Origin of the sequence: Pseudomonas sp. 86_A (assembly GCF_017491705.1) — a bacterium.
GTDB lineage: Bacteria > Pseudomonadota > Gammaproteobacteria > Pseudomonadales > Pseudomonadaceae > Aquipseudomonas > Aquipseudomonas koreensis.
The window spans coordinates 65245-122915 of the sequence record NZ_JAFGYS010000014.1; the positions used below are offsets into that span (position 1 = coordinate 65245).

46 protein-coding genes and 1 riboswitch (1 of these 47 running past the window's edge) are annotated in these 57671 nt (G+C 61.2%); of the genes, 13 read left to right on the top strand and 33 right to left on the bottom strand.

The annotated features are described in order from the left end of the window. The 4 genes from J5M57_RS21330 to J5M57_RS21345 form a co-directional block, all read right to left on the bottom strand. Positions 1-82, bottom strand: an 82-nt coding sequence (locus J5M57_RS21330) for a YqiA/YcfP family alpha/beta fold hydrolase (RefSeq protein ID WP_279381920.1), incomplete at its 3' end; no start/stop codon positions are given. A gap of 177 nt (positions 83-259) precedes the next feature. Further along, positions 260-1075: a 3',5'-cyclic-AMP phosphodiesterase gene (gene cpdA / locus J5M57_RS21335; protein ID WP_064585681.1), complete on the bottom strand. Its 816-nt coding sequence runs from the start codon at positions 1073-1075 to the stop codon at positions 260-262. 99 nt (positions 1076-1174) lie between these two features. Beyond that, positions 1175-1627, bottom strand: a complete 453-nt coding sequence (locus tag J5M57_RS21340) for a DUF1249 domain-containing protein (protein WP_169842546.1) — start codon at positions 1625-1627, stop codon at positions 1175-1177. After that, positions 1618-2235, bottom strand: a complete 618-nt coding sequence (locus tag J5M57_RS21345; protein WP_064585680.1) for an NUDIX domain-containing protein — start codon at positions 2233-2235, stop codon at positions 1618-1620. The genes J5M57_RS21340 and J5M57_RS21345 overlap by 10 nt, the downstream gene beginning before the upstream one ends. Before the next feature lie 228 nt (positions 2236-2463). Here J5M57_RS21345 and J5M57_RS21350 point away from each other — a divergent pair, with 228 nt between their 5' ends. Further along, entirely contained in the window at positions 2464-3210 is a 747-nt protein-coding gene (locus tag J5M57_RS21350) for an RsiV family protein (RefSeq protein WP_169842547.1), read from the top strand. On the opposite strand, the gene cytX is transcribed toward J5M57_RS21350, so the two are convergent. Both cytX and thiC read right to left on the bottom strand, forming a co-directional pair. Then, on the bottom strand, positions 3179-4471 hold the full coding sequence (gene cytX / locus J5M57_RS21355; RefSeq protein WP_207849133.1) for a putative hydroxymethylpyrimidine transporter CytX: 1293 nt from the start codon (positions 4469-4471) through the stop codon (positions 3179-3181). The two genes, J5M57_RS21350 and cytX, sit on opposite strands and share 32 nt — an antisense overlap. 219 nt (positions 4472-4690) lie before the next feature. Continuing rightward, positions 4691-6580, bottom strand: a complete 1890-nt coding sequence (gene thiC, locus J5M57_RS21360; RefSeq protein ID WP_064585677.1) for a phosphomethylpyrimidine synthase ThiC — start codon at positions 6578-6580, stop codon at positions 4691-4693. Between the two features lie 146 nt (positions 6581-6726). After that, positions 6727-6832, bottom strand: a riboswitch (TPP riboswitch). Positions 6833-7038: 206 nt separating this feature from the next. Here thiC and J5M57_RS21365 point away from each other — a divergent pair. Continuing rightward, positions 7039-8472 carry a TolC family outer membrane protein gene (locus J5M57_RS21365; protein ID WP_064585676.1) on the top strand — a complete coding sequence of 478 codons (1434 nt, stop codon included), beginning with the start codon at positions 7039-7041 and terminating at the stop codon, positions 8470-8472. 147 nt (positions 8473-8619) lie between these two features. Here J5M57_RS21365 and waaA read toward each other — a convergent pair whose 3' ends face one another. Together waaA and J5M57_RS21375 are read right to left on the bottom strand one after the other, a co-directional pair. Further along, positions 8620-9894 carry a lipid IV(A) 3-deoxy-D-manno-octulosonic acid transferase gene (gene waaA / locus J5M57_RS21370; RefSeq protein ID WP_207849134.1) on the bottom strand — a complete coding sequence of 425 codons (1275 nt, stop codon included), beginning with the start codon at positions 9892-9894 and terminating at the stop codon, positions 8620-8622. An 11-nt stretch (positions 9895-9905) separates the two neighbouring features. Beyond that, positions 9906-10808, bottom strand: coding sequence for a LysR family transcriptional regulator (locus tag J5M57_RS21375; RefSeq protein ID WP_064585674.1), 903 nt, complete (start codon positions 10806-10808; stop codon positions 9906-9908). Between the two features lie 104 nt (positions 10809-10912). On the opposite strand from J5M57_RS21375, the gene J5M57_RS21380 reads away from it, so the two are divergent. The 4 genes from J5M57_RS21380 to J5M57_RS21395 all read left to right on the top strand — a co-directional run bounded on the left by J5M57_RS21380 (position 10913) and on the right by J5M57_RS21395 (position 14370). Further along, positions 10913-11245: a multidrug efflux SMR transporter gene (locus tag J5M57_RS21380; protein ID WP_169842550.1), complete on the top strand. Its 333-nt coding sequence runs from the start codon at positions 10913-10915 to the stop codon at positions 11243-11245. 146 nt (positions 11246-11391) lie between these two features. Continuing rightward, positions 11392-12567 carry an FAD-dependent oxidoreductase gene (locus J5M57_RS21385; RefSeq protein ID WP_207849135.1) on the top strand — a complete coding sequence of 392 codons (1176 nt, stop codon included), beginning with the start codon at positions 11392-11394 and terminating at the stop codon, positions 12565-12567. Continuing rightward, positions 12564-13376, top strand: a complete 813-nt coding sequence (locus J5M57_RS21390; RefSeq protein ID WP_207849136.1) for an aldo/keto reductase — start codon at positions 12564-12566, stop codon at positions 13374-13376. The genes J5M57_RS21385 and J5M57_RS21390 overlap by 4 nt, the downstream gene beginning before the upstream one ends. A 31-nt stretch (positions 13377-13407) precedes the next feature. Beyond that, a complete protein-coding gene (locus J5M57_RS21395) occupies positions 13408-14370 on the top strand; it encodes a metal ABC transporter ATPase (protein ID WP_169842553.1) in 963 nt (320 codons plus the stop codon). Positions 14371-14427: 57 nt separating this feature from the next. Here J5M57_RS21395 and hldE read toward each other — a convergent pair whose 3' ends face one another. The 4 genes from hldE to msbA all read right to left on the bottom strand — a co-directional run bounded on the left by hldE (position 14428) and on the right by msbA (position 19297). Continuing rightward, complete coding sequence (gene hldE / locus J5M57_RS21400; protein ID WP_064585669.1) at positions 14428-15849, bottom strand: bifunctional D-glycero-beta-D-manno-heptose-7-phosphate kinase/D-glycero-beta-D-manno-heptose 1-phosphate adenylyltransferase HldE; 1422 nt, start codon at positions 15847-15849, stop codon at positions 14428-14430. Positions 15850-15951: 102 nt separating this feature from the next. Beyond that, positions 15952-16563: an adenylyl-sulfate kinase gene (gene cysC, locus J5M57_RS21405; RefSeq protein ID WP_207849137.1), complete on the bottom strand. Its 612-nt coding sequence runs from the start codon at positions 16561-16563 to the stop codon at positions 15952-15954. Next, entirely contained in the window at positions 16556-17260 is a 705-nt protein-coding gene (locus J5M57_RS21410) for a sulfotransferase family 2 domain-containing protein (RefSeq protein WP_207849138.1), read from the bottom strand. Before J5M57_RS21410 ends, cysC begins: the two co-directional genes overlap by 8 nt. Before the next feature lie 234 nt (positions 17261-17494). Next, positions 17495-19297, bottom strand: a complete 1803-nt coding sequence (gene msbA / locus J5M57_RS21415; protein WP_083367198.1) for a lipid A export permease/ATP-binding protein MsbA — start codon at positions 19295-19297, stop codon at positions 17495-17497. A gap of 154 nt (positions 19298-19451) precedes the next feature. On the opposite strand from msbA, the gene J5M57_RS21420 reads away from it, so the two are divergent. Together J5M57_RS21420 and J5M57_RS21425 are read left to right on the top strand one after the other, a co-directional pair. Then, on the top strand, positions 19452-21314 hold the full coding sequence (locus J5M57_RS21420; RefSeq protein WP_207849139.1) for a bifunctional O-antigen ligase/aminoglycoside phosphotransferase family protein: 1863 nt from the start codon (positions 19452-19454) through the stop codon (positions 21312-21314). Further along, positions 21314-22531, top strand: coding sequence for an acyltransferase (locus J5M57_RS21425; protein ID WP_169842557.1), 1218 nt, complete (start codon positions 21314-21316; stop codon positions 22529-22531). The genes J5M57_RS21420 and J5M57_RS21425 overlap by 1 nt, the downstream gene beginning before the upstream one ends. Before the next feature lie 18 nt (positions 22532-22549). On the opposite strand, the gene J5M57_RS21430 is transcribed toward J5M57_RS21425, so the two are convergent. The 16 genes from J5M57_RS21430 to glnE form a co-directional block, all read right to left on the bottom strand. Next, positions 22550-23434, bottom strand: coding sequence for a glycosyltransferase (locus J5M57_RS21430; RefSeq protein ID WP_207849204.1), 885 nt, complete (start codon positions 23432-23434; stop codon positions 22550-22552). A gap of 14 nt (positions 23435-23448) precedes the next feature. Next, positions 23449-24603 (bottom strand): glycosyltransferase family 4 protein, encoded by a 1155-nt coding sequence (locus tag J5M57_RS21435; protein ID WP_207849140.1) that lies wholly within the window; start codon positions 24601-24603, stop codon positions 23449-23451. Further along, positions 24600-26036, bottom strand: a complete 1437-nt coding sequence (locus J5M57_RS21440; protein ID WP_207849141.1) for a PIG-L family deacetylase — start codon at positions 26034-26036, stop codon at positions 24600-24602. Before J5M57_RS21440 ends, J5M57_RS21435 begins: the two co-directional genes overlap by 4 nt. 8 nt (positions 26037-26044) lie before the next feature. After that, positions 26045-26941 (bottom strand): antimicrobial resistance protein Mig-14, encoded by an 897-nt coding sequence (locus J5M57_RS21445; protein WP_207849142.1) that lies wholly within the window; start codon positions 26939-26941, stop codon positions 26045-26047. Then, positions 26941-28071: a glycosyltransferase gene (locus J5M57_RS21450; RefSeq protein WP_064585661.1), complete on the bottom strand. Its 1131-nt coding sequence runs from the start codon at positions 28069-28071 to the stop codon at positions 26941-26943. The genes J5M57_RS21445 and J5M57_RS21450 overlap by 1 nt, the downstream gene beginning before the upstream one ends. Beyond that, complete coding sequence (locus J5M57_RS21455; protein ID WP_064585660.1) at positions 28055-29812, bottom strand: carbamoyltransferase; 1758 nt, start codon at positions 29810-29812, stop codon at positions 28055-28057. Before J5M57_RS21455 ends, J5M57_RS21450 begins: the two co-directional genes overlap by 17 nt. A 225-nt stretch (positions 29813-30037) precedes the next feature. Continuing rightward, positions 30038-30892, bottom strand: a complete 855-nt coding sequence (locus J5M57_RS21460; RefSeq protein WP_166495991.1) for a DUF3800 domain-containing protein — start codon at positions 30890-30892, stop codon at positions 30038-30040. 6 nt (positions 30893-30898) lie between these two features. Continuing rightward, positions 30899-31234, bottom strand: a complete 336-nt coding sequence (locus J5M57_RS21465) for a YceK/YidQ family lipoprotein (protein WP_207849143.1) — start codon at positions 31232-31234, stop codon at positions 30899-30901. A 212-nt stretch (positions 31235-31446) separates the two neighbouring features. Beyond that, positions 31447-32898, bottom strand: coding sequence for a lipopolysaccharide kinase InaA family protein (locus tag J5M57_RS21470; RefSeq protein WP_207849144.1), 1452 nt, complete (start codon positions 32896-32898; stop codon positions 31447-31449). Next, entirely contained in the window at positions 32898-33650 is a 753-nt protein-coding gene (locus J5M57_RS21475; protein ID WP_207849145.1) for a lipopolysaccharide kinase InaA family protein, read from the bottom strand. The genes J5M57_RS21470 and J5M57_RS21475 overlap by 1 nt, the downstream gene beginning before the upstream one ends. Next, entirely contained in the window at positions 33647-34381 is a 735-nt protein-coding gene (locus J5M57_RS21480; protein ID WP_064585656.1) for a lipopolysaccharide kinase InaA family protein, read from the bottom strand. The genes J5M57_RS21475 and J5M57_RS21480 overlap by 4 nt, the downstream gene beginning before the upstream one ends. Next, positions 34381-35187, bottom strand: coding sequence for a lipopolysaccharide core heptose(I) kinase RfaP (gene rfaP, locus J5M57_RS21485; protein ID WP_207849146.1), 807 nt, complete (start codon positions 35185-35187; stop codon positions 34381-34383). Before rfaP ends, J5M57_RS21480 begins: the two co-directional genes overlap by 1 nt. After that, the gene (locus J5M57_RS21490) at positions 35188-36309 is read right to left on the bottom strand and encodes a glycosyltransferase family 4 protein (RefSeq protein ID WP_207849147.1); all 1122 of its coding nucleotides are present in this window, start codon (positions 36307-36309) and stop codon (positions 35188-35190) included. Beyond that, positions 36309-37370, bottom strand: a complete 1062-nt coding sequence (gene waaC, locus J5M57_RS21495) for a lipopolysaccharide heptosyltransferase I (RefSeq protein WP_207849148.1) — start codon at positions 37368-37370, stop codon at positions 36309-36311. Before waaC ends, J5M57_RS21490 begins: the two co-directional genes overlap by 1 nt. A 1-nt stretch (position 37371) precedes the next feature. After that, positions 37372-38406 (bottom strand): lipopolysaccharide heptosyltransferase II, encoded by a 1035-nt coding sequence (waaF, locus tag J5M57_RS21500; RefSeq protein WP_047290935.1) that lies wholly within the window; start codon positions 38404-38406, stop codon positions 37372-37374. A gap of 309 nt (positions 38407-38715) precedes the next feature. Beyond that, a complete protein-coding gene (gene glnE / locus J5M57_RS21505; RefSeq protein WP_207849149.1) occupies positions 38716-41655 on the bottom strand; it encodes a bifunctional [glutamate--ammonia ligase]-adenylyl-L-tyrosine phosphorylase/[glutamate--ammonia-ligase] adenylyltransferase in 2940 nt (979 codons plus the stop codon). 384 nt (positions 41656-42039) lie between these two features. Here glnE and aceE point away from each other — a divergent pair, with 384 nt between their 5' ends. The 5 genes from aceE (at position 42040) to msrA (ending at position 52153) form a co-directional block, all read left to right on the top strand. Continuing rightward, the gene (gene aceE, locus J5M57_RS21510; RefSeq protein WP_003220999.1) at positions 42040-44685 is read left to right on the top strand and encodes a pyruvate dehydrogenase (acetyl-transferring), homodimeric type; all 2646 of its coding nucleotides are present in this window, start codon (positions 42040-42042) and stop codon (positions 44683-44685) included. A gap of 11 nt (positions 44686-44696) precedes the next feature. Continuing rightward, entirely contained in the window at positions 44697-46655 is a 1959-nt protein-coding gene (gene aceF, locus J5M57_RS21515; protein WP_207849150.1) for a dihydrolipoyllysine-residue acetyltransferase, read from the top strand. A 273-nt stretch (positions 46656-46928) separates the two neighbouring features. Beyond that, positions 46929-48326: an alkaline phosphatase D family protein gene (locus tag J5M57_RS21520; RefSeq protein WP_207849151.1), complete on the top strand. Its 1398-nt coding sequence runs from the start codon at positions 46929-46931 to the stop codon at positions 48324-48326. A gap of 253 nt (positions 48327-48579) precedes the next feature. Continuing rightward, positions 48580-51276 carry a GGDEF and EAL domain-containing protein gene (locus J5M57_RS21525; RefSeq protein ID WP_083367213.1) on the top strand — a complete coding sequence of 899 codons (2697 nt, stop codon included), beginning with the start codon at positions 48580-48582 and terminating at the stop codon, positions 51274-51276. A 211-nt stretch (positions 51277-51487) separates the two neighbouring features. After that, positions 51488-52153 carry a peptide-methionine (S)-S-oxide reductase MsrA gene (gene msrA, locus J5M57_RS21530; protein ID WP_047600766.1) on the top strand — a complete coding sequence of 222 codons (666 nt, stop codon included), beginning with the start codon at positions 51488-51490 and terminating at the stop codon, positions 52151-52153. A gap of 130 nt (positions 52154-52283) precedes the next feature. Here msrA and rlmJ read toward each other — a convergent pair whose 3' ends face one another. From rlmJ to putP, 5 genes are all read right to left on the bottom strand, one after another. Then, a complete protein-coding gene (gene rlmJ, locus J5M57_RS21535; RefSeq protein WP_083367214.1) occupies positions 52284-53123 on the bottom strand; it encodes a 23S rRNA (adenine(2030)-N(6))-methyltransferase RlmJ in 840 nt (279 codons plus the stop codon). A 163-nt stretch (positions 53124-53286) separates the two neighbouring features. Further along, positions 53287-53607 (bottom strand): hypothetical protein, encoded by a 321-nt coding sequence (locus J5M57_RS21540; protein ID WP_169842567.1) that lies wholly within the window; start codon positions 53605-53607, stop codon positions 53287-53289. A gap of 332 nt (positions 53608-53939) precedes the next feature. After that, the gene (locus tag J5M57_RS21545) at positions 53940-54644 is read right to left on the bottom strand and encodes a DUF4123 domain-containing protein (RefSeq protein ID WP_207849152.1); all 705 of its coding nucleotides are present in this window, start codon (positions 54642-54644) and stop codon (positions 53940-53942) included. Continuing rightward, on the bottom strand, positions 54634-56649 hold the full coding sequence (locus J5M57_RS21550; RefSeq protein WP_207849153.1) for a type VI secretion system tip protein VgrG: 2016 nt from the start codon (positions 56647-56649) through the stop codon (positions 54634-54636). The genes J5M57_RS21545 and J5M57_RS21550 overlap by 11 nt, the downstream gene beginning before the upstream one ends. A 350-nt stretch (positions 56650-56999) precedes the next feature. Continuing rightward, positions 57000-57671, bottom strand: the 3' end of a protein-coding gene (gene putP, locus J5M57_RS21555; protein WP_064585641.1) for a sodium/proline symporter PutP. The gene runs 813 nt beyond the window's last position; only the last 672 of its 1485 coding nucleotides appear in the window; the start codon falls outside the window, past its right edge — the gene reads right to left on this strand; the stop codon is at positions 57000-57002.

Genomic DNA, 57671 nt, shown 5'->3' on the forward strand with positions numbered 1-57671 from the left:
CCATCACCGCGACCAGCTGACAGGCTTTTTTCGAGGCCGGGGCGCTGTTGAAACCGTGGATATAGAGGATCGAACCGGACATTTGAGCTCCCTGAGTGTCGGCGAAAGATAGCGGAGTTTACAGGGAGTCGAGCAGCGATGGGCCATGCAAATGATGCCCATGCTGCCCCCCTGTAGGAGCTGCCGCAGGCTGCGATCTTTTGATCCTTTAAAGCAAAGTCAAAAGATCACAGCCAGCGGCAGCTCCTACAGGGATATATCAGTAGCCGTTGGAGCCGTAATCGACCGTGAACTCGAAGTCGGTGACACGCTCGACGCCGGTTTCCAGCCGTCCATCGGGCAACAGCCGCAACCAGCGATACCCCGGCGGCTGTTCGCCAACCTTGAAGTCTTCACTGTTTGGCTCGAACTGAATGCAGGTCGACGGTGAAGCCATCAGCCGCACGCCGTTGCGCTCGCGGTCGATTTCCTGATGCACATGCCCCCATAACACCGCACGGGCCTGTGGGAAACGGTCCAGCACTTCGAAGAACGCTTCGGGATTGCGCAAACCGATCGGCTCCGCCCAGGCACACCCCACCGGCACCGGATGATGGTGGAAACACACCAGATGATGGCGTTCCGGCGCTTCGCTCAGCGAGCGCGCCAGCAGTTGCAGTTGATCATCCTGCAGGTAACCGGGCACAGAACCCGGCACCGCCGAGTCGAGCAAGGTCACGCGCCAGTTGCCGACATCGACCACTGACTCCAGCAACGCACTTTGCACCGCGGCCTGCGCCATGATCTGCGGCTCATCGTGATTGCCGGGAATCCAGCGCGCCGGCGCATCGATCTGCGCGGTCATCTGGCGAAACTGTTGATACGACTCCAGCGTGCCGTCCTGGGAAATATCCCCGGTGGCCAGAATCAGGTCGATCCGCGGTTGCTGCCTGAGCACCTGTTCGATGACCTTCTGCAGGCTCTCGCGGGTGTTCATGCCCAGCAGCGTGCCATCCGCCTCGGCGAACAGATGACTGTCGGATAACTGCACCAGCAACGCCGGATCGGCGGTGGTCAATGCGGATACGCTCGGCAAGGCGTTCTCCCAGGGCAAAAGCACGGAATCGGTTGAGTGCCGCAATTATGCTGGGGGATGGCGCAAAGAGGAAACCGACGAACCGGACGCAGTTCACAACTAGCGAACGACTTCGTACTCGTGCCCCAGGGCCAGACAATGGCTCAGCCATTCCCCCAGGAACAGATTGAGCTGGGCCTTTTCATCCGGCTGATGCATCGCGGCGTTCGGGTAAGGATAGATGCCGCGAAAGCGTCGTGCATGTTCGGCGCTGATCACCTCAGCCATGCGCGCGTCGTGATAGACCTGCACCTCCAGTTGCGGCACCGGCAGCCAGGGCAGGCTGTGTTCCTGGCGCACCTGCAACGTCGTGGTGTACGGACAGGTCTGCAGCACTTCGAGGGCCAGCACGCCGAGCATCTGCTCGCCCTGGGTCACGGCGATGCGCCGCGCCTGCGGGTCGTTGCGCATGTCCGGCACCAGTCGCATCAGGCGCGCGTAGTTGGCCTCGCAGGCAGCTTGCAGCCCCGCCAGGTCAACTCGATAACGATCGCGCAGCTTGTTTACGACCATAACCCCCTCACTTCGGCGCGGTTGAGCGCCAGCCATTGCAAGGCGATGATGCTCGCCGCGTTGGCAATGCGTCCGTCACGGACGGCCTGCAAGGCATCTTCAAAGGCCCAGACCGTGACGCGGATATCTTCTGCCTCTTCCTCCAGCCCATGCAGGCCGCCTACGCCTTCTGTACTGCAACGCCCCAGAAACAAATGCACGTATTCGTTGCTGCCACCCGGCGACGGGAAATATTGGGTCATCGGCCACAGGGCCTTGATGTCCAGCCCAGCTTCCTCCTGCGCCTCGCGGTGAGCAACCTCTTCCGGCACTTCTTCCTTGTCGATCAGACCAGCGACCAGTTCCACCAGCCACGGGTTGTCGGTCTTGCCCATGGCGCCGACGCGAAACTGCTCGATCAGCACCACTTCGTCGCGCTGCGGATCGTAAGGCAACAAGCACACCGCGTCGTGACGCACGAAGACTTCACGGTTGATCTCGCGGCTCATGCCGCCAGCGAACAGTTCATGGCGCAGGTGCAAACGGTCGAGTTTGTAGAAGCCCTCGTAGCAGCGCTCGCGCTTTACGACATCGACGGTGGCCGGAGTGGCGTTGGCAAAATCAGTCATGAACATCCTCTTTACGGTAAATCCGATACGAGGCTGCTGGTGGTGACTGGCAACCTCGACTTCGCGCCATCCTAACGCGCCCGAGATGATTGATGCAGCCCCTTTACCGTCAGCGGGATGGACGGTGGAGGCGAAACCCACTCTAATTAGCTTAGTGGCGAACTGACTGCTTCGGCGAGAGTCGAAGCGGATAACTTTTCGCCTTCCCCTGTTTCAGAAAGGACGCCCATGTCGCTTTTCAAAATTGCCTCCGTGGCCGCCATCGCCCTGACCCTGGGCGCCTGCGCCAACCTGTTCCAGCCTAACTACCGCGCGCCGCTGGAAACCACCCGCGACGCATCGGAAACCCTGAAACCCGGCTGTTCCAACCCGGACTGCCCGCTGGTAAACATCGACACTCTGCACTTTCCGGCCGAGCCTGCACTGGACGGCATTATCGAAAAACGCCTGCTGCAAATGACCCGCACCGAGGCGAACGCGCCGGTAGCGCCAACCCTGGCAGCCTATCGTGATCAGTTTCTGCGCAACGCCGGCCCGCGCAACAGCAGCTATTTGCAGGCCAAAGTACGCGAGCAGCATGACGGCTTGGTGATTGTCGAGCTGTCGAGCTACCTCGACACCGGCGGTGCGCATGGCACCCCGGGTCGCGGTTTCATCAACTACTCGCGCCAGCAGCATAAAGTGCTGAGCCTGTCGGACATGTTGCTGCCAGGTCAGGAAGAGGCGTTCTGGAAAGCGGCGCAAGTCGCGCACAACAGCTGGCTGATCAGCACCAAGCTGGATCAGGAAGCCGAGTTCGTGAAGAACTGGCCGTTCGTGAAAACCCCGAATGTGGCGCTGACCTACGGTGGCGTGATCCTCAAGTACGACGTGAGCACCATCGCGCCTTACGCGCTGGGCCACGTCGAACTGAAGATCCCTTACCCGCGCCTGAACGGCGTGGTCAAACCCGAGCTGTTTCCGGGCCGTAACTGAAGGCTCGACCGAGCACCAGCTGCAACAGCCCTGCCAGCACCAGTGCCGGCAGGGTCGCACCGACATCCGGATACAGATTCGCCAGCAAGTGGTAAGTGCTGATCCCGCCCAGCCACGCCAACAGCGCCGGCCAGCGCAATGCGGCTGACGCGACCTGAGCGCTGCGCTTGCGCAGGATGAAGTGATCCACCAGCACCACGCCGAACAGCGGCGCGAATACCGAGCCGATCAACAACAGGAAATTCTGGTACTGCGCCAATGGCGCCAGCAGCGCAATCAGCGTGCAGATCACGCCGATGGCCAGCGCCAGATGCTCGACTTTCATGCGCAACAGAATCCCGCTGGATACCGCCGCCGAGTGAATGTCGGCGAAGGCGTTTTCCGATTCATCGAGAAGAATCAGCAACAGCGGAATCCCCAGGCCGGCACCGGCCAACGCCAACAGCAATGCATTGACCTCACCGCTCGGCGCAAACGCCAGGGTGTAGGCCACGCCGAGGCTCATCAACCAGAAATTGCCGATGAAAAAACCGATCGCCGTGCCACCGAACACGTTCTTCGCGCGCTTGCCGAATCGCGAATAATCGGCGATCAGCGGCAGCCACGACAGCGGCATCGCGATGGCAATGTCGAAGCCCACGGCGAACGGCATCGAACCATCACCGGCACGCGCCCAGAGCGCCGCCAGATCGGCCTTGGCGAACAGGTTCCAGGTCAGCCAGATGCACGCGGCCAATATCAGCCAGATGCCCCATTTGCGCAGGATCTTGCGCACGAACGTCAGCGGACCGCTGACCGCGAGCAGGGTTGCCAGCGCACCGAAGCACAAGGTCCAAAGCATCGGGCTGGCCCACAGCGAACCTTCGCTGAACGCGCGGGTGCCGAGCAGACTGGCGGCGTCGCGCATGACGATGATTTCAAACGAGCCCCAACCGATCAGTTGCAGCAGGTTGAGCAGCGCCGGCAGGCTCGCGCCTTTGCTGCCGAGGCTGAGTTTGAGCGCGGCCATCGACGACAGGCCGGTGTCGCTGCCGATCACACCAACCGCCGCCAGCAACAGCACGCCGACCAGGGTGCCGAGGAAAATCGCCAGCAACGAACCCGACAGGCCCAGGCCCGGTGCCAGCAGCGCACCGGTCTGCAATACCATCAGGCCGATGCCGAGGGAGAACCACAGGGAAAACAGATCGCGACCGCCGAACACCCGCTTGTCGGCGGGTACGGCGAGCTCGGGGGAATAGGTGCTGGGTTGAATGCTCAAGGGTGTTATCTCAGAGGGACATTTGTTTTGTGTGTGATCGCACACCATTCCTGTGGCGAGGGAGCTTGCTCCCGCTGGTCTGCGCAGCAGACCCAAAACCGATCAACCCGTTCTTTCAATCAGAACGCGCTGGCCGGATTTACGACTGCTTCGCAGCCGGGCGGGAGCAAGCTCCCTCGCCACAGAGGCTCCGGTCATCCCGGAGCCTTTCAGGTCAGATCAAACCTTCTTGTACAGCTGACTGCCTTCCTTCTTGAACCGCTCGGCCTGTTCCGCCAGGCCTTGGGCGACGTCCACGTCGACCGCGTCGATCCGCTGGTTGGCCGCGTATTCGCGGACTTCCTGGGTGATCTTCATCGAGCAGAATTTCGGCCCGCACATCGAGCAGAAGTGCGCGACCTTGGCCGAATCCTTCGGCAGGGTTTCATCGTGATACGAACGGGCGGTGTCCGGGTCCAGACCGAGGTTGAACTGGTCTTCCCAACGGAATTCGAACCGCGCCTTGCTCAAGGCGTTGTCACGAATCTGCGCGCCCGGATGGCCCTTCGCAAGGTCTGCTGCGTGGGCAGCAATCTTGTAAGTGATGATCCCGGTCTTCACGTCATCCTTGTTCGGCAGGCCCAGGTGTTCCTTCGGCGTCACGTAGCAGAGCATCGCGCAACCGAACCAGCCGATCATCGCCGCACCGATACCCGAGGTGATGTGGTCGTAACCCGGCGCGATGTCCGTGGTCAGCGGGCCGAGGGTGTAGAACGGCGCCTCGTCGCAGCACTCCAGCTGCTTGTCCATGTTCTCTTTGATCAACTGCATCGGCACGTGGCCCGGGCCTTCGATCATGCACTGCACGTCGTGTTTCCAGGCGATCTTGGTCAGCTCGCCGAGGGTTTCCAGTTCGCCGAATTGCGCTTCGTCGTTGGCGTCGGCAATCGAGCCCGGACGCAGGCCGTCGCCCAGCGAGAAGCTGACGTCGTAGGCCTTCATGATTTCGCAGATTTCGTCGAAGTGGGTGTAGAGGAAGTTCTCTTTGTGGTGCGCCAGGCACCACTTGGCCATGATCGAACCGCCACGGGAGACGATGCCGGTCACGCGCTTGGCGGTCAGCGGCACGTAGCGCAACAGCACACCGGCGTGGATGGTGAAGTAGTCGACGCCCTGCTCGGCCTGCTCGATCAGCGTGTCGCGGAACAGCTCCCAGGTCAGGTCTTCAGCGACGCCATTGACCTTTTCCAGCGCCTGGTAGATCGGCACGGTACCGATCGGCACTGGCGAGTTGCGGATGATCCACTCGCGGGTTTCGTGGATGTGTTTGCCGGTGGACAAGTCCATCACGGTGTCCGAACCCCAGCGAATGCCCCACGTCAGTTTCGCCACTTCTTCTTCGATGGACGAACCCAGTGCGCTGTTGCCGATGTTGCCGTTGATCTTCACCAGGAAGTTGCGGCCGATGATCATCGGTTCCAGTTCGACGTGGTTGATGTTGGCCGGGATGATCGCGCGACCACGGGCGATTTCTTCGCGGACGAATTCCGGGGTGATTTCTTTCGGGATGCTCGCGCCGAAGCTGTGGCCGGCGTGTTGCTGGTTCAACAGGCCAGCGGCTCGGGCCTCTTGCAGCTTCATGTTTTCGCGGATGGCGACGTATTCCATCTCGGCGGTGATGATGCCTTTGCGCGCGTAATGCATCTGGCTGACGTTGGCCCCGGCCTTGGCGCGGCGCGGGTTGTTGACGTGGGCAAAACGCAGTTTGGTCAGTTCTGGGTCGGCGAGGCGTTCCTGGCCGAAGTTGGAACTCAGGCCTGGCAGACGCTCGGTGTCGCCACGGTCGTCGATCCACGCCGAACGCACATCGCCCAGGCCTTTGCGCACGTCGATCACCACGTTCGGATCGGTGTACGGGCCCGAGGTGTCGTAGACAGTCACCGGCGCGTTGATTTCGCCGCCGAAGTCGGTCGGCGTCACATCGAGGGTGATTTCGCGCATCGGCACGCGGATGTCCGGGCGCGAGCCCTGAACGTAGACTTTTTGCGAACGGGTGAACGGCTGAACCGACTGCTCATCGACCTTGGCCGAGTCACTCAGGTTGATCGCGTTTTTTGCTTTTGTAGTCATCACGGGCTCTCCAGACAGCATCCAGGCAGTGGATTGTCGGAGCAGAACCTGAAAGGCACGGACGCACCAGGACTGGTGCTGTGCATCGTCGTCGAGCGTTCGATTGTCGAACAATTTCCCGGACGAAGCACAAGAGGACTCGCCGGGTGACGAGAAATCTTGTTCCCTACGCAGGCGCTAACCTGATCAGGTTCAACGGGATCCGAAATTATTCGATCTCAGCCTCATAGCAAGGCACCCCGACAAGAACCCGGCCAGTCTAGACACAACCGGCAAAGAACGCCAACACCGCGGCAAACACCATGGTGAATGGCGCAATTAGCGGGACTTGCAGGATTGTTGCCGCACGATTGCGCAACTACACTCGCTGTGCCCTGCGCGCCTTGACGCTACCGGGGCCGCGCCGTAGCCTTGGCGCGCACATTATTTTCGTAATATTTCTTGCTAGGGATCGCCTCATGCTGCGCAAACTTTCACTGGCTCTTGCCGTGTCTTGTGCGTCCAACGCAATGGCCTGGGCAGCAGAAGCGCCCTTGTCGACCAAAACCGATCTGGTCAGCGTCTATCAGGAAGCGGTCGACAACAACGCCGATCTGGCCGCTGCCCGCGCCCAGTACGGCGCACAGAAAGAAGTCGTGCCTCAGGCCCGCGCAGGGTTGCTGCCCAACCTCTCCGGCGGCGCTGAAGTCGCGGATGTGCGCACCTCCATCGACCAGCCTTCAGCCATTGCCAATCGCAGCGCGCATTCCTATCAGGCGACCCTGGCCCAGCCATTGTTCCGCGCTGACCGCTGGTTCCAGTACCAGGCGGCCAAGGACGTCAACGAGCAGGCGGCGCTGCAACTGTCGGCCACCGAACAGAACCTGATCCTGCAATCGGCCGAAAGCTATTTCAACGTACTGCGCAGTCAGGACAACCTGGCCTCGACCAAGGCTGAAGAAGCCGCGTTCAAACGTCAGCTCGACCAGTCCAACGAACGCTTCGATGTCGGCCTGTCGGACAAGACCGACGTGCTGCAATCGCAAGCCAGCTACGACACCGCGCGCGCCAACCGCATCGTTGCGCAGCGTCAGGTCGATGATGCGTTCGAAGCGCTGATCACCCTGACCAACCGCCAGTACAACTCGATTCAGGGCATCGTCCACACGCTGCCGATCCTGCCGCCGGTGCCAAACGATGCCAAGGCCTGGGTCGACACCGCGGGCAAACAGAACCTCAATCTGCTGGCGAGCAACTATGCGGTCAGCTCCGCCGAACAGACCCTCAAGCAGCGCAAGGCCGGCCACTTGCCGACCCTCGATGCCGTGGCCAAATACGAAAAGGGTGACAACGATGCCCTCGGCTTCGCCAACCCGAATGCCTTCGGTACTCCGTACGGTGGCAACGTCGAACAAAGCACGCTGGCCCTGCAACTGAACATTCCGATCTACAGCGGCGGGCTGACCAGTTCGCAAGTGCGTCAGTCGTATGCGCAACTGGATCAGAGCGAGCAACAGCGCGAATCCCTGCGCCGACAAGTGGTGGAAAACACCCGCAACCTGCACCGCGCGGTCAACACCGATGTCGAGCAGGTGCAGGCGCGCCGCCAGTCGATCATCTCCAACCAGAGCGCAGTGGAAGCCACGGAAATCGGCTATCAGGTCGGTACGCGCAACATCGTCGATGTGCTCGACGCCCAGCGTCAGCTGTACACCTCGGTGCGCAACTACAACAATACCCGTTACGACTACATCCTCGACAACCTGCGTTTGAAGCAGGCGGCGGGCACGTTGAACCCGGGTGACTTGCAGGACCTGACGCGTTATCTGAAAGCCGACTACAACCCGGACAAGGACTTCCTGCCGCCGGATCTGGCCAAGGCTGCGGAAGCACAGCTCAAGGCGCGTCCGTAAACAGCAAACAAGATACCTGTGGCGAGGGAGCTTGCTCCCGCTCGGCTGCGCAGCAGTCGTAAATCTGGCAACTCGATGTATCAGGGCTTGGGGCAGCTGCGCTGCCCAACGGGAGCAAGCTCCCTCGCCACAGGGGTTGAGTGCAAATCAGCGAATCAACTTGCCCAGCCCATCCAGCAAACGCTGCAACGCCCCCTGATTGCGGCGCATCACCGCCAGCCCGGCCTCGGCCATGCGCTGGGCATCACGCGGCAATTCGAACAGCCGCTGCACTTCCACCGCCAAGCCTTCGGCATCATCCACTTCAGCCAGCGCACCGGCTTCGCGCAACTGCGCGGCGATGTCGAGGAAGTTGAACAGGTGTGGGCCGCTCAGCACCGGTTTTGCCAGGGCCGCAGGCTCGAGCAGATTGTGCCCGCCGTTCGGCACCAGGCTACCGCCGACAAAGGCGCTGTCCGCCAAGGCATAGAGAAACAGCAACTCACCCATGGTGTCGCCGAGCAGCACCGAGGTATTGGCCTCAACGTTGGCACCGGTTGAACGGCGCACAGTGGCAAAGCCTTCACGCTGGCACAGTTCGAACACCGCGTTGAAACGCTCGGGATGACGCGGCACCAGAATCAACAGCGCATTCGGGTAGTTCGCCAGCAGGCGACGATGGGCGTCGAGCACCACTTCGTCCTCACCCTCGTGGGTGCTGGCGGCGATCCACACCGGGCGCTCCAGGGCCTGCCACTGACCGCGCAGCTCATTGGCACGTTGCAACAGTTGCGGGTCGATGGTCAGGTCAAACTTGATCGAGCCAGTGACCTCGACCGTCTCCGCACGTGCGCCCAGATCGCGAAAGCGCCGGGCTTCGGCCTCGGTCTGCACCGCGAACAAACTCATTTCGGCGAGCATCGGCGTGGTCAGTTTGCGCAAGCGTCCATAACCCCGGGCCGAACGTTCGGACAGTCGGCCGTTGGCCAGCGCCACCGGAATCCCGCGTTTGGCGCACTGGTGAATGTGGTTGGGCCACAGTTCGGTTTCCATGATCACCGCAAGCTTGGGCTGCGCCCGATCAAGGAAACGCGCCGCCGCACACGGCAAGTCGTAGGGCAGATAACAATGCTGGATGCGCGGCTCCCCGGCGAACAACGCCTGAATCCGCTCCGAACCGGTCGGGGTCATGCAGGTCACGGTGATCGGCAGCTGTGGATAACGTTGCAGCAAGGCGCGGATCATCGGCGCGGCGGCGATGCTTTCGCCCACCGACACCGCGTGCACCCAGATGCCGCCGGGTTGCAATGACGGCATCGCGTAGGAGAAGCGCTCGCCAATCCGCTTGGCATACGCCGGGGCCTTGCGCGAGCGCAGCCACAGCCGAATCGCCACCAATGGCAGCCCCAGGTAAAACAGCGCGGTGTAGAGAGTTCTATTCATGGCGGCGGAGTTTATCGACTTTTGTCGCCAATCGCCCGCAAGTGCACGGCAAAACGTTCGGCCAGCCAGCGCGCGGCAGGCCCCAACGGCTCATCCCGGCGCCAGACCAGCTCCACCACCAGCGCTGGCGGCGTCCATTCGCTGTCCAGTTCAACCATCAGGCCCTGATAGGCCGAGTACTGCACCACATGCCGGGGCAGCCACGCCCAGCCTAAATCTCGCACCAGCCATTCGGCCATCACGTAGAAACTGTCGGCGCGCCACACCTGCGGGCTGGCCGGTTCGTTGCCTGGATAAACGCTGGTCTGCGTCGACATCAACAGTTGCCGATGTTGCGCCAGTTGCTGGCAGGTGACGTAGGACTGCTTCGCCAGCGGATGATTGATCCCGCAGACCGTGACCATTTCCACCCGGCCCAAGACCCGGCGTTCCAGCGCTTCGGGGATTTCATCGTGATAGAACAGCAGGCCCAGATCGGCGCGGCGTTCGACCAGTTTGCGCGCCACTTCGCCCTGGGCGGCGCTGGTCAGTTGCACTTCGAGGCTGGGAAATTGCTCGGCCAGGGCGTCGAAGCTTTCCACCAGCGCCTGATACGGCATCGCTTCATCCTGGGCCACGCGCAACTGCGCTTCCTCGCCGCGCATCATCGCCATCGCCCGACCGTTCAGGCGCTCACATTGACGCAGCACTTCCCGGGCTTCTTCGAGCAGTGCCTCTCCCGCTTCGGTAAGCCTGGGTGAGCGACCGCTGCTACGCTCGAACAGACTGACGCCCAGATCATCCTCCAGCAGGGCAATCGCGCTGCTGATCGCCGACTGCGCCTTGCGCTGCTGGCGGGCCACGGCGGAAAACGAGCGTTGTTCGGCGACGCCGACGAAAGCGCGCAGTTGTTCCAGGTTCCACTGGGTATTCATGGTCTAACCCATCTTTAAAACAGATAGGTAATGACTTTACCCCATCTGACGAATCACTAGAATGCCGCCTCAGCAAGCAACGTTTTACATTGAGGATTTGAACCATGAACGCCTACGCCTACCTGGCCATTGCCATCTGCGCCGAAGTGATCGCCACCGTGTCGATGAAAGCCGTCAAAGGCTTGAGCACGCCACTGCCATTGGTGTTGGTCATCGTCGGCTACGCGATTGCGTTCTGGATGTTGACCCTGGTGGTGCGCACCGTACCGGTGGGTGTGGCCTACGCCGTTTGGGCGGGCATGGGCATCGTGATGGTCAGCGTCGCGGCGCTGTTCATTTATGGACAGAAACTGGATGTGCCGGCGATGCTCGGCATGGCGCTGATCGTGCTCGGCGTGGTCGTCATCCAGCTGTTCTCGAAAACCGCCGGCCACTGAAGAAAAAGATCGCAGCCTGCGGCAGCTCCTACATTGGAATGCAACCCCCTGTAGGAGCTGCCCCAGGCTGCGATCTTTTTTCGCATCTGAGCTCCGATCCCCGAGTCTGTATACTGCGCCCTCGTCTTGAACACTGAGGTCGCTGCATGCCATCCGTTATTTCCACCGACGTTCTGATTGTCGGCGCTGGTGTCGCCGGCCTCTGGCTGAACGCGCGTCTGCGCCGTCAGGGTTTTTCGACCGTGCTGGTGGAAAGCGCCAGCCTCGGCGGCGGGCAGAGTGTGAAGTCCCAGGGCATCATCCACGGTGGCGCCAAATACGCACTGCATGGCGCGCTGACCGGCGCCTCGGAAGCCATCGCCGACATGCCGCGCCGCTGGCGCGAAGCGCTGGCCGGCAACGGTGAGCTGGACCTGTCCGGCGTACGCCTGTTGTCCGAAGCCCATTACCTGTGGTCACCGGGCACCCTGGCCGGCAATCTCACCAGTTTCTTCGCCAGCAAAGCCGTGCGCGGCCGGGTCGATCAGGTCAAGGGCGATCAACTGCCGCCCGCGCTGCAAGACAAGCGCTTCAAAGGCAAGGTCTATCGCCTGGCGGAACTGGTGGTCGACGTGCCGAGCCTGATCCAGCGCCTGGCCGACCTGGCCGGTGACGGTCTGCTCGCCGGGCAAACCATCGAGCCACTGCTGGAAGCGGGTGTGCTGGTCGGCCTGAAAGTCGACGGCCGCGAGATTCGTGCGCAACGCATCGTGCTCAGCGCTGGCGCCGGTACCGCGCAGTTGCTGGAGGATCTGGGGCTGAGCCAACCGGCGATGCAACGTCGGCCGCTGCACATGATCATCGCCAAAGGCCCGGGCCTGAAGCCGCTGTACGCACACTGCCTGGGCGGCGGTACCAAACCGCGCATCACCGTGACCACGCACCCGGCCGCCGATGGCCAGTGGGTCTGGTACCTGGGTGGCGACATTGCCGAAAGCGAAGGCGTGAACCGCGAGCCCGCCGAACAGATTGCCACGGCACAAAAAGAAATCGCGCAACTGTTGCCGTGGATTGATCTCAGCACCACGCAGTGGGCGACCTTGCGGGTGGATCGCGCCGAACCCCTGCAAACCGGGCTGACCCGTCCGGATAACGCCTTCCTCGCCGAGCAGGGTCGCCTGCTGGTGGGCTGGCCGACCAAACTCGCACTGGCGCCAGACTTCGCTGATCGCGTCATCGCCTCACTGGAGCGCGACGGCATTCAACCGCAAGCCGCCGAGCCATTGCCGGCGCTGCCGAAACCACCGATGGGCGTACCGGCCTGGGAGCAACTGTTGCCATGAGCGTCGCAACCCTGCACGAACTGCATCGCCCACTGGGCAGCACCGGCCTGATGGTATCCCCGCTGGGCCTGGGCACGGTCAAGCTCGGCCGCGACCAGGGCGTGAAATACCCCAATGGTTTTCAGATCCCTGACGATGACGCCGCACGCATGTTGCTCAAGCAGTCGCAGGGGCTGGGCATCAACCTGATCGACACCGCGCCGGCCTATGGCCGCAGCGAAGAACGCCTCGGCCCGTTGCTGCGCGGCCAGCGCAATGACTGGGTAATCGTCAGCAAGGTCGGTGAAGAGTTTGCCGACGGCGTGTCGCGCCATGACTTCAGCGCCGCGCATACGCGGATGTCGGTCGAGCGCAGTCTGCAACGTCTTGAAACCGATTTTATCGACCTGGTGCTGGTGCACTCCGACGGCAACGACCTGGCGATCCTTGAGCACGAGGAGGTCTACGCCACCCTCGCCGCGCTCAAGGCCGAGGGCAAGATTCGCGGCTTCGGTTTCTCCGGAAAAACCGTCGAAGGCGGGCTCAAGGCGCTGGAGCAAGGTGACTGCGCGATGGTCACCTACAATCTGAACGAACAGAACGAGAAGGCAGTCATTGACTATGCTGCTGCCCACGGCAAAGCCATCCTGGTGAAAAAGGCCCTGGCCAGCGGCCATGTGTGCCTGAGTCCCGGCGTGGACCCGGTGCGCGCCAGCTTCGAGTTGTTGTTCCAACAGCCCGGCGTTGCCAGTGCTATTGTCGGGACGATCAATCCGCTGCACCTCGCCCATAACGTTGCGACCGTTGCCCAGGTCCTTCGTGGTCACTGACGCCGCCCCGCGGCCTTAAGCAGGAGCCGACATGCCGCGCACGCTCATCAGAAAGAACCCGAGCAACTTCAAGACCCTGCCGCTGTTCGTCGAAGCCACGCCCGAAGGCCTGACGTATCAGAGCGTCGGCATGCCGCTGAACTTCGCCCAGACCTTGCAGCGCCGCAAACCGGTGAGCGTGGCGGATGCCGAGCGTTTCGCGCTGGAACTGGCCAACCTCGGGGTCTCGGTGCGCCTGACCCTGCATTGGCAGAATCGCGACTATTGGGTGCTGGTGCGCCAGCGGCGGCAAGACCGCGGTGACGTGGTGCTCAAGCTGATTTCCGGTTACGTGCCGGCCCATGAGCTGAACATCCCATTGCACACCGCGATCCAGGAGATTGCCGAAGAGTGCCTGCTGGAAACCCCGGAAGGCTGGCTCGGCGGGCGTTTCAACGACACCTGGCTGCCGGCGCCCTACTCCTCCGCCCTGCATTATCGCGAGGCGCTGCCGTTTCGCCTGACGCCGCTGTCCGGCTCGGCGCGACCGGTGCGTTGCGCCAACCTGCAATTGCTCGAGCGGCCACAGGCCTATGTGCATTTGCCCACCGCGTCGCTGCAACTGATCTACGACCTGCGCCTGGAAGTGCCCAAGGAAGCCAAATCGCTGAGTCTGTTTCATGTCGATGAGCGGCTGGAGGGTGATCAACTGGTCGCCCGTCTGGACCGCAAACGCCCGGATCTTTACCTGATGCCGCTGCAGGATGGCGAGCCGCTGGCCGAGCTCTATACCTTGAAGAAAGGCCAGCTGTATCCGGCAGGCACGCGCGGCTTGTACCTGGCCGAAAGCTTTGCCAAACAGGATGGCTGGCTGGTGCGCGAGGAGCGGATTCGCTGGAAGGACTGGCTGCGCCAGCAAGGCCTGACGCCGCCGGAGAAATCCACTGGATTGGCGCGATTGCGCGGTAAAGCCAAGCAGTTGCTGAAGAAGATCGTACCGCGCAAGGCAGTCTAAAGGCCTCAGCAAAACTTGTGGCGAGGGGATTTTTCCCCTCGCCACAATGACACGTCCTCAGGACTTGCGGATTTTCTCCACAATCGCCGTCGTCGAGCTGTTTTCCACCAGCCCCAGCACTTTCACCGTGCCGCCATAGGCCTTGACGATGTCCGCGCCGACCACTTGGTCGATGCCGTAGTCACCACCCTTGACCAGCACGTCCGGCTTGACCTCGCGCAACAGGTTTTCCGGGGTGCCTTCCGGGAAGCTGATCACCCAGTCCACCGCACCGAGGCCGGCGAGGACCGCCATGCGGCGGTCGACACTGTTGATCGGACGGCCCGGCCCTTTCAGGCGGCTGACGGAGGCGTCATCGTTGATCGCCACGATCAGACGGTCGCCCTGGGCGCGTGCCTGCTCGAGGTAGGTCACGTGGCCGGCATGCAGAATGTCGAAGCAACCGTTGGTGAAGACGATGCGCTCGTTGTGCGCGCGAGCATCGGCGACTGCCAGCACCAGTTGTTCGAGCCCCAGCACGCCACGTTCCGAGCCTTCTTCGCGCTGGATCGCGCGGCGCAGTTCCGGCGCGCTGATCGCGGCGGTACCGAGCTTGCCGACCACGATGCCGGCAGCGAGGTTGGCCAGCGCCACGGCGTGCGGCAGTTCTTCACCGGCAGCAATGGCCGCCGCCAGCGTGGAAATTACCGTGTCGCCGGCACCGGTCACGTCGAACACTTCACGGGCGCGGGCCGGCAGGTGCAGCGCCGGATGCTCCGGACGCAGCAGGGTCATGCCGTGTTCGCCACGGGTCACCAGCAGCGCGCCGAGCTCAAGATCGTGCATCAGGGCGGCGCCCTTGCTCACCAGCTCGTGTTCATCGGCGCAACCGCCCACGATGGCTTCGAATTCGCTGAGGTTCGGCGTGATCAGACTGGCGCCACGGTAGATCGAAAAATCCTTGCCTTTGGGATCGGCCAGCACCGGAATGCCTTTGGCCCGGGCGGCCTGAATCAACGCCTGATGGTTCTTCAACGCGCCTTTGCCGTAGTCGGACAGCACCAGCACCTTGATGCCTTCCAGCAGATCATCGACCTGCGAGGCCAGGGCCAGGGCATCGGTGGCGAACGGTTCTTCAAAGTCGATACGCAGCAATTGCTGGTGCCGGCTCATGACCCGCAGCTTGACGATGGTCGGCTGATGCGCAATGCGCTGGAACAGTGCACGCACGCCCGCGCCCTTGAGACTGTTGCTCAGGCTGTCGGCGGCTTCGTCGTCACCGGTCACACCGACCAGCGACGCCGGCGCACCCAGCGCGGCAATGTTCAAGGCAACGTTGGCAGCACCGCCCGGGCGGTCTTCGATTTGCTCGACTTTTACGACCGGAACCGGTGCCTCAGGGGAAATCCGTGAGGTTCCACCATGCCAGTAACGGTCGAGCATGACATCGCCGACCACCAAGACTGGGGCTTGATCGAATCGCGGCATGGACAACTTCATGGAGCAACCCACATACAAAATGAACAGGGGCGCGATATTAACACAGGGTTGGCGCAGGCTTGAGTGCAGCCTGCAACAGGATGAAACAGCTACGTATTTTGCTTATTTTTTGAGCACCAGCGCCGCCAGTTGTCCACAGGCATCGGACAATTCCACGTCCTCGGTATCGATCTGCCACTCGGCGGCCAGGGGGGCCTCATACGGACTGTCCACCCCCGTGAAGTGTTTGATTCGTCCTTCCCGTACCGCTTGATACAAGCCTTTCGGATCGCGGCGGGCGCAGACCTGGAGCGAAGTACTGACGTGCACTTCAATGAATTCGCCCTGCGCAAACAAGCTGCGCGCAGCGTCGCGTTCGGCGCGGAATGGTGAGATGGCCGCGACGATCACAATCAGTCCGGCCTCGACCATCAGCCGCGCCACCTCCGCCATGCGCCGGGTGTTTTCCCGACGACAGACGTCGCTCATGCCCAGGTCCCGACACAGGCCGTTACGCACGTTGTCGCCATCAAGCAGGAAGGTGTGCAGGCCCGACTCATGCAAGTGCAGTTCGAGCGCATTGGCCAAAGTCGACTTGCCAGCCCCGGAGAAACCGGTCAGCCACAGACAACATGGCCGCTGCCCCTTGAGCGCTGCCCGGGCCTGATGCGAGAGCGCCAGGCCGTACGGTCGAATGCCCAGCGCCTGCATTGCCAGAGACAAAGACTCATTCATAACCGAGCATCTCGTAATCACGCTGGTAAACCCGGCGCACCAATCGCCGCGTGCGCACTGAACAGAACTCACGCGCCGGCAGCGCTTGCCGCTCGCGGGAGCTGTTGACGTGCGGCAACTGGCTGTCCAGCCCCAAGTGCTCGCAGACCAGGGCAAAATCTCGTGCCAGGTGCTCCTGATACCCCACAAAGTCCAGCGCCAGATGCCCCAGCGAATCGGTGAGAAAGTCGGTCTGCGCGGCAAAGTGCAATTGCCGGGCGATTGTGTCCGGGTGCAGCCAACGTGACACGAAATCGTCGAAATCCCGGTACTGCCGCACCATGCGCTGCGCCGCGTGGTCACGCGTGCTCAACTCGTTGCCACGCAAAAAGGCATAGGCCGAATAGGCGCGCTCCAGCGGATCGCGGACAAAAGCGAACTTGAAGGCGTTCGCGAACTGCTCGGGAAACTGCTCTTCGTACCAATACAGCGGCAGATGCCCGGGACGCCAGCCGTCGAACATCGCCGTGCAGATGCTGCTGCCAGCGCACTTGGGAACATGAATGAACAGGCAGGAGCGCTGCTGGAAGGCGCGGGGAAACCTCAGGTTGGCCGACATCGATTTGTTCACCACCTGACGATCGACCACCGACAGGCGTCCGAGCAGAAAGGCCCGCTGCGGCTTGGGCAGCAGTTTCCAGAGATAGCGTTGCAGCATGGAAGTACCCGCGCGACGGGGATGGCCCCCTCGATGGAAGTCAGAGTTCGTTGCGGAACCTTAACAAGCGCGGTGCCGGGATTTATTCCGGTTTGGTCAAGAAGCGTAAAGGTCTGGATACAAACAACTGTGGGAGCGCGCCCGCTCGCGGTAACGTGCGCACATTCGACAGAGATGTCGTCTGCTGCAGCGCTTTCGCAAGCGGGCTCGCTCCCACAGGGTATGGCTTTGGAATCAGGCGATGTCTTCGGTCGGTGCGTCCAGGCCCATGGCGTTCAAGCGCGCGTAATAGCCGTTTTGCGCGAGCAATTCGCCGTGAGTGCCACGCTCGACGATCCGGCCCTGATCCATCACCAGGATCAGGTCGGCCTTCTCGATGGTCGACAGGCGGTGAGCGATGACCAGCGTGGTGCGGCCCTTCATCACTTGATCCAGTGCCGCCTGAATGTGCCGCTCGGATTCGGTGTCGAGCGCCGAGGTGGCCTCGTCGAGAATCAGCAGCGGCGCATTCTTGAGCAGCGCTCGGGCAATCGCCAGGCGCTGGCGCTGGCCGCCGGACAGCAATACGCCGTTTTCGCCAACCTGGGTGTCCAGGCCTTGCGGCAACTGCGAAATGAAGTCCATCGCGTAGGCATCACGCGCCGCTTTCTCGATGTCTTCACGCGGCGCACCGGCCAGATCGCCATAAGCGATGTTGTTGGCCACGGTGTCGCTGAACAGGGTGACATGCTGGGTCACCTGGGCGATGTGACGGCGCAGGTTGAGCAGTTTGTACTGCTCGATTTCCACGTCGTCGATGAGGATTTCACCCTTGTCGTGGTGATAGAAGCGCGGAATCAGGTTGGCCAGCGTCGACTTGCCGCTGCCCGAACGTCCCACCAGCGCTACCATCTGCCCTGGCTGGACCGAGAAGCTGATGTCGTCGAGCACCTGACGTTCGGTGCCCGGATAGGTGAAGCTCAGGTTGCGCACGTCCAGACGACCGGTCACCGCGTCGCGTTCGACCGTACCGGTATCGACTTCAGGTTCGACGTCCAGTTGCTCGAAGATACTCTCGGCACCGGCCACGCCTTTCTGGATGGTCGAGCTGACTTCGGACAATTGGCGGATCGGCTTGGGCAGCAGGCCCGCCAGGGTGATGTAGGCGACCATGTCACCGGCCGAGGCGTCACCGCGCAGGAACAACACCAGGAACATCAACACCGCCATGGCGGTGTAGATCACCAGTTGCAGCATTGGCGTGTAGATCGCACCGGTGCGGGTCATGCGCAGTTGTTTGTCGGTATTGCTCTGGCTGGCGTTGAGGAAACGTTGTTCTTCGTAAGCCTCGCCACCGAAGCTGCGAACGACGCGATAACCCTGGATGGTTTCCGAGGCCACATGGGTGACGTCGCCCATCGCCAGCTGGATTTTCTTGCTCTGCTTGCGGAATTTCTTGCTCGCGGTGCGCACCATCACGGCGATCAGCGGCAGGATCGCAACCATCACCAGCGTCAGCTTCCAGTTCATGAACAACAGCGACGCGAACAGGAAGATCACCGTCATGCCTTCACGGATTACGACCTTGATCGCATCTGTTGCCGCCCCCGTGACCATGGTCACGTTGAAGGTGATACGCGAAATCAGATGGCCGGAGTTATGCTTGTCGAAGTAGCGGTTGGGCAGGACCAGCAGGTTGTTGAACAACTGCACCCGCAGGTCATGCACCAGGCCCAGGGAAACCTTGGCCAGAAAATAGTTGCCCAGATAGGAACCCAGCCCCTGCCACGCGGCGATCAGGATGATCAGCAGCGGCACGGCCTGCAGCAGTTGCAGGTCACGCAGGTACGGTACAGAAGGAAACAGCACCGCTTCAGGATTGGACAGGCCATCGACAAAGTACTTGAGGATGTAGCCGAGCATCGGCTGCGTCGAGGCGAAAATCAGAAAGCCGACGATGCTGATCAGGAACAGACTGATGTACGGCCGGACGTAACCGAGCAGACGGAAGTAGATTTTCAAGCTCGAAGGGCTTGCGGCGGGACTGGAGTCGGTCATATCACGCGAAAGTCGATAAAAAGGACGCTGACTTTAGCACAGCTTCTTCAGGGTTCTGGCAATCGACGAAAGGCTGTTATTGTTAGGCATCTTTTTCTGCATCAAATAGCCATCACTCGAATGGTCGATCAACTTCAGGAATGAATCCCACAGCATGCAACTTCGCGGCTTCAGCAGTACGTCCAATCGGATTTTCGATTTCATTAGCCTGTGGATACTTCCCACGGGTTACTTCTTGCTCCTGTGCGCGCTGTTCTTTTTGCCGGGTCGAAGCCTGCATCACAAGCTGTTCTACGGACTGTTCAGCATTCCGACGCTGATCGCGCTGTGCCTGCGCCCGCGCGAGCTCAAGGAACTGCTGCGCGAACCGATCTTCGTCGCCGTCCTGCTGTTTGCTTGCTGGGCATTGCTCAGCATCGCCTGGGGACCGGCCGGGGAGTCTTTCGGCGGCATGCTCAAGCCGCCGCTGCATACCTTGCTGCTGTTTGCCGGCTGCTACCTGCTGGTGCGCTACCGCAGCGATATCCTTCAGCCCTTGCTGTTTGGCGCAGCGCTGGTCGCCCTGATTGCCACCACGATTTTCCTGTTCATGTTCGCGCGGATTTATGAGCCGGGAATGCGCCTGATAGGCGGCGGCGCCTTCGATAATCCGCTGCTCAGTTCGCACCTGTTCGGGTTCTTCAGTGCCTACTGGCTGAGCGTGACCATGACCTGCAAGCGCCGCCAGATGATGTGGCTCAGCGTGCCGGCGATGGCCATCATGTTCATGGCAGTGATCGGCACCGGCTCCAGAACGCCGCTGGTAGCACTGACCATGGCAGCGCTGTGGCTGTGTTTCATCTGCTGGAACCGGCGCTCGGTGGGGCTATTGATCGCACTGTTCCTCAGCGGTGCAGCCGTCATTATCCTGTTTGGCCAGATGATCACCGAGCGTGGTGACTCCTACCGGTTGGAAATCTGGCAGAAAGTGCTGCACATGATTGCTGATCATCCCTGGATCGGTCATGGCTACAGCGCCAGCCTTGCCGTCGACCCCGGCAACGGTGTCAGCTTTCAGGAGCCGCACAGTTTTGCCCTGGGTGTCCTGTATTACGTTGGCATCATTGGTTTTCTGCCCTGGTTGTTTTTCATTGGAAGGAGCCTGCTGAGCAGTTGGCGTCAACGTGTGCAGCCCCTGCTGATCATTGCCTCGACCTTGCTGGTATTCGGTATCGGTGCCGGTCTGACTGAAGGCGGCGGGATCATTTCGCGGCCCAAGGAGCACTGGTTCCTGCTGTGGATCCCGCTGGCGCTGATCGCGGCGCTGAGCATCAATCAACGCGCGCGGCGCCTGTTGACCCTGCCGGTGCAAAAGCTGGCAGTTGCGGACCTGGAACACATGAGCCGCGCAGCTCAGGTCATCGAAGAGGATGGCCTGGGCCCGAAAGTCCTGCGCCTGAGCGATGGCAGCTTCCTCAAACTGTTCCGCCGACGCCGCTGGTACACCTCCGGCAATTTCAATCCCTACTCCGAACGCTTCGCGGTGAACAGCGAACAACTGCGTCAGATGGGCATTCCCACACCGCAAGTACTGAACCTGTACCGTCTCGACGATGGCAGCAGTGCTGTGCATTACGCGCCGTTGCCAGGCCACACGCTGCGTCAGGTGCTGCAGAGCATTACGGCTCCGGCGGTGCGTCAGGCGCTGGTGGAGCGTTTCGGCAAATTCATGGCGCAGTTGCACGAGAAAGGTGTGTATTTCCGCTCATTGCACCTGGGCAACGTGCTGGTCCTGGAAGATGGCGAGTTCGGGCTGATTGATCTGGCCGACCTGCGCATCTACCCTACCCCGCTCAGTCTTTCGCTGCGCCAACGCAATTTGCGTCATATGCAACGTTACACTGTCGACAAGCGCTGGTTGTTCGAGGATCACCTCGATGCGTTGCTCCAGGGGTACGCCATGACGGCGTCTAAATCCGCGGTTGAAAATCTGCACAGGCAAGTGCTGGCCGGCAACACTCCGGCCCGAGTTCAGTGATGACCGAAACCAATCCTATATTTGCGCTGGCCGCCTATCTGCTGGCCATCGTCACCTCCGCGCTGCTGTTGCGCGCGGTACCGAAAATCGCCCGGCACCTGCAGCATTCCGGCGAAAGCCGTTATGCCAGCATCGACGGCCTGCGCGGTTACCTCGCGTTCGGCGTATTCGTGCACCACTCGATCATTACCTGGATCTTCTTGCGCACCGGGGTGATTGACTTCCCCCCGAGCAATTTCTATTCGATGCTGGGTCAGGGCAGTGTTGCGCTGTTCTTCATGATCACCGGGTTCCTGTTCTGGAGCCGCCTGCTCGCGCAAGGACGCAACCACGACTGGCTGGCGTTCGGCGTTTCACGGGTATTTCGCCTGTATCCGCTGTACCTGCCGCTGATGCTGCTGGTATTCGTGTCGGTCTTCCACCTGCAGAACTGGCAACTGAAAGAGCCGGGCCTGGAACTGTTCAAGCAGGTTCTTGCCTGGCTGACGTTCGACCGACCGGACATCAACCAGTACCGCCACTCGGGCATGCTGATATCCAACGTCACGTGGACGCTGGCTTATGAGGTGTTTTTCTACCTGGCGCTGCCACTGGCCGGGCTGGTGTTCATCTACCGCGGCAGCTGGTTGCAAGTGGTGCTGTGTCTGATCGGCATCTACGCGCTGTATCAGGTCATCGGTTGGGAACACTCGCTGAAGAAACACTTTCTGGCGAGTTTTCTCGGCGGCATCGCCGCCGCGTACTGGATTCGCCGTCCTGCGCTCGTAGCCTGGAGTCAGTCGCGCCTGGCAAGCATCATCGCCGTGCTCGCGCTGGTGATTGCATTCACCGCGTTCAATCGGGCGTTCAAGACTGCGCCGCTGTTCTTGCTGACGCTGTTTTTCGTCATCGTGGCGTCCGGCAACAACCTGTTCGGTGCGCTGAAGCCGCGGAGCATTCGCTGGCTCGGCGAGATCAGCTACAGCACCTACCTGCTGCATGGGTTCGTCTTGTGGATGATGGTCCAGCGTCTGCCGCTGCTGCTGAATATCGATGCGCGGGAAACGTCGGTGTACCTGCCACTGGTGGCCGTCTGCACGTGTTTGCTGATTCTGATCAGCAGCGCGACCTTCCTCTATATCGAGCAACCGGGCATGGCGGCCGGCAAGAAGGTTGTGCACTGGTTGCGCCAGCGCCAGAAGGGTGAAAAGCGCCTGCCGGAGAAAGTCGCTCGCTGAGTGCGAGCGACTGTCGCCTCAGTCCTTTTCCAGCGGGGAAAAGAGCAAACGCCCCAAGCCGCGCCAGGTCTTCTTGTTCCAGGCCTTGAACGGAATCTGCGCCAGCAGCTCGCGCGCCAGCTTGCGATTGCGGTTGGCGGTCTTGAGGAACATCGAGTTCAGCGCCTTGAAGCGCACCTCGTCGTACAGCGGATGATCGCTGAACAGCGCATAGGTGCGCAGGATGTTCTCGATCATGAAGCGGTGGTTCTTGTACGAGTTGGTGGCGTGCTTGCGGTAGCGCGCCATCACCACGCTCAGGCCATCGATGAAGTAACCGGCGCGGGTCACCTTCAGCTCGATATACAGGTCTTCAAGACGAATCGTCGGATCGAACCCACCCACCTTTTCCAGTGCCTCACGACGGATCATCAGGGTCGGCGCCGGGGGGTAGGGCTTGCGCTCAAGAAACATGTCATCGAAATCGAGGCGACGGAACGGTACGTCGCGGCGCTGACGCTTCTCCGGGTAGAGGCTGCCATCGGCGTGCATCAGCTCGATATTCCCGGCGCAGATGCCGACCTCGGGCTTGCCATCCATGTACGCCACCTGAGTGGCGATACGGTCCGGGTACATGATGTCGTCGGAACCGAACGGCACGATCAGGCTGCCCTTCGAACGGGCGATGGCGCCGTTGAGCGTGTTGGTCAGGCCCTGATTCTGCTGCACACGAAAATCGAACCCGTACTGCGCCTGCAGCGCGCTGATGCGCTCGACGCTGTCGTCCTTCGAACCGTCATCGACCACCAGCAGCTCGATGTTCTTGTAGCTCTGGTTGAGGACGCTGAGGATGCTTTCCTCGATGTACGGGCCATGGTTGTACGAGGCGATGATGACGGTGACGAGGGCGTTTGCTTCGCTCATGGCGTGTTCTTCGCTCACGGCTGCTCCTTGCGAGCCTGTTCCAGGCCAGAGTCGATCAGGTCCAGGTATTCCTGACGGAACACCTCGATGTCGTGTTGTTCCTGCAGATAGCGGTAGGCCTGTTCACCCTTGGCCTTGAGCTCGTCATCCGACAACGCCAGATAGTTATCCAGCGCGGCGACCAGACTCGGCACATCCTTCGGTGTGATTGCCAGGCCACCGGCACCTTCGATCAGCGGCAACATCGCCGGCACGTTCGAGGCGATCACCGGCAAATGCCCGCTCATGCCTTCGAGCAACGCCAGGCCCAGGCCTTCAGCCAGCGACGGCATGGTCCAAATGTCGAACGCACGCACGTATTGCAGCGCGTTCTCCTTGAAGCCCAGCAGGTGCGCCCGGCCGCTCAGGCCCAGCTGCTCGATCTCGGCCGCCAGCGGCGCTTGCAGGCGTCCGGCACCAATGATCGCCAACTGCGTGTTCGGGTATTTGTCTTTCAGCGCAGCAAACGCCTGCAGCAAATAGGTGTGGCCCTTGACCGATACCAGTCGACCCAGCGCGCCAATCAAACGCACCTGCGGGTCGATGCCCAATAGCTCGCGGGCTTTTTCACGGCTGTGCTGCAAGCCTTCGGCCTGCTCGATGTCGATGGCATTGGTGATGGCGTAGGTGTTCTGCTCGGTGAAACCGCAATCGCAGTCCAGCAGGTACTGTTTGACCGCCGGCGACACGCCGACGAAACGCCAGTGCCGATCAATCAGGCGCTGGGTCTGGCGGCGCCGGTAAAAGCGATCGTATTCGCCGAAACCGTGGGAGATGCCGATGCACAGCGGCACTTTCAACCAGCGATTGAGCGTGAGCATCATGTTCACCGGTTTGAAGCGGTTGCAGATCACCACGTCGAACTTTTCCCGGCGACAGAACTTGTACAGCTGCCACATCGCCCGCAGGCGCATGCCCTTGAGCGACTTGTCGGAAAACTCGAAATACACCGAACGGTCGGCCCGGCTGACCGGCTCGCCAGGGCCGGGCTTGCCACGCAGGAACGCGGCGGTGACCTCATAGCGCTCCGAGGGCAACGCCTTGACGATCTGTTCGGCCAGGTCGGCGAAATCATGGGCTTTGACGTTGTAGTCGGGTTGCAGCTGCAACACCTTGGACCGTTGACTCATGACTCTCCCCGCTGATCGCCCGGTTCACCGTGCTTCAATAACCAGAACAATTCCTGGCGTCTGACCGCTTTTCGAAAAAATTCGTTTTCCCCGTACACCGAGGGTGTCCGACCGGCCAGCAGGCGCTGAATCACTCGGCGCAGGCGACGCTTGAACGGTGCCGGTGGCTGCAGGTCATGCATCATGCCCAGCGCCATGGCTTTGTCCCGCTGCAGTTCGATCGACAGCGGCAGGCACAGCGGCTGCATCGCCACGGTCGAGTCAAAGGCCGGCGGCAGGGCGATGCCTTGCCCGGTGTTGCCCATCGGCCAGCGGTCGTTGTCGTGCAAATGGTTGGCGTAACCGAGCAGCGTCGGCTGCCAGTCGAGGCCATGCAAGGCCTGCAGGACGGCCTGCTGCGCGCAGATATGGTCAGGGTGCGGATCGAGGATCGGGTGCGGCAGCACGATCACCTCCGGGCGGGCGCGCAGCAACACTTCACGCAAATCGGCCAGCAGATTGTTCCAGGTTGGCGCGCCATCGGCATCGCCCGGCAAGCTGAACGGATTCAACTGGCGAAACAGTCGCGTGTCGTTCAGGTCTGCTTCCCGCGAACCCACTGCCTGATTCGGCGCAGCCTGCATCGCCGCCAGTTGCAGGCAGAAATACCCGAGCTGCACGCAATGTTCCTGCGGCACGCCGGCCCAGCGTGGCACCGCGAGGCTGTCCCAGGCCCGCAAACGGCCCTTGAGCCGCGCCGCCTCGACCTTGTTCAGGCCCATCTGCTGATAGTGTTCGGCTTCGATCTCGCCAGCGGTCAGGGTGACGATCCAGGCTTCATCGGCCTGGCTGTACAAGCCATAGGCGGCCAGCTCGGCATCGTCGGCGTGCGGGGCAATCACCATCACGCGTTGACGGCGGTAGTCCGGTTGTTCCAGCGCCCACAGCAGCGGCTCACCGGTCACCCGGCAGAACCTTGCGCGCAGACGCAACCGGCCTTGCGACAGGGCTTGCGCCTGGCCGCTGAGATTCAGGTAACGCAGGCCGTTGACGCCACGTTCGAAGGTCTGCGCATCAGGACTTGTCCCGCCCAGCAATTCGACACGCGGGTCGAAGAAGCGTCCGAGCCAGCTGCTTTTGACCCGCACCGCGAGGATCAGCGTGGCCTCGTCCACCAGCATCACGCCCTCGTCCAGGCGCAATTGCTCGCCGTTCAGATGGACCTTGGGCTGCGGTGTGAACGGCGGAAAGCTGTACTGGTAATCGTCTTTCGGCGAATAGAACAGATGATCGGCAAACCACGCTTCGTGAGCGACCCAGCCGACCACCGCGAGCACCAGCGGCAACCACCCTGCCACCAGCACACCGAGCGCTATCAACACGATCAGGGCGATCAGCAAGGTGATGCGTTTATTGCGACGATGACGCTTGAGCAGTTGCTGTTTACGGCTCATGGGCTGACTCATACGGTGAACACCGGCACAGGATTGCACCAGCGATCCTTGTATTCACGGTCGGCGCGACCGAAGGAGAAGCGCAGCGGCTTGTTCAGTGCCCGGGCGTGTTCCCAGGCGCTTTGCGTATTGAGGAAACTCAACACGCTGCCGGGGCTGAATTCGCGGGTTTCGGGATCGACGCCGCCGTTGATGTACTCGACGCTGATCCACTCCGGCGCTTCAACGCGGTACACCAGTTGAATCGCAATCGGCGCATCGTTGAGGAAGATTACCGAACCGATCAGCAATTCCCGCAGCAGCTCGATCACCTCGGCCATGCGTGCCGCGCCGGTAGCCGGGAAACCCCAGCGGCGCTGGAACAGATCACAGTAGATCGCGGCCAGCTCCGTACTGGAAAACTCGCCCACCGACCGCACCACACCGCCCGCCTCTTCCAGCAGGCGCAGCTCGCGGCGCTGGTTGTAGCGAAACTTCTTCGACAGCTCTTCCGGGGTACGGGCCATGGCCAGTTGTTCGGTCTGCAACTTGATGCCGCTGAAGCGGTTTTCGTTGAGCGCCGACAGATAGCGTGCACGATGTCGCAGCGGTGCCTGGGCATCGACGGCGGCCGGCAGGATCAGCTCGGCGTTGCCGAGGTCGAACAGGCCTTTCTTGCCATTGCGCTTGAGCACGTCCTTGGACAGTGCCAGATCGCGGCCCCAGGTCGGGATCGCCGCTTTGACTTCGCCGCCCTGCTCCCACGCCAGATAACGGACCGGGATGCCGGCCAGCGCGGCCAGACGTTCAACCACCAGTGGATGGGTCGCGACGCTGCCGCCAAAACGCTGCCAGGCGGTGGCATAGGTGGAGGCGTCAACGGGCGACCAGCCACGTTCGCGCCAGCCTTGAAATCGGTTGAGCATCAGCCCCTCGGTGCCAGATCGGTAACTTGCGGCAGACGCCAGAAGGTGTCGCGCACCGCACGGTCGGAGAAACGCTCACGCAGGCGATCGAGCATCAGCTCGGCGCACTGCCGGCGCTGCTGATCATCCATACCGGCCAAATGTTGCAGGCCTTGTGCAAGGTGTTCGGCATCGCCCAGCGGGAACAGGATGCCCACGCCCTCGACCACTTCCTTGGCCCCGCCACACGCGGTGGCGAGCAACGGTACGCCGGCGGCCATGGCCTCCAGCAGCACCATGCCGAACGGTTCGTGATCGGAACTCAGGGCAAACACATCGAACGCACGGAAGTAATTACGCGCCTCCGGCACCTGACCAAGAAACAGCACCCGGTCACCGATACCCAACTCGCGCGCCAGCTCCTTGAGGTCCTGTTCCAGACGGCCCTTGCCGAGGATCACCAGTTGGCTGTTGCCCGGCAGACCGGGCAACGCCGCGGCAAAGCCGTGCAGCAACGTGGCCTGATCCTTGTCCGGGTGCAGCCGTCCGACGTTGCCGACAATGAACGCATCCGCCGCCAGTCCCAACGTCTCGCGGGCTTCGCGGGCCGACACCTGACTGGCCTGCAAGGCCGGCACGTCGATGCGGTTGTACAGGGTCTGGATGCGGGTCGACGGCCATTTCGGCAGACAACGACGCATGTCGTCGCGGACCGCATCGGACACGCCGAGCAGGCTCAGACGCTTGCGGAAAATGTGCGCGAACAGCTTGCGCGTGCCGCGTTTGTAATCGTCAAACGCGTGGTGCACGCCAATCACCGGCAGCGACGTGCCGAGCAAGGCGATGTAGATCGGCTTGAAGCGATGGGCGATGCAGAAACTGAAATTGCGTGAAGCGGCGATCTTGCGCAGATCGCCGATGGCGCCCAGCTTCAGGCCACGAATGGCCTTGGAGCTGTATTCCATGAACAACACTTCATCGGAAGCACACGCGGCGGCCACCTCGCTATCGGCAGCCCCGGTCAGAAAGACCGTGGTCACCCGATAACCGGTGCCCGCGAACAGGCTGGCGTACTGCCGTGCGCAGTCGAGGAACGGCCCGTCATAGCCGTGACAGAACTGCAGCACATGGCGTTCAGCCGAGCGAGTCATAAGCGTTTGCACCCTCTTTGACCACCAGAATGTCTTCCATGATCAGGTACTGCAGATCGGAGCCGAAGAACATGTTCAGGGCGTCGGTCGGCGAGCAGATCATCGGTTCACCACGACGGTTCAGCGAGGTGTTCAGCGACACGCCGTTGCCGGTGAGGTTTTCCAGCGCCTTCATCATGTCGTAGTAGCGCGGGTTATATTCGCGCTTGAGCACCTGGGCCCGGGAAGTACCGTCTTCGTGGACGACTTCCGGCACGCGGGTCTTCCACTCCTCCGCCACTTCGAAGGTGAAGGTCATGAACGGCGCAGGGTGATCGATCTTGATCATCTGTGGTGCCACGGTGTCGAGCATCGACGGGCAGAAAGGCCTCCAGCGCTCGCGGAACTTGATCTGGTGGTTGATGCGGTCAGCCACACCGGCCACGCTCGGGCAACCGATGATCGAACGACCACCCAGTGCACGCGGACCGAACTCCATGCGCCCCTGGAACCAGGCCACCGGGTTGCCATCGACCATGATCTTGGCGATCTGCTCCGGCATGTTGTCCAGCTTGCGCCAGGTCGGCTTGTTCTCGTGACGGGCGCACGCGGCGATCACATCTTCGTTGCTGTACGACGGGCCGAGGTAGACGTGTTCCATCTTCTCGACCGGCACGCCACGGGCGTTGGAGACATAGGCCGCTGCGCCGACTGCAGTGCCGGCGTCGCCGGAGGCAGGCTGCACGAACAGCTCTTTGACGTCGTCACGGGCGATGATTTTCTGGTTGAGCTTGACGTTCAACGCACAGCCACCGGCGTAGGCCAGTTTGCCGGTTTCCTTGAGCACGTCGCCCAGGTAGTAGTCGATCATCTGCAGCGCAATTTTTTCGAACAGCGCTTGAATGCTCGCGGCGTAGTGGATGTACGGCTCGTCGGCGATGTCGCCTTCGCGCTTCGGACCCAGCCACTCGATCAGCTTCGGCGAGAAGTAGTAACCCTTGCCCTTCTCTTTGTAGCGACGCAGGCCGATGACGTTGGCGTAGTCGGTGTTGATCACCAGCTCGCCGTTTTCGAACGAAGCCAGGCGCGAGAAATCGTATTTGCTGGCGTCGCCATACGGCGCCATGCCCATGACCTTGAACTCACCGTCGAGCATGTCGAAACCGAGGAACTCGGTAATCGCGCCGTACAGGCCGCCGAGGGAGTCCGGATCGAAGAATTCCTTGATCTTGTGGATCTTGCCGTTTTCGCCGTAACCGAAGAAGGTCGTGGCGTACTCGCCCTTGCCGTCGATGCCGAGGATCGCGGTTTTCTCTTTGAAACCCGAGCAGTGGTAGGCGCTGGAGGCGTGAGCCAAGTGGTGTTCGACCGGCTCGATCTTGATCTTCTTCGGATCAAAACCCAGTTGCTCCAGGCACCAGACGATCTTGTTGCGATAGCGCTTGTAACGACGGTTGCCCATCAGGATCGCGTCGAGTGCGCGGTCCGGTGCGTACCAGTAACGCTTGGCGTACTGCCAGCGGGCCTTGCCGAAAATGCTGATCGGGGCGAACGGAATCGCCACCACGTCAACGTCGGATGGCTTGATACCGGCCTGTTCCAGGCAGAACTTCGCCGATTCGTAGGGCATGCGGTTCTTTGCATGCTTATCGCGGACGAAGCGCTCTTCTTCAGCCGCCGCCACCAGCTTGCCGTCGATGTACAAGGCGGCTGAAGGGTCATGGCTAAGGGCGCCGGACAGGCCAAGAATCGTCAATGCCACAGGGTCTAGCCTCTTTAGTCTGCATTCAGGCGCGATGCGCCTTGAAAATTGATGTGCCCTCGCACCGGGCGAGAGACAGCTAAAGGGCGGGATTATAGCGTAAAAGCGCCGACAAGCCTCTAGCGGAACTGGCGGGCCTTCGCGTTGACACTCCCGAACCTCTCAACATAGACTCCTGTGCAAATGGACTGGGGGATCCCGGTCGGCGCTAATGCCTCGGTGAGATCACCGGGGCTTTTCGCTTTCTGAAGGCGGGAAAACCTTCAAACCCCAGTTCTCGAAACCTTCCCCGGCACTGTCCCGCCCTCCGCTGCAATAGAACTTGCGCTTGAGCACGTCAAAAGCTCGATTATCCTGACCGCCCCTCAAAACGCTCATGCCGATGGGTCTTGCAACAAGATCAGCCAGCTGCAATCCAGTGGAATTTACCTGTTTTGTGGCGAAGACAATTTCAAACGGCATCTGTATACCCAGCCGGTTTGCCCCACCACATACCCTACGGAACTCCAGCTCAAGCTCGTTATCTTCGCGCTTGCCTCGCCGCTCGAAAATCACGTGCGTTAACGCTTTCTGTTGATGCTTTTCCTGCAAAAACTCATGCAGCGTTTCCAGACAGAAACCAACAGCCAGGTGATAGGGATTGTCTGCAGCAGCCTGTTTTTCACGCAGCAAGGCCTTGTCGATGACGCAACTGATCAGGACGAAATTGCTGGCCTCGATAATGCCGGTCAACTCGTCAAGAAAGGCGTGCTTGTGCGCTCTTGAAGTGAACAGGCTGGAGAATGCGCCTTTTTCCTTTCGAATCTCGAGCTCGTGCAGCCCGATCAGATCGTGCCCCATATGGTTGAACTTGAATTTCTGGACGGCCGGAATGACCTTTTCGCAGTAATGCCTTTTGTGAAAGACGCAAAAAGCGAGCACGAATATCGGGTAATAGGGGTCCAGCTTCTGCATCCCGTGATCGCCGCTTTCATCAACATAGATGACGAAGTCGCTGTATTTCCCGGATGGATACAAAAGTGCTGTCGCCTCGACAATCGCCTGCGACTCGCTCTGGTTTTCAAACAGAGAAAACTGCAAAGCAAGCTACCCGCGACCCATTCGCCAATAGATGCTGATGTTGCCATCCATGACCTGTTGATAAATCGTGTACGGCAAAACCACCGTATCCAGTACACCGGACAACGGCAGATCCAGCAGCACGAATGGCAACAGCACGCCCGTCGGGTCAGGCGGGGCATTCAATACGCAGAAATCGAATGCCAGACCACTGTAGATCCGCGGAATCGATTGGCAGTAGGTTTTCTGTTTGCGCATGTCGCGAGCGACGTCAGCGTCCATTTGCAGCACCGAGGCGGTGGTGCCGCAGCCGGATAAAAGCCATGCGCAGGTGCCGAGTGTTATGGCGTTTTTGATGGTCAAGGTTTGCCCTCCGAGGTGGTCAGGGCAAGCTAGCATCGGGGCTGGAGCGGGCACAGTTCATGGCTTCTGGAGAAGCTGTAGGACAAGTCAGTGGTGCTTGTCCGTCATTGCTCAACGGGGGACTTGAGGGGCTTTAAATTCCCGTCGCGAGCAGGCTCACTCCTACAGAGGAATGCATCCGATCCAGGACTGAGCTTGCTCGCGAGGGTGGTTCAGGCCGCGCTGGAGATGTCTTTGGGCAACCGCTGATCGATCACCTGATACAACGCGCTGCTCTCGGGCCAGTTGCGCATGAACCGTGCCCGGTCCCGCGCATAGGCCGGCGCGAAACGGCTGACAGACGCGTGCTGACACATCGAGTCCAGGTCGATCAGCGCCCAGCGATCCGCCTGCCAGAACAGGTTATGGCCCTTGAAATCTCCATGGCTGATGCGCTCGGCGATCAGCCGTGCAAACAGTTGGTCCAGCGCCAGCAGTTCGGACTCTGGCGCCGCGCCGCTTTCGACGTACGGGGCGAAGCGCTCGATGATGTCCGGCCCCGGCAGGAACTCGGTCACCAGATAGGCGCGACTGCGTAGCCAGAGGAAGCGCTTTTCCAGCACCGCCAGCGGTTTTGGCGTGGCGATGCCGAGGAATGCCAGGCGATTGCCTTCACGCCACGAGTGCCACGCACGGCTTGGCCGCCAAAAACGCTTGAACCAGTGCGCAAAACCTTTGATGTTGTAGCGCTTGATCACCAGCGTGCGCCCGGCCACCTCGACCTTGCCAACGCTCGCCGCGCCGCCGGTCTTGTACAGATGGCCCCGATCGAGCAACGCATCGGCCTGCTCCAGCACCGGCAGCATCGCCGCTGCTTCCTCGCGACGGATCGCCCGCAGGCCAAACGCACCACGTTGCACACTGAACAAGCTGCACTCGCGGCCGACCTTGATCAGGTAATCCTTCAGGCGCCAGGCGCGAACCTTGGCGATCTGCTTCTGCAGCGCTTCCAGCGGCAATGCATGCTCGCTGTTGCTCAGCAGGTAATAGACCAGCAATTCTTCGGTGAACGGCTCCAGCGACTTGGGCAACTGGGCAAAAAATACCCCGAGGTTTTCCAGCACCTTCTGTCGCGACAACGGCTGACCGGCGGTCTCGGCGCAAATCCCGGCACCATCGATCAGGTACAACTGACCGCCATGGCGCAGCAGGTTGTCCAAGTGCAGGTCTTCCTGCCACAGACCCTTGCCATGTAGCTGGCCGATGGCCCCCAGTGCCTCGGCCAGTACCGCCGACTGCTCGTCCGCCAGCACTGGCAACGCCTCGACCTGTTGCCAGGCATCGCCAAGGCTTTCGGCGTTTTCAAGAAATTCGAACAGCAGCCAGCCGCCCTCGCCGTCCTGCAAGCCATCGGCCAGCAGCAACGGTGTGGTCAGACCCTGGTCAGCAAGCAATTTGACGCCCGCCAGCTCACGCTGAAAATGCCGTGCGGCCTTGCTGCCCACCAGCAATTTGGCCAGCACCGGCCGCCCGCGCCAGACCCCGGCACCGACATAGCGCTGCCCGGGCAACACCCGCAGCAGGCTCAGCAATTGCAGATCCGCAGGGCCTGCCGCATCGGCGAGCGAAATCGTCAGCGGCAGACTCGGCGTGCGTCCGGCATTTTTCAGTTCAGCCAAGCGCATCAACGGCTCTCCTTGCGACTGCGACGTACAGTCAGTCGCGAAACCCAACTGTCGACCAGCGAGCTGCCGATTGGCTGATCGAGATAGGCCGCGAGCAACTCGCGCAATTGCGCTTCGCTCCATTCCGGCGCGCGACGCAGCAGCGGTTCCAGATCCTTGACTCGATCACGCTGACCGAACAGCAATGGCCGGGTCTTTTCCAGGTCGATCAGTTGCGCCCGATAACGCTCGCCGTCAGCCTGCAAAAAGATGTGTTTCGGATAAAAGCAGCCGTGCACCTGACGCACGCCGTGCAGCTGGCGCGCCAGTTGCCCGCAAGCCTGGAGAATCGCCGACTGCTGCGCGGCGCTCAGCTCGGACCAGCGCTGCAACAGCGAATCGAGGTCGTCCCAACCGTCGAGGGCACGGGTCAGCAGGATCGCCTGGACGTCGCCCTTGACCTTGCGCTCACCGAAGAACGCCGCTTGCAGCGCGGGGATCCCCAGTTTGTTGTAACGGCTGATGTTGCGAAACTCGCGGGCGAAACTCGGTTCGCCGAACGGCGCGTGCAGGGTGCGGGTCAGATAGTTGCTCTGACGCTTGAGGTAGTACGCCTGGCCTTCCAGCTCCAGGCGAAACACGCTGCTCCAGCCACCGCCATCGGTGTTCGGCTCGTCCACCGCTTCGAGCTGTTTGGCCCAGAGCGCATCGAAAGTGCCGAGGCCATGACGCTCAAGCAGCGCCCGGTCTTCAGCGGCCAGGAAATCAGTCATTCGCGTCCCTCGAAAAATCTCACCACGTGACGAATCCGTTTCTTGTCGGCGGCATTGAGCCGATCACGTCCGCGGTATTGCAGGTAGAAGCGCAGGCGCTGGGTGTTCGACAGGTGATATTTGGCCACCTTGTCGAGACAGGCCAGGTCCTTGGTGATCCGGTACTTGAGCCAGAAGCCGCGCCAGAAATCGCCGTTCGGGCAGTCGATCAGATACACCTGCGCCTGATCGTCGATCAGCAGGTTGCGCCACTTCAGGTCGTTATGGGTAAAGCGGTGATCGTGCATGGTCCGGGTGTAAACCGCCAATTGCCGACTGACGCCATCGACCCAGCGGCGATCCTTGAGTTTCGGATCATTGCGTTCGGCCAGCGCCGAGAGGTCTTCGGTGCGCGGCAGTTCGCGGGTGATCATCGCCCCACGGGCATAGGCGGCGCCCCGTCGCTCCAGCCCCCAGGCCACCACTTCAGCGGTGGGGATGCCCCACTTGGCGAAGCGCTTGAGGTTCTGCCACTCCATCTTCACCCGTGGCTTGCCGAGGTAACGGCGCAAGCCTTTACCGGCGCCGACGTAGCGTTTGACGTAGTAATTGACGCCGTTGCGCTGCACACGGATGACTTCCGACAGCGGGTCGCGGGTCAGGCGCTCGCCTTGCAGGGCAAACACCGCTTCGAGGCTGCCGAAGTCTTCGGCCAGATCGCGGTATGGCGGCTCCAGAATCCAACCCGCCATCAGAGCGCATCCCCGTAACGCTGTTTACGCGCGTAGAGCTTGTTGGCCTTGCCTTCGAGCCAGCTCAACAGCGGCGCTTCTTCGGCCAGAATCTGCCGTAGCGGTTGCTGGAAATAGCCTTTGAGGAAACGCAGCTTGTCGCGACGGGTCAGGCCGATGTCCAGCGCCGAGAAATACAGCGCCGCCAGGTCCTTGTTGCGCCAGCGTTGAGTGATCTTGGCACGGGTCTGGGCGCGGTGCAGGTCGATCACCGACAGCTTGAAATCTTGCGGGGTGATCGGCTTGTCGGTGTGCAGCAGAAAGTGGCAGATGTAGCAGTCGCGATGGTTGACCCCGGCGCGGTGCATCATGCCAGTCATGCGCGCCACTTCAGCGATCAGCGCGCGCTTGAGCGTTGGCTGCGGCGGCTGCTTGACCCAGTCGATGCTGTAGTCTTCGAGGCTGATGGTCGGCGCCAGTTCTTCGGTGACGATAAACGAGTGCTGATCGGCCGGGTTGCTGCCCTTCTCGCCGTACGCGACAGCGGTCATGGTCGGTACGCCGACTTGCTGCAGACGCTGGATCGCCTTCCACTCCTGACCCGCGCCGAGCACCGGCAGCTTGGCGGTCAGCAGGTTCTTGAAGATCTCGCCCCAGCCAATGCCACGGTGGATCTTGACGAAAAATCCGTTGCCTTCGACTTCCGTGCGCAGCGTCCGTCGAGCTTCCAGCTCGCGGTAGACCTCGCCCTGCAAGCCTTCGACTTCGGCGAACGGGTCACGTCCGGCCCACAGGCTCTTGAACGGTTCAGCCAGCATCAACTTCATTTAAGCGTGCTCCGCCAGAATCACATCGGCCGCGTGCTGCGGCATGCTGTAGAGGTCAGCCGTCTCGGCGAAAGCCAGACCATTGCGGCTCCAGGCCGCGCGCGCAGAGGCGTCGCTCAACATGTCAGTCAGGTATTGCGTCAGTTGCGCCTGATCGAACGGCTCGTCCAGCACTCGCCCGGCGTCCGCCTCGGCGATGTAATGGGCGTAACCGCAGACCGCGCTGACCAGCACCGGCAAACCGGCCACCAGCGCCTCGAGCAGCACCGTACCAGTGTTTTCGTTGTACGCCGGGTGGATCAACAGGTCGGCGCCCAGCAGGAAACGCGGGATATCGCTGCGGCCCTTGAGGAACGTCACGTTGTCGCCCAGGCCCAAAGTTGCACTCTGCATCTGGAACAATTTGGGGTCATCCTGGCCAATTACAAACAGCCGGGTGCGTTTCTTCAGCTCGGCGGGCAATGCCGCCAGCGCCTTGAGGCTGCGGTCGACGCCCTTGGTCTTGAACCCGGAACCGATCTGCACCAGCAGCAGCTCGTCATCCTTGAGATTGAATTCGGCGCGGAAACCTGCGCGAATCTCATCGGCATCCGCCGGACGCCGACGGTCCTGGGCGATGCCCGGCGGCAGCAGGTGGAAGCGCTCAAGCGGGGTGTAGTAGTGCTTGATGAACAGCGGCTGCTGCACTTCGGAAATCATCAACACTTCGGTTTTCGCGTCTTTGCCGAACACCGCGCGCTCGTACTCGGCGAAGTGGCGATAGCGACCCCAGCGGCGGTACAGCGAATGACGCAGGTTCTGCGCCTTGTCTTCGAAACAGCCGTCGGCGGCGTAGTAGACGTCCAGACCCGGCATCTTGTTGAAGCCGATCAGCCGGTCCACCGGACGCTTGGCCAGGTCAGCCTCCATCCACGCAGTGAGTTTCTCGTTGCGCCGATGGTTGAAGAACGCCTTGACCGGCGCCACCAGCACTTCGAAACCGGGCGGCACGTCGCCTTCCCAGATCAGCGTGTAGACGCGAATCTGGTGACCGCGCTTCTGGCACTCGAGGGCGATGCGCATGAAGTCGCGCTGCAAGCCACCGAACGGGAAATATTTGTACAGGACGAATGCCAATTGCATCAGCGCAGCTCCTCAGCCATTAACAACGTGCTCAGTCGGCTGGCGACACGCTCGGGATTCACACGCGTGAAGCACAGAGGCTGCTCGCGTTTCAGGTCAAACTGACGGGCATCCTGCGCAGTCGGTTGGTAGGTGCATTTCTTTTGCAGGCAAGGGGCGCAGGGGAAATCACTGGCCATGTGAATCTGCACCTTGCCGTAGGCGCCGGTCAGACCCGGGTTGGTCGGGCCGAACAGCGAAATCGTCGGCACGTCCAGCGCGGCCGCCAGATGGCCGAGGCCGGTGTCGACCGCGACACAGGCCTGGGCACCGGCCAGCACTTTGCCGACGCCGGCTAGATTGAGCTTCGGCAACACTTCGGCGTGTTTGAAACCGGCGGCAATGCGTTCAGCGCGGGCCTTCTCCAGCGGGTTGCCCCACGGCAGTTTGACCCCGACGCCCAGATAGCCGACCCGCTCGGTCAGCTCGCGCCAGTAGGCTTCCGGCCAGTGCTTGGTGTCCCACGTGGTGCCGTGCAGGAACACCACGAACGCGCTCTTGCGCGGCAATTCCACCAGACGCTCGACGTTCAGGCCGTAATCGCCCAGCCCTTTGGGCAAGTCATAACCGAGGGCGATGGCGAACAACTGCCGTACGCGCTCGACCGCGTGCTGCCCGCGAGCCACGGCCAGTTTGCGATCATAAAAACGTGCAGCGATCGGCTCACGCGCCGAGCCTTTATCAAGGCCGGCCACCGGGGCTTTGACGTAGCGTGTCAGCCAGGCACTTTTCAGCAGGCCCTGGGCATCGATCACCAAGTCATATTTGCTGGCGCGCACGCTTTGCTTGAAGCGCTTCCACTCGCCGCTCTTGAGGGTCTGCCAGAGATTCTTGCGCCAGCGACGAATCGCCACCGGAATCACCTTGCCGACGGCCGGGTGCCAGGTCGGGATCTCGGCGAAGCCTTCTTCCACCACCCAGTCGAACTTGATCCCGGGAATGGCTCGGGCCGCGTCGGTCAGCGCTGGCAACGCATGAATCACGTCGCCCAGCGATGAAGTCTTGATCAGCAATACCCGCAACTTAATGAACCTCGACCACGGAGCCCTGCAGTTTCTGCAAGGCATCGTTGACCGCGTCCGGCATCAGCTGGCGCAGGCAGTTGTAATGGCCGAAACGGCAGGTGCGGTCGAAGCAAGGACTGCAATCGAGGCCCAGACGAACGATTTCGACGTGCTCGGCCAACGGCGGGGTGAAACCCGGCGAAGTCGAGCCATAGACCGCCACCAGCGGCCGGTTGAGCGCCGCCGCCACGTGCATCAGGCCGGAGTCGTTGGACACCACCGAATCAGCGCAGGACAGCAGGTCGATGGCTTCGGCCAGCGAGGTGCCGCCACTGAGGTTGACCGACTCTTCACGCAGGCCGGGAATCAGCCGCGCGCGGATATCTTCGCCCACCGCGTGATCGTTTTTCGAGCCGAACAGCCACACTTGCCAGCCTTCGCGAATCCGCGCCTCGGCGACCTTGGCGTAATGCTCGGACGGCCAGCGCTTGGACTCGCCGAACTCGGCGCCGGGGCACAGGGCCAACACCGGGCGGTCGAGGGTCAGGCCGAACTTGGCCAGCGCCGCTTCGCGGGTCACCGGGTCGATCTGCAGGCTCGGGCGCGGATAAGGTTTCGGCAGTTCGGCGTTCGGCTCGTAAGCCAGGGCCATGAAGCGCTCGATCATCAGCGGATAGCGTTCTTTATCCAGCGTGCGCACGTCATTGAGCAGGCCGTAGCGGAACTCGCCGCGCCAGCCGGTGCGCTGCTTGATGCCGGCGAAAAACGGCACCAGCGCCGACTTCAGCGAGTTCGGCAGCAGGATCGCCTGATCGTACTGACCGGCCAGGGATTTGCCGATCCGCCGGCGCGTCGCCAGCTCCAGCGCGCCATGGCCGAGCGGAAAGCTCAAGGCCTTGCGCACTTCAGGCATGCGCTCAAGGATCGGCCGGCTCCACTCGGGGGCCAGCACGTCGATTTCGCATTGCGGGTGGCGCTGCTTGAGACACTGAAACAGTGTCTGCGCCATCACCATGTCACCGACCCAACTGGGCCCAACGATCAGAATATTCATGTGGTTTCCATAAACGAACCGGGGAGGCATTACGCCTCCCCGCCTCGAGAATCACAGTGGGAATGTGGCGGCTTGCGATGGGGCATTACCTTCAACATTTCTGTCGACTGTCACTCCGCTATCGCGAGCAGGCTCGCTCCTACATGGTTTTGCATCTGTTCACATATCTGCGACTCACTGCAGATCTATTGTAGGAGTGAGCCTGCTCGCGATGGGGTCGTTACATTCAACATTGAAGTCGTCTGATACTCCGCTATCGCGAGCAGGCTCACTCCTACAGGGTTTTGCATTCACTCACACATCTGCGACTCAGCTTAGCCCCAACTCTTTCCAGATCCGCAATACCTGCCGCCGCTCCTCGACAAACTGGTCGCCCGGAATCACCCCGGCGTCCTTCTGCAAGGCCTGCCGGTGAGCGGCGGAGCGGTAGGCTTTATAGGCCTCACGCAACAGGCTGGCGTCTTCGGCAGGCATCAGCCCTTCGTGTTCCAGCTCTTCCAGAATGCGGATGTTATCGGTCCAGCGCAGCAGTGGCGGGTGGCTGTGCGACCACGCCAGGGCCGCGTATTGCACCATAAATTCAATATCGACGATACCTCCGGCGTCCTGCTTGAGGTCGAACGGCGCCGTGGCCTCGAAGGCATTTGCCGCCGTACCGGCCGCGGTGCCCTTGCTGCCGAGGTTGTCGCGCATCTTGGCGCGCATCTCACTGACTTCCTGTTGCAACTTCGCCAGATCCCGCGCCTTGCCCAAGACCTGCGCACGAACTTTCTCGAACGCCTGGCCGACATCCTGACTGCCCACCAGCACCCGCGCCCGCACCAGGGCCTGATGTTCCCAGGTCCAGGCTTCATTTTCCTGATAGCGCTCGAACGCACCGAGCGAACTGACCAGCAACCCCGACGCACCGGACGGCCGCAGGCGCATGTCCACTTCGTACAACTGACCGGAGTTGGTCTGCGCGGTCAGCAGGTGAATGATCCGCTGGCCCAGCCGGGTGAAGAACTGCGCACCATCGATCGGCTTCGGCCCGTCGGTTTCCGCCTGCGGATCGCCGTCATGGATGAACACCAGGTCCAGGTCCGAACCATGCCCCAGTTCCAGCCCGCCGACTTTCCCATAACCGACAATGATGAAGCCGGGATCGCACAGGCTGCCGTCAGTGCGCAGCGGCGTGCCGTATTTGGCGACCGTCTGGCGCCAGGCCAGGGCCAGCACCTGCTCGAGAATCGCCTCGGCCAGCCAGGTCAGGTAATCGCTGACTTTCATCAACGGCAGGCTGCCGGCGATTTCCGAAGCGGCAACGCGCAAACGGTGCGCAAGCTTGAAGTGACGCAAGGCTTCCATCTGCTGCTCGAGGTCGTCTTCGGGGATCCGCGTCAGGCGCTCGCGCAGTTCGGCGGCCAGTTCCGGGGCCAAAGGTGGCTTGAACAGACGACCCTCGTTGAGCAATTCATCGAGCAGCAACGGGAAACGGGTGATCTGCTCGGCGATCCACGGGCTCGCCGCGCACAGCGTCAGCAAGCGCCGCAGGGCGCCGGGGTTTTCTGTCAGCAGCACTAAATAAGCCGAACGTCGGGCCACGGCTTCGACTAGCGGCAGCACCCGTTCCAGCACCAGATCCGGATCGGCATGCTCCACCGCTTGCGCCAGCAACCGTGGAATAAACGCGTCAAGACGTTCGCGTCCCAGCCGCTGCATCGCGCGCAATTGCGGGCTGCCGCGCAACCCGGCCAGCGTCTTCAGCGCTTTGGTCGCGTCCTTGAAACCGCCCTCTTCCAGTTGCCGGCACGCGGCCTCTTCGTCCTGTTCCTCTTCCCACAGCGGCAGCCACTCACCGCCGACCACCACTTCGCAGTCGGCGCCCTCTTCTTCATCAGGGTCGGCGATCACCTGCGCAAAGTGCCAGGCCACCCGGCCCCGCCAGAACATCAGTTTTTCGTGGAACGCCTCCCAATCGGCGAACCCGAGCATGAACGCAATGCGCGCCTGATCCTGAGCGCCGTCCGGCAACATCTGGGTCTGGCGGTCGGCAATCGCCTGGATCGCATGTTCGGTGTAACGCAGGAATTCATAACCTTCGCGCAGCTCGCTGATCACCGCCGGCGGCAGATAACCCTGCCCCTCCAGCGTGCTCAACACCTTTAATAAAGGACGCTGTTGCAGGCTCAGATCGCGCCCGCCGTGGATCAACTGGAAGGCTTGGGCGATGAACTCGACTTCGCGAATGCCGCCCGAGCCGAGTTTGATGTTGTCGGCCATACCCTTGCGCCGTACTTCCTGCTGGATCAGCTGCTTCATGGTGCGCAGCGCTTCGATCGCCGAGAAGTCCAGATAACGCCGGTAAACGAACGGCCGCAGCATGTCGAGCAACTGCGCGCCAGCCGCTTGATCACCGGCCACCACCCGCGCCTTGATCATCGCGTAGCGTTCCCAGTCGCGGCCCTGATCCTGGTAATACTGCTCCAGTGCATTGAAGCTCAGCACCAGCGCGCCGGACGAACCGTACGGGCGCAGGCGCATGTCGACGCGAAACACGAAGCCGTCGACGGTCATCGGGTCCAACGCCTTGATCAGACGCTGGCCGAGCCGAATGAAAAATTCCTGATTATCCAGCGCGCGTTTCACCCCGACGGTTTCGCCGCCCTCGGGGTAGGCGAAAATCAGGTCGATGTCCGAGGACAGGTTCAGCTCCACCGCGCCGAGTTTGCCCATGCCGAGGATGACCATCTGCTGCGGCAAACCGCTGCGCCGGCCGGTTGGCGTACCGAACTGCTGGCAATGGCGGCTGTACAGCCATTGATAGGCCTGGTCGATGGTGGCGTCGGCCATGTCGGAAAGATCGCGGCAAGTCTGTACCAGATCGGCCTGGCGGTTGAGGTCACGCCAGATGATCCGCACTTGATGGCGAGCGCGCTGACGACGCAATACACGACCGAGCTCGTCTTCGCTTTGCGCGGTGTTTACGGCGGCGGCAATCTGCGCGCACAGTTCACCCGGCGCGAACGGTCGGTCGAGTTCGCCGGACTGCACCAGCGACAGCAACATCAAAGGGTCACGAACGCTCTGTTCAATGACAAAATCGCTGGCGGCACTGACGCGGGCGAACTGTGCCCAGCGCTCCGGGGTCCAGTTGGCGAGGCCGTGATCGTCTTCCAGTGAGGCGACGGCCGTACGGAACGACTGCTCGGATCGAGTGACCAACGGCAGGAGAATGGCGGGCAGATCGGCAAGCACGGGCAGGGTCATGGTCTATCCTTGATCGGCGTGTAAATGGCCGCTTGTAGTGTTTGATGAAAACCCGCTACGCGAAGGACTGTCGAACAAAAGTTAGAAATAGCTGAAATCTCTTCTTCTTTAGCATCCAGCATCAAAGTTTCACCTTTTACGGATGGTAATCGACCAACCTTAACGATTATTCTCACAACGCAGTCGGAGGCCACAAGCCTTTCATCTGTAGTTTTACTACTCGTCTATACATCCGAAAGGCTGAAATGCTCAAAGATTTGTAGTAAAACTACACGCCGCCGGAACAACCTGTCGGCAATCCAAGAATTTTAAATCGTCTGCCCACAAGGCCAGTCGCAAACTCAGGCAACCGATTCTGGAAGCCTTTCCGCCCTGGAGCAAGCCATGCAAGACCTCGATCCCGTCGAAACCCAGGAATGGCTGGACGCCCTGGAATCGGTTCTCGACAAAGAAGGCGAAGACCGTGCTCACTATCTGATGACCCGTATGGGCGAACTCGCGACCCGCAGCGGCTCGCAGCTCCCTTACGCCATCACCACGCCTTACCGCAACACGATCCCCGTTACCCACGAAGCACGCATGCCTGGCGACCTGTTCATGGAACGCCGCATTCGCTCGCTGGTACGCTGGAACGCGATGGCCATGGTAATGCGTACGAACCTGAAAGATTCTGACCTGGGTGGTCACATCTCCAGCTTCGCCTCCAGTGCGACCCTGTATGACATCGGCTTCAACTACTTCTTCCAGGCCCCGACCGACGAACACGGCGGCGACCTGATCTACTTCCAGGGCCACACCTCGCCAGGCGTTTACGCCCGTGCGTTCATGGAAGGCCGCATCACCGAAGACCAGATGAACAACTTCCGCCAGGAAGTCGACGGTCAGGGCCTGTCGTCCTACCCGCACCCTTGGCTGATGCCTGACTTCTGGCAGTTCCCGACCGTATCCATGGGTCTGGGTCCGATCCAGGCGATCTACCAGGCACGTTTCATGAAGTACCTGGAACACCGCGGTTTCATCCAGCCGGGCAAACAGAAAGTCTGGTGCTTCCTGGGCGACGGCGAGTGCGACGAGCCGGAATCCCTGGGCGCCATCTCCCTGGCCGGCCGCGAGAAGCTGGACAACCTGATCTTCGTCATCAACTGCAACCTGCAGCGCCTCGACGGCCCGGTTCGCGGCAACGGCAAGATCATCCAGGAACTCGAAGGCGTGTTCCGCGGTGCTCAGTGGAACGTGACCAAAGTCATCTGGGGCCGTTTCTGGGACCCACTGCTGGCCAAAGACGTCGACGGCATCCTGCAACGTCGCATGGACGAAGTCATCGACGGCGAGTACCAGAACTACAAAGCCAAAGACGGCGCGTTCGTTCGCGAGCACTTCTTCAACACGCCCGAACTCAAGGCGATGGTTGCCGATCTGTCCGACGACGAGATCTGGAAACTCAACCGTGGCGGCCACGACCCGTACAAGGTCTATGCGGCGTACCACGAAGCGGTCAACCACAAAGAACAACCGACCGTCATCCTCGCCAAGACCATCAAGGGTTATGGCACCGGTGCCGGCGAAGCGAAAAACACTGCGCACAACACCAAGAAAGTCGACGTCGACAGCCTGAAGTTGTTCCGCGATCGTTTCGACATTCCGGTCAAGGACGAAGAGCTGGAGAACCTGCCGTTCTTCAAGCCAGAGCCAAACAGCGCCGAAGCCCGCTACCTCAGCGAGCGTCGTGCAGCCCTGGGCGGTTTCGTACCGCAGCGCCGCGCACAGAGCTTCAGCGTGCCGACCCCGGACCTGGACACCCTCAAAGCCATCCTCGATGGTTCCGGCGACCGTGAAATCTCCACCACCATGGCCTTCGTGCGGATCCTCGCGCAACTGGTCAAGGACAAGGAAATCGGCCCGCGCATCGTTCCGATCATCCCGGACGAAGCCCGTACCTTCGGTATGGAAGGCATGTTCCGTCAGCTGGGCATCTACTCCTCCGTCGGCCAGCTCTACGAGCCAGTCGATAAAGACCAGGTGATGTTCTACAAGGAAGACCAGAAAGGTCAGATCCTTGAAGAAGGCATCAACGAAGCAGGCGCCATGAGCTCGTTCATCGCCGCCGGTACTTCGTACTCCAGCCACAACCAGCCGATGCTGCCGTTCTACATCTTCTACTCGATGTTCGGCTTCCAGCGTATCGGTGACCTGGCCTGGGCCGCTGGCGACAGCCGTACCCGTGGCTTCCTGATCGGCGGCACCGCCGGCCGTACCACCCTGAACGGTGAAGGCCTGCAGCACGAAGACGGTCACAGCCACCTGCTGGCCGCGACCATCCCGAACTGCCGCACCTACGATCCAACCTACGGCTACGAGCTGGCGGTGATCATTCAGGACGGCATGAAGAAGATGACCGAAGAGCAACAGGACATTTTCTACTACATCACTGTGATGAACGAGTCGTACCAGCAGCCAGCCATGCCGGCCGGTGCCGAAGAAGGCATCAAGAAAGGCATGTACCTGCTCGAAGAAGACACCCGCGATGCGGCGCACCACGTTCAGCTGATGGGCTCCGGCACCATCCTGCGTGAAGTCCGTGAAGCGGCGAAGATCCTGCGTGAAGAGTTCAACATCGGCGCTGACGTATGGAGCGTCACCAGCTTCAACGAACTGCGTCGCGACGGCCTGGCCGTTGAGCGCAGCAACCGTCTCAAGCCTGGCCAGAAGCCTAAGCAGAGCTACGTTGAAGAGTGCCTGAGCGGCCGTAAAGGTCCGGTCATTGCCTCTACCGACTACATGAAGCTGTTCGCCGAGCAGATCCGTCAGTGGGTACCGTCCAAGGAATTCAAAGTCCTGGGCACCGACGGTTTCGGCCGCAGCGACAGCCGCAAGAAACTGCGTCATTTCTTCGAAGTCGACCGTCATTTCGTGGTGTTGGCAGCCCTGGAAGCACTGGCTGACCGTGGTGATATCGAACCTAAAGTCGTGGCCGAGGCCATCGTCAAGTTCGGCATCGACCCGGAAAAACGCAACCCACTGGACTGCTGAGGAGACATTTTGTGAGCGAACTCATTCGCGTACCTGACATCGGCAGCGGTGAAGGTGAAGTAATTGAACTGTTTGTGAAGGTCGGCGACCGTATCGAAGCCGACCAGAGCATCCTGACCCTGGAATCGGACAAGGCCAGCATGGAAGTGCCGGCCCCGAAAGCCGGCGTCATCAAAAGCCTGAAAGTGAAGCTGGGCGACCGTCTGAAAGAAGGCGACGAACTGCTTGAGCTGGAAGTCGAGGGCGCCGCGCAAGCGGCCCCTGCGCCTGCCGCTGCACCGGCCAAAGCCGAAGAGAAACCGGCTGCCGCTCCTGCTGCCGCCGCGCCAGCCGCTGCTCCTGCTGCCGCTTCGGTGCAGCAAGTGCACGTGCCGGACATCGGTTCGTCGGGCAAGGCCCAGATCATCGAGATCCAGGTCAAGGTCGGCGACACCGTCGAGGCTGATCAATCGCTGATCACCCTGGAATCCGACAAGGCGAGCATGGAAATCCCGTCGCCTGCCGCAGGCGTGGTCAAGGCCATCAGCGTCAAGCTCAACGACGAAGTCGGCACCGGCGACCTGATCCTGGATCTGGAAGTGGCGGGTGCTGCGGCCCCTGCTGCGGCCGCTCCGGCTCAGGCTGCTGCGCCAGCCGCTGCCGCTGCGCCGGCGCCTGCAGCAGCCCCGGCCGCTCCAGTTGCCGACAGCGTTCAGGACATCCACGTTCCGGACATCGGTTCGGCCGGCAAGGCCAAGATCATCGAAGTGTTGGTCAAGGCTGGCGACAGCGTTGAAGCCGACCAGTCGCTGATCACCCTGGAATCCGACAAGGCGAGCATGGAAATCCCATCGCCTGCCGCTGGCGTGGTGGAAAGCGTTTCCATCAAGCTGGACGACGAAGTCGGTACCGGCGACCTGATCCTCAAGCTGAAAGTCAAAGGCGCAGCCTCTGCTACTGCCCCGGCTCCAGCTGCTGCTGCTGCACCGAGCGCTCAAGCGCCAGCCGCTGCTGCTCCGGCCGCGGCACCTGCTGCTGCCGCTCCGGTTGCTGCTCCGGCCAAACCTGGTGCCAAAGTTCACGCCGGCCCGGCCGTGCGTCAACTGGCCCGTGAGTTCGGCGTCGAGCTGAGCGCTGTTGGCGCCAGCGGTCCGCACGGTCGCATCCTCAAGGAAGACGTGCAGGTTTACGTCAAGGCGATGATGCAGAAGGCCAAGGAAGCACCGGCCGCTGCTGCTGGCGCAACCGGTGGCGCGGGCATCCCGCCGATCCCGGTCGTGGACTTCAGCCGCTTCGGCGAAATCGAAGAAGTGCCGATGACCCGCCTGATGCAGGTCGGCGCTGCCAACCTGCACCGCAGCTGGCTGAACGTGCCACACGTGACGCAATTCGACTCGGCGGACATCACCGAGCTGGAAGCCTTCCGTGTTGCGCAGAAAGCCGTTGCAGAGAAGGCCGGCGTCAAGCTGACCATCCTGCCGCTGCTGCTCAAGACCTGCGCGCACCTGCTCAAGGAACTGCCGGACTTCAACAGTTCGCTGGCGCCAAGCGGCAAGGCGATCATTCGCAAGAAGTACGTCAACATCGGCTTCGCCGTCGACACCCCGGATGGCCTGCTGGTACCGGTCATCAAGAACGTCGATCAGAAGAGCCTGCTGCAACTCGCTGCAGAAGCCGCTTCGCTGGCTGAAAAAGCCCGCACCAAGAAGCTGTCTTCGGACGAGATGCAAGGCGCCTGCTTCACCATTTCCAGCCTCGGGCACATTGGCGGCACCGGCTTCACGCCGATCGTCAACGCGCCGGAAGTGGCGATCCTCGGTGTTTCCAAGGCAACCATCCAGCCAGTCTGGGACGGCAAAGCCTTCCAGCCGAAACTGATGCTGCCACTGTCGCTGTCCTACGATCACCGTGTGATCAACGGCGCTGCTGCTGCACGCTTCACCCAGCGTCTGGGCAGCCTGCTGGGCGACATCCGCACCATCCTGCTGTAACCCCGATCGGCCCTCCCCCACGGGAGGGCCGATTGCGTTTCACGTTTTCGAGCGCCACACGCTCGTACCTCAACCCCGTCAATTTGACGGGGCTTTTTTTTGCCTGAGACAACAGCAGCGCCCCTTCCTACACGTTCGGCTGACTTGAGCTACGAACGCAGTCCACTTCGCCTCGATATTTTTTACCGGCAGGCAACTAACCTTTGCGCCTCTAGTTAATAGCAAAACTTCCAGTTTATTTATCAACACCAACTTAATCGAACGGATTCGAATATGTTCAAGCCAACTATCGGCCCAATCATCGGCCACACCACAACGCATCATGCGCGGATATTTATTCGCGCAGACCGACAAGACAATACAACGGTATTTGCCGCCCTTCGTTACCGCGCGCAAGGCACACAACAATGGTCGAGCGGCACGTTTGTCGAACTCGAGATATTGCGCGACATGACCGCTGTGTTTGCACTTAACAACTTGAGCAGCGACACCGAGTATGAATACCAGACTGGCTGGTTCAGCCCGATGAATCCGGTGCACACCGTCGACAGCGTGGCCGAGTTGCCGCTGCAGTGGCCCCGGGAGATCTATCACCTGCGCACCCGATCCAGCGCAGCTCTGCAGCCACGGGCCTACATCGTCGGCTCCTGCCGCTATTTACGCATGACCGCCGGCATCCCCTCGCTGCCACACCTCGGTGACCGGATCTTCGCTTCGATCAACCAATTGATCGAAGGCGCGCAACCGCCGATCAGTGCCACGCTGATGACGGGCGATCAGATTTATGTCGACGACCTTAATCTGATCGCACCCGACCGTGAATATAAGGAAATCCTCAGCAAGTACCGCGCAGCTTTTTCTCAGCCGAACATTCAGCGACTAATGGCCAACACATCGACTTACATGATACTTGATGACCATGAAATCGAAGACAACTGGCCAGCCAATGCCGGAAAGTCTGATCACGTGTTATATCGCAATGCCATGGCGGCTTATGAAATCTATCAAGTCAGCCACAGCCCAGCGCATGAACTGACAACTAACAACCAAGTGAACCGGGCAAAACTCGAGCATTACTGGTATCAATTCAGCGACGGTGATATCGAATGGTTCGTGACCGACAGCCGCACCCGGCGCAACCTGTCCGCCGATGATCGCCGCATACTCGACGAGGCGCAGGAACAGGCGCTGATCCAGTGGCTGATCAACAGCCCGGCACGGGTCAAGTTTGTGGTCACCAGCGTGATGTTCTACCCCGACCGCAAACTGCACGGCGACGACGCCTGGAAAGCCTTTCCCGAGCAGCGCCTGCGCCTGCTGGAAACCATCCGCAGCCATCGGATCAGGAATGTCGTGTTTGTCTCGGGCGACGTGCACGGCTCACTGACCGCGCGCCTGACCCACAGCGAAGATCCGGACTTCGAAGTCCACACCATCGTGTCTTCGCCGTTTCACAACAGCAAGCTGCTGCCCTACGCCAAGGCCTCGACCTTCATTCTCGATCAGCCGCTGGTGCGCACGGCAGCCGGCGACTATCGGCATGAGCTGACCAGCACAGTCGTCAGCGAAGACAACTTCGCCCATGTGGTGGTTGAAGCTGATCAGATTTCGATCAATTACCACGATCGCGACGGCAAACGGCTGCAATCGATTGGCCTGAAACTGCGTTGAATGCTGAAAAGATCGCAGGCTTCGGCGGGTTCTACAGGGCAGCGCATCGCCTGTCAGAGCTGCCACGCGCTGCGATCTTTTGCTCTTTTCCAATAGGCGCTGGAGAAATGCCTCGCGCGGCCGACACATTCTTATAGCACTTGGCCTTCATCTCTCTTGTCAGTCGGTGCCGCAATGATGCAACCTTGCCGCAGGCAACAGTAAAGAGGGCGCGAGCCCGGCGCGTTCAGCATATTTCCAAGCGAGTTCCTTCATGAAGAGCCAACCCGATGCCGCCAGCCGTATGGTGGCCGAGGTAGTGACGCAGTTGCCTGTGCCCTCGCGGCTCGGCATGCTGCGTTTCGAGCGCATGAATGAAGCCAGTTGGGCGATGCTGTTTCTCGATCCCAACTGCGAACGCCAGTTCGGCCAGCCAGCCGTCGAATTGTGTGCGCTGGTCGGCTCGCCCTACGCCAGCCTGATGGAGCCCGAAGCACGCTATCAGTTGCACGACGCGATCCAGCAACAACTCTGTGACAGCCCGCATTATCTGGTGCGCTACACCCTGCACACCGCCGCCGGCGACTTGAACATCCTCGAACTCGGCGAAGCCTACAAACAGCACAATCGGCACCTGCTGCGCGGCTATCTGCTGGCTGTCGATAACCTGTTCGACGAAGCCCCGATGCTGCCGTCCGTCGATCTCGAAACCCAGAATTCGCGCCTGCAGATCGCCCTGGAACTCAACCAGCGCGCCCAGCAGGAACAACTGCAACACCTTGAGCGAGTGCGCGCCCAACAGGACCTGATCCTGTTGCTGGCCCGCCAGCGCTACAGCAGCCATAACTCGCTGCAGGAAGCCGCCGAGCTGATCACCCGCTGCGCCTGCGATATCTATGAAATCGACTGCGCCAGCTTGTGGAACCTCGAAGGTCATCTGCTGGTGCCGATTTCGGCGTATCACCGCGCGACTCAGGAATACATCCTGCCCGAGGTGATCGACATCAGCGGCTTCCCCGACTACATGGAAGCCCTGCACGGCAGCCGTGCCATTGACGCGCACAATGCGATGCGCGACCCGCGCACCCGCGAGATGGCCGAAGCCCTGCGCCCGCGCGACGTCAACGCGATGCTCGACGCCAGCATCCGCGTCGATGGTCAGGTGGTCGGCGTGCTGTGCCTGGAGCAGACCGGCGTCACCCGCGCCTGGCAGTCCGATGAAATCGCCTTTGCCGGTGAACTGGCGGATCAGTTCGCCCAGGTCATCAACAACCACAACCGCCGCACCGCCACCAGCGCCCTGCACCTGTTCCAGCGGGCGGTCGAGCAAAGCGCCAACGCCTTTTTGCTGGTCAACTGCGACGGCGTGGTCGAGTACGTCAACCCGAGCTTCACCGCGATCACCCAGTACTCCACCGAGGAAGTCCACGGCCAGCGCCTGTCGGAACTGCCGGCCCTGGAAAACCTCAGCGAACTGCTATTCGACGCGCCCTCGGCGCTGGCCAAGAGCAACAGCTGGCAGGGCGAATTCAAGAGCCGACGCAAGAACCTCGAACCGTACTGGGGCCAGTTGTCGATCTCCAAGGTGTACGGCGACAACCGCGAGCTGACCCACTACATCGGCATCTATGAAGACATCACCCAGACCAAACTGGCACAGCAGCGCATTGAGCGTCTGGCCTACACCGACAACCTGACCAACTTGGGCAACCGGCCGGCGTTCATCCGCAACCTGGACGAACGCTTCGCCCGCGATAGCGATACACCGATCAGCCTGCTGTTGGTGGACATCGACAACTTCAAGCGGATCAACGACAGCCTCGGCCACCAGACCGGCGACAAACTGCTGATCAGCCTCGCCCGGCGCCTGCGCAACAGCCTGAGCCCCAGCGGCAGCCTCGCACGCTTTGCCAGTAACGAATTCGCCGTACTGCTCGACGACACCGACCTCGCCACCGGCCAGCAGATCGCCAACCAACTGCTGGCGACCCTCGACAAGCCGATGTTCGTCGACAACCAGTTGATCAGCGTCACCGGCTCGGTGGGCCTGGCCTGCGCGCCGCTGCACGGGCGCGATCCGCAGACCCTGATGCGCAACGCCGGCCTCGCCCTGCACAAGGCCAAGGCCAACGGCAAACACCAGGTGCAGGTCTTCACCGAAGCGCTGAACGCCGAGGCCAGCTACAAGCTGTTCGTCGAGAACAACCTGCGCCGCGCCCTGACCCAGAACGAGCTGGACGTGTTCTACCAGCCCAAGCTGTGCCTGCGCAGCGGTCGTCTGCTGGGCATGGAAGCGCTGCTGCGCTGGAATCATCCGGAACGCGGCATGATCCGCCCGGACCAGTTCATCAGCGTGGCCGAAGAGACCGGCCTGATCATCCCGATCGGCAAGTGGATCGCCCGTCAGGCCTGCCGCATGAGCAAGGCCCTGACCGCCGCCGGCATGGGCAATCTGCAAGTGGCGATCAACCTGTCACCGAAACAGTTTTCCGACCCGGATCTGGTCGCCTCGATCGCCAACATCCTCAAGGAAGAAGCGCTGCCGGCCAATCTGCTTGAGCTGGAGCTGACTGAAGGCCTGCTGCTGGAAGCCACTGAAGACACGCACTTGCAGCTCGACCAGCTCAAGCGCCTGGGCCTGACCCTGGCCATGGATGACTTCGGCACCGGCTATTCGTCGCTCAGCTACCTGAAGAAATTCCCGATCGACATCATCAAGATCGATCGCAGCTTCATCCACGAAATTCCCGACAACCAGGACGACATGGAAATCACCTCCGCGGTGATCGCCATGGCGCACAACCTCAAGCTCAAGGTCGTGGCCGAAGGCATCGAGACCGCCGAGCAACTGGCGTTCCTGCGCCGGCATCGTTGCGACGTCGGCCAGGGCTACCTGTTCGACCGGCCGATCCCCGGCGCCGAGCTGATCCAGGCGCTCAAGCGCTACCCGCGCGGCCCGCTCTGCCTCTAAAAAACACCGCAGATTCCTTGTAGGAGTGAGCCTGCTCGCGATAGCGGTAGGTCAATCAACTTATTTGTCGCTGAAATACCGCCATCGCGAGCAGGCTCACTCCTACAAGGGCGGTGAGTAGCCCCACATTTTGGGTAGTGATTAACTGGGCATCATTGGGCACACTGGCGGTCTGACTTTTTACATCCCATCCTGACTGAGAGGAACGATCATGGTTCTGCGCTCGGAAATTCTGGTGAACAAAAACGTGCTACCGACCAAAGACCAAGCTCTGCCCGGCCGCGAAACCGCGATGACCCTGCCTGAAAAGCATTTCGTCTTCGAAGAAACCCCGCTGCTTGGCCCGTTTTTCCAGGACGTCGACTTTGCGATCTTCGGTCTGGGCTGCTTCTGGGGCGCCGAGCGCCGCTTCTGGCAGCGTGAAGGCGTGGTCAGCACCGTGGTCGGTTACGCCGGCGGCTACACGCCGAACCCGACCTACGAAGAAGTCTGCTCGGGCCTGACCGGCCACGCTGAAGTGGTACTGGTGGTGTACGACAAGGCCAAGGTCAGCTACGAAGAGCTGCTGGCAATGTTCTGGGAACTGCACAACCCGACGCAGGGCATGCGTCAGGGCAACGACATCGGCACGCAGTACCGCTCGGTGATCTACGCGACCAGCCCGGAACATCTGGACGCGGCACTGAAGAGCAAGGCGGTGTATCAGGCCGAACTGTCGAAGGCCGGCCTGGGCGAAATCAGCACCGAGATCGAACAGGCGCCGACCGTGTACTTCGCCGAGGCGTATCACCAGCAGTATCTGGCGAAGAACCCGGAAGGTTATTGCGGGATTGGCGGCACCGGCGTGTGCATGCCACCGAGCCTGGCGGGTAATTAAGTAAAGCCTGAAAGCAAAAGATCGCAGCCTGCGGCAGCTCCTACAGGGTTAAGTGTCGTCCACCAATGCGTGAACGATTACGGACCTGTAGGAGCTGCCGCAGGCTGCGATCTTTTGATCTTGCCGTTGATCAGCTCTCGGCAATCAACCAATCCATCTGCCACCCACCTTGGGTCTGCCCCAATTTCTTGGACAGCCACGGCAGCAGCTCGCGCAATTCTTCCTCCAGCCCCCACGGCGGATTGGCAATCGCCAGGCCCGAACCGTTCAGGCTGTTCGGCGTGTCCAGCGGATGCACCAGCAACTCCACACGCAGCAACTTCGGCGCGCCGGTGCCGGCCAGGTCCTGATAGAAACGACGCAGCGCACGCTGGTCCTTCACCGGATACCAGATCGCCGCCACGGTCTGGCGCATGCGGCCAATCGCCTCTTTCATCGACGCCGCGCAGCGCTGCATCTCGTCGAGCTGCTCGAACGGCGGATCAATCAACATCACCGCGCGCTTCTCCTGCACCGGCAACATCGCCCGCGCCACATGCCAGCCCTCACCCAGATGCACTTTCACCCGACGATCACCGGCCATGTTGTCCTTGAGCAGCACGCCGTCTTCCGGGTGCTTCTCGTTGAGCATCACCCGGTCCTGCGGCCGGGTCAGACGCCGCGCCAGCTCCGGCGACCCCGGGTAGTAGCGCAACTGGCCATCCGGGTTCATCTCGTGCAAAACCTTCATGTAGTCGGCGGTCAGCGCCGGCAGGTCCTGCTGATCCCACAACCGCGCGATGCCTTCCAGGTACTCGCCGGTACGGTTGGCCTGATCGCCCTGCAGGTCATACAGACCAATGCCGGCGTGCGTGTCGAGATAGGCAAACGGCTGCTCCTTGCGCGACATCAGGGCGATGAGGCGGGTCAAGGTCAGGTGTTTGAACACATCGGCGTGATTGCCGGCATGGAAGGCGTGACGATAATTCATGGCTGCTCCTGCGAAGGGCGCAAAGTTTACCTTTTACCGGGCGGCAAGTCAGGGGTTCACAGCCGAGCGGGCCTCAACGTCAAAAGATCGCAGCCTTCGGCAGCTCCTACAGAGGATCCCGTGCAGGAGCTGCCGAAGGCTGCGATCTTTTGATCTTGCGGTATCAGGAAGGCGTGGCGCCCAAGCGTCGACCGATGACGTCGAGCAAATCACAGCCGTCGCGCAAGGGGATGGCGCAGAGTTTGGCGAAGTCGCTGAGGATGATGGAGTCGCACTCGATCGAGCCGCGCATGCACAGGTTTTCCAGCACTTGGACGACGGTGCGGATGCGGTAGTTGGCGGCGTCCATCAGGACGTCGGAAGGGGCATGCGTGTCGACGAACAGCGTGGGCATGTCGTTGCAGTTGCCGGTCAGGGCCATGTAGCGGTTGTCGGGATGGGGGATGTATTTTTCGTAGGGTGGATCGGGGTGCATATTCTTCATTTTGTTAGCTCCATGATTGATAAATGTGAGCTGCCAACGCACCTTCCTACAGGTTTGGGTGGCAGCTGTGCGCAAGAGTAGGAACCGAGCAATCATGGACCTCGGTCACGCCGAAGCGTGTCCCACGCACAGCCGCCGCGAACGATCTTAAGGACTTGAATCAAGTGCCGCAAAAATCCAACGAACTGTGAAGTCATGAAAGCGAGGGTTCCTACACCCTGCCACCACTCTCGCGGTGACAACGAAAAGACTATCCCTGCCACCCACCGCCCACCAGTTCATGAAAGCCGCCGCAACTCGAAGGAAACGTCCGAGGACTTCGCCCGGAAATGTCACTCCGTCTCTGCCAGCAAATACGCCAGTAACGCCGATGACGACGATTCTTCCGACGCTGCCCGCTGAAAAAACTGCCTGACCTTGCAGCGTAAAACCGCCTCGGGAAACGCCTCCAACAACCCCGGATGTTCCTCGCTCAGCCACTGCAGCGTATTGCCGACGCGAACGTCATCGCCTGCCGCCGCCAAGACCGATTCCGGTACTTGCCACCAAGGAAACACCCGCCCCGAGGCCTGCGCCCTGCCCCCGACCTCCACGCCCTGACCATTGATCAAACCGCGTGAGATCACCGGTAACAACTGCGCCGAATCCACGGCCGTCGACTGCAAGATCGGCAACAAAAACCGCCCATCCCAAAACCGAAAAAATACCGCTTTGCCATCCGGCATCAGCACCTGAGTCAGGCTGCGAAAGTGCTCGACGACCACCTCAAGACTCCCCGAAGAAACCGCCAGCCAACCCCAGTCGCGAGACTCGGTGGCTGCCACCCAATCGAGAAACTCACTGTCCACAGCGACAATTCCGACAAAGGGCATCACCGCATCCCACTCGGCGTAGATCGTCTCCGCCCAAATCGGCCTCGCCGCAACCAACGGCGGCCTGGCGTCGCTGGCATTACTGAAAATCGCGAACAGTTGCTCCGAAGGTTTCAGCGGTTCACGCGCCAGCCACTCTGCCGGTGTAAGGCGCTCAGGCTGCACAAACACCGTCCTTGCAGCGCGCGCATTCTTCGCAGAATGGCGCATCACCTTTTAAGCTCATGATTTGTGCGGCGGTGAGCATGGCCGCCGGCGCTGCTGCAAGTTTTGCCGGCAATCCCGGCACACTCGGCGCGGCACTCATCGCCGCCATCGGCGCGCCACCGACCTGAATCGGCACACTGCTGAAGATGCCGCCGGGGCCGATGTTGATCCACTGCCCGCCCGCCTGAATCGTTGCGCTCGCGCCGCCGTCGATGACCACTTGTTGCCCGGCGCTGAGGTGGATTTGTCCGCTGGCGCTGGTTGCCTGATTGCTCACCCGGATATGCCGGTCACCGGCCACGCTCAGGTGATCGTCCTGCTTGACCTCGGTCTGGCGCTGGCCGTGGGTGATGCGCTGCTCGTCAGCCTTCAATTCATGCTTGGCGATGCCGGTGACAACGATGCTGCGCTGGTTGTCCACCTGCACCTGCTGGTCGTGCAGCACATGCTGGGTCCAGTTGCGCTGGGCGCGCAGGTAGATTTCCTCGGCGCCTTTTTTGTCCTCGATGCGCAGTTCGTTGTATCCGCCGCCACCGGGGCTGCTCTGGCTGCGGAAGATGCTGCGGGTCTGCTCGGCTGGCAGGTCCAGCGGCACGGGGGTCGCCGCATTCGGCAGGCAACCCATGACCAGCGGTTTGTCGGCATCGGCATCGATGAAACCGACCAGCACCTCCATGCCGACCCGCGGGATCAGCACGCTGCCGTAATGCTCATGCGCCCACCCCGTAGCGACACGCAGCCAGCAACTGGAATGCTCGTTGAGCTCGCCGTCGAGGTCCCAGGCCAGTTGCACCTTGACCCGGCCGTACTCGTCGCAGTGGATTTCGGTGTCTTTCGGTCCTGTGACGACGGCAGGTTGATAACCGAGCATCCGTGGTTTTTCCGGGCCAAGGGCCGGACGAAAGAACACGTCCCACGGCGTGGCGAGAAAGGTATTACGGTAGCCCTGGAAAGTTTCCCCATCGCTGGTCACCGATTCCTCCAGCACTTGTGGCTGGCGCCCACGGTGCTCGATGGCGGTGAGCAGCCACAGGTCGTTCCAGTCCTTGCGCGGGTGCCCGTTCAGTTGCAGGAAATGTCCGCACACCAGGGCGGATTCATCGCTGAGGCCTTCGGCCTGACGGTAGTCGGCGACATGCCTTTCCAGCGCACGCTGCGCCAGATGCTTGCCGGTCTCACGATCGTTGAATTGGCCGGGAAAGTGATAATCCTCCAGCACCGGGCGCAGCTCGCTTTCACTGCGGCTTTGCAGCTGCAATTGCGGCTTGGCAAAGTTGTAATCGCGCCGGGTCACCACGCTGGTGCGGGTTTCCACCCGAACGTTGAAGCGCTGGATGGCCGGCGCGCCGGCGGACATGCCGCTGCCCGGCAGGTACAGCGTCGGCGTCGCCAGCCGCGGGAACACCGTTTGATCGTCGCCGAACACCAATACGTGCCCCTCGGGGCTGTGTTGAAAGTGGTAATGAATGCCGACCTCGGCACACAGGCGCTGGATGAAGGCCAGATCGCTCTCGGCGTATTGCACGCAATATTCACGCTCCGGGTAGTCACTGCCGAGACGAAACTCGAAGGCATCGCGCAGGATCGCGTGATCCTTGAGGATCCGCGCAACGATCTGCGGCACCGTTTGATGCTGGAAAATTCGCTGGTTGGTGCGGTGACCGAGGTACGTCAGACGCGGTACCAGGCTCAGGTGATAGCGCGTCAGACGTTTCCCGGAGTCGCCCTGACCGACTTGATAAATCTGACCATGAATACCGGAACCGTCCGCCCCCAGACACAGAAACGCCTGACGGTGCAGCAGGCTTTCGAGGTCCAGATCCGGTCGCTCACTGACCAGTTCCAGCTCGAAGCGAAAGGGTTGGCTGATGGCTTCCTTGCCCGTGAACTCAAGGACCTTGAGGTCAAGTTGGGCGCCTTCGAGGGTCAACGTGAAACGCGGTTGATTGGCAGGCGCGAACATCCGATGTGTCTCTGCAGAATGAGGGCGGGCGATTCTGCATGAGGGGCAAGGGGTGTTGGGCGGGTGACGGGGAAATCAGATTTTCCCTACTTTTTCTGGCGAAAAAGCCTTCGGATATCGACGCATCCGACTACAGACACAGCCCTCAAATACACCACCTTCCCTTGTAGGAGTGAGCCTGCTCGCGATAGCAGTGTGTCAGTCAATATTTTCGTCACTGATAAACCGCAATCGCGAGCAGGCTCACTCCTACAGAGGGTTGTGGTGAATCAGAGAAATTACAGGCACAAAAAAACGGCCCGCCTCCTTTCGGAAACGGGCCGTTTTCTTGTGAGCCGAAGCTCAGCGCATCACTTGTTCAGGTGGAAATCTTTTTCCGCCGCTTCGAAGCGCTGCACCATGCCTTTGGTTGGCTCGCCGAGCTTGCTGACGATGTAGATCGCCACGCTGGCGAAGATGAAGCCCGGGATGATTTCGTACAGGCCCATCACTTCCCAGTGCTTCCAGGCCACCACGGTAATCGCGCCGACCAGGATACCGGCCAGTGCGCCGTCGCGGGTCATGTCTTTCCAGACCACGGAAATCAGTACAACCGGACCGAACGCAGCACCGAAACCGGCCCAGGCGTATGAAACCAGGCCCAGTACGCGGTTTTCCGGGTTGGCCGCCAGACCGATAGCGATCAACGCCACCAGCAGCACCATGGCACGACCGACCCACACCAGTTCAACCTGGGAAGCGGATTTGCGCAGGAAGGTTTTGTAGAAGTCCTCGGTCAGGGCGCTCGAGCACACCAGCAACTGGCAGCTCAGGGTGCTCATGACGGCGGCGAGAATCGCCGACAGCAGGACACCGGCAACCCATGGATTGAAGAGGATTTTCGCCAGCTCGATGAACACACGCTCGTGGTTCTCGGTCACGGGACCGGCCACTTCCGGGTGCGCCGAGAAGTAAGCGATACCGAAGAAGCCCACGGCCACGGTGCCGCCCAGGCACAGGATCATCCAGGTCATGGAGATGCG

What these genes read in the sequence shown, in the direction of transcription:
- J5M57_RS21340 (WP_169842546.1), bottom strand. Translation starts at nt 1,627, where the DNA reads ATGGTCGTAAACAAGCTGCGCGATCGTTATCGAGTTGACCTGGCGGGG.
- J5M57_RS21345 (WP_064585680.1), bottom strand. Translation starts at nt 2,235, where the DNA reads ATGACTGATTTTGCCAACGCCACTCCGGCCACCGTCGATGTCGTAAAG.
- J5M57_RS21350 (WP_169842547.1), top strand. Translation starts at nt 2,464, where the DNA reads ATGTCGCTTTTCAAAATTGCCTCCGTGGCCGCCATCGCCCTGACCCTG.
- thiC (WP_064585677.1), bottom strand. Translation starts at nt 6,580, where the DNA reads ATGACTACAAAAGCAAAAAACGCGATCAACCTGAGTGACTCGGCCAAG.
- J5M57_RS21365 (WP_064585676.1), top strand. Translation starts at nt 7,039, where the DNA reads ATGCTGCGCAAACTTTCACTGGCTCTTGCCGTGTCTTGTGCGTCCAAC.
- waaA (WP_207849134.1), bottom strand. Translation starts at nt 9,894, where the DNA reads ATGAATAGAACTCTCTACACCGCGCTGTTTTACCTGGGGCTGCCATTG.
- J5M57_RS21375 (WP_064585674.1), bottom strand. Translation starts at nt 10,808, where the DNA reads ATGAATACCCAGTGGAACCTGGAACAACTGCGCGCTTTCGTCGGCGTC.
- J5M57_RS21380 (WP_169842550.1), top strand. Translation starts at nt 10,913, where the DNA reads ATGAACGCCTACGCCTACCTGGCCATTGCCATCTGCGCCGAAGTGATC.
- J5M57_RS21385 (WP_207849135.1), top strand. Translation starts at nt 11,392, where the DNA reads ATGCCATCCGTTATTTCCACCGACGTTCTGATTGTCGGCGCTGGTGTC.
- J5M57_RS21390 (WP_207849136.1), top strand. Translation starts at nt 12,564, where the DNA reads ATGAGCGTCGCAACCCTGCACGAACTGCATCGCCCACTGGGCAGCACC.
- J5M57_RS21395 (WP_169842553.1), top strand. Translation starts at nt 13,408, where the DNA reads ATGCCGCGCACGCTCATCAGAAAGAACCCGAGCAACTTCAAGACCCTG.
- hldE (WP_064585669.1), bottom strand. Translation starts at nt 15,849, where the DNA reads ATGAAGTTGTCCATGCCGCGATTCGATCAAGCCCCAGTCTTGGTGGTC.
- cysC (WP_207849137.1), bottom strand. Translation starts at nt 16,563, where the DNA reads ATGAATGAGTCTTTGTCTCTGGCAATGCAGGCGCTGGGCATTCGACCG.
- J5M57_RS21410 (WP_207849138.1), bottom strand. Translation starts at nt 17,260, where the DNA reads ATGCTGCAACGCTATCTCTGGAAACTGCTGCCCAAGCCGCAGCGGGCC.
- msbA (WP_083367198.1), bottom strand. Translation starts at nt 19,297, where the DNA reads ATGACCGACTCCAGTCCCGCCGCAAGCCCTTCGAGCTTGAAAATCTAC.
- J5M57_RS21420 (WP_207849139.1), top strand. Translation starts at nt 19,452, where the DNA reads ATGCAACTTCGCGGCTTCAGCAGTACGTCCAATCGGATTTTCGATTTC.
- J5M57_RS21425 (WP_169842557.1), top strand. Translation starts at nt 21,314, where the DNA reads ATGACCGAAACCAATCCTATATTTGCGCTGGCCGCCTATCTGCTGGCC.
- J5M57_RS21430 (WP_207849204.1), bottom strand. Translation starts at nt 23,434, where the DNA reads ATGAGCGAAGCAAACGCCCTCGTCACCGTCATCATCGCCTCGTACAAC.
- J5M57_RS21435 (WP_207849140.1), bottom strand. Translation starts at nt 24,603, where the DNA reads ATGAGTCAACGGTCCAAGGTGTTGCAGCTGCAACCCGACTACAACGTC.
- J5M57_RS21440 (WP_207849141.1), bottom strand. Translation starts at nt 26,036, where the DNA reads ATGAGCCGTAAACAGCAACTGCTCAAGCGTCATCGTCGCAATAAACGC.
- J5M57_RS21445 (WP_207849142.1), bottom strand. Translation starts at nt 26,941, where the DNA reads ATGCTCAACCGATTTCAAGGCTGGCGCGAACGTGGCTGGTCGCCCGTT.
- J5M57_RS21450 (WP_064585661.1), bottom strand. Translation starts at nt 28,071, where the DNA reads ATGACTCGCTCGGCTGAACGCCATGTGCTGCAGTTCTGTCACGGCTAT.
- J5M57_RS21470 (WP_207849144.1), bottom strand. Translation starts at nt 32,898, where the DNA reads ATGCGCTTGGCTGAACTGAAAAATGCCGGACGCACGCCGAGTCTGCCG.
- J5M57_RS21475 (WP_207849145.1), bottom strand. Translation starts at nt 33,650, where the DNA reads ATGACTGATTTCCTGGCCGCTGAAGACCGGGCGCTGCTTGAGCGTCAT.
- J5M57_RS21480 (WP_064585656.1), bottom strand. Translation starts at nt 34,381, where the DNA reads ATGGCGGGTTGGATTCTGGAGCCGCCATACCGCGATCTGGCCGAAGAC.
- rfaP (WP_207849146.1), bottom strand. Translation starts at nt 35,187, where the DNA reads ATGAAGTTGATGCTGGCTGAACCGTTCAAGAGCCTGTGGGCCGGACGT.
- J5M57_RS21490 (WP_207849147.1), bottom strand. Translation starts at nt 36,309, where the DNA reads ATGCAATTGGCATTCGTCCTGTACAAATATTTCCCGTTCGGTGGCTTG.
- waaF (WP_047290935.1), bottom strand. Translation starts at nt 38,406, where the DNA reads ATGAATATTCTGATCGTTGGGCCCAGTTGGGTCGGTGACATGGTGATG.
- glnE (WP_207849149.1), bottom strand. Translation starts at nt 41,655, where the DNA reads ATGACCCTGCCCGTGCTTGCCGATCTGCCCGCCATTCTCCTGCCGTTG.
- aceE (WP_003220999.1), top strand. Translation starts at nt 42,040, where the DNA reads ATGCAAGACCTCGATCCCGTCGAAACCCAGGAATGGCTGGACGCCCTG.
- J5M57_RS21520 (WP_207849151.1), top strand. Translation starts at nt 46,929, where the DNA reads ATGTTCAAGCCAACTATCGGCCCAATCATCGGCCACACCACAACGCAT.
- J5M57_RS21525 (WP_083367213.1), top strand. Translation starts at nt 48,580, where the DNA reads ATGAAGAGCCAACCCGATGCCGCCAGCCGTATGGTGGCCGAGGTAGTG.
- msrA (WP_047600766.1), top strand. Translation starts at nt 51,488, where the DNA reads ATGGTTCTGCGCTCGGAAATTCTGGTGAACAAAAACGTGCTACCGACC.
- rlmJ (WP_083367214.1), bottom strand. Translation starts at nt 53,123, where the DNA reads ATGAATTATCGTCACGCCTTCCATGCCGGCAATCACGCCGATGTGTTC.
- J5M57_RS21540 (WP_169842567.1), bottom strand. Translation starts at nt 53,607, where the DNA reads ATGAAGAATATGCACCCCGATCCACCCTACGAAAAATACATCCCCCAT.
- J5M57_RS21550 (WP_207849153.1), bottom strand. Translation starts at nt 56,649, where the DNA reads ATGTTCGCGCCTGCCAATCAACCGCGTTTCACGTTGACCCTCGAAGGC.